Annotated in this window: 53 protein-coding genes, 1 tRNA gene, 1 pseudogene and 1 riboswitch (2 of these 56 cut by a window edge); of the genes and pseudogenes, 22 read left to right on the top strand and 33 right to left on the bottom strand. The window is 64.8% G+C overall.

The features are described 5' to 3' along the window. Together QTH90_RS07015 and QTH90_RS07010 are read right to left on the bottom strand one after the other, a co-directional pair. On the bottom strand, nt 1-755 hold the beginning of the coding sequence (locus QTH90_RS07015; RefSeq protein ID WP_286663766.1) for a SulP family inorganic anion transporter. It extends 967 nt beyond the left edge of the window; only the first 755 of its 1,722 coding nucleotides appear in the window; it begins with the start codon at nt 753-755; the stop codon falls past the left edge of the window. Between the two features lie 69 nt (nt 756-824). Next, nucleotides 825-1,628: an AraC family transcriptional regulator gene (locus tag QTH90_RS07010; protein WP_286663765.1), complete on the bottom strand. Its 804-nt coding sequence runs from the start codon at nt 1,626-1,628 to the stop codon at nt 825-827. Between the two features lie 164 nt (nt 1,629-1,792). Between QTH90_RS07010 and QTH90_RS07005 the strand changes: the two genes are divergently transcribed. Both QTH90_RS07005 and QTH90_RS07000 read left to right on the top strand, forming a co-directional pair. Further along, nucleotides 1,793-3,034, top strand: a complete 1,242-nt coding sequence (locus QTH90_RS07005; RefSeq protein WP_286663764.1) for an MFS transporter — start codon at nt 1,793-1,795, stop codon at nt 3,032-3,034. Nucleotides 3,035-3,047: 13 nt separating this feature from the next. Continuing rightward, nucleotides 3,048-3,800 (top strand): sulfite exporter TauE/SafE family protein, encoded by a 753-nt coding sequence (locus QTH90_RS07000; protein ID WP_444814683.1) that lies wholly within the window; start codon nt 3,048-3,050, stop codon nt 3,798-3,800. Between the two features lie 18 nt (nt 3,801-3,818). Here the strand turns inward: QTH90_RS07000 and arsC are convergent. The 14 genes and pseudogenes from arsC to QTH90_RS06930 form a co-directional block, all read right to left on the bottom strand. Beyond that, nucleotides 3,819-4,187, bottom strand: a pseudogene (gene arsC / locus QTH90_RS06995) (arsenate reductase (glutaredoxin)); the annotation flags it as partial. Between the two features lie 20 nt (nt 4,188-4,207). Beyond that, on the bottom strand, nt 4,208-4,888 hold the full coding sequence (locus QTH90_RS06990) for a glutathione S-transferase family protein (RefSeq protein ID WP_286663762.1): 681 nt from the start codon (nt 4,886-4,888) through the stop codon (nt 4,208-4,210). Nucleotides 4,889-4,919: 31 nt separating this feature from the next. After that, a complete protein-coding gene (locus tag QTH90_RS06985) occupies nt 4,920-5,432 on the bottom strand; it encodes a 6,7-dimethyl-8-ribityllumazine synthase (protein WP_286568543.1) in 513 nt (170 codons plus the stop codon). Nucleotides 5,433-5,518: 86 nt separating this feature from the next. Further along, nucleotides 5,519-5,676, bottom strand: a riboswitch (FMN riboswitch). A 56-nt stretch (nt 5,677-5,732) separates the two neighbouring features. Then, nucleotides 5,733-6,863 (bottom strand): DNA glycosylase AlkZ-like family protein, encoded by a 1,131-nt coding sequence (locus QTH90_RS06980; RefSeq protein ID WP_286663761.1) that lies wholly within the window; start codon nt 6,861-6,863, stop codon nt 5,733-5,735. A 149-nt stretch (nt 6,864-7,012) separates the two neighbouring features. Continuing rightward, a complete protein-coding gene (locus QTH90_RS06975; RefSeq protein WP_286663760.1) occupies nt 7,013-9,169 on the bottom strand; it encodes an Ig-like domain-containing protein in 2,157 nt (718 codons plus the stop codon). A gap of 210 nt (nt 9,170-9,379) precedes the next feature. After that, nucleotides 9,380-10,258 (bottom strand): sugar phosphate isomerase/epimerase family protein, encoded by an 879-nt coding sequence (locus tag QTH90_RS06970; protein ID WP_286663759.1) that lies wholly within the window; start codon nt 10,256-10,258, stop codon nt 9,380-9,382. A 6-nt stretch (nt 10,259-10,264) separates the two neighbouring features. Beyond that, on the bottom strand, nt 10,265-11,452 hold the full coding sequence (locus QTH90_RS06965; RefSeq protein WP_286663758.1) for a dihydrodipicolinate synthase family protein: 1,188 nt from the start codon (nt 11,450-11,452) through the stop codon (nt 10,265-10,267). A gap of 8 nt (nt 11,453-11,460) precedes the next feature. Then, complete coding sequence (locus QTH90_RS06960) at nt 11,461-12,624, bottom strand: Gfo/Idh/MocA family protein (RefSeq protein WP_286663757.1); 1,164 nt, start codon at nt 12,622-12,624, stop codon at nt 11,461-11,463. A gap of 26 nt (nt 12,625-12,650) precedes the next feature. Next, complete coding sequence (locus QTH90_RS06955; protein ID WP_286663756.1) at nt 12,651-13,625, bottom strand: tripartite tricarboxylate transporter substrate binding protein; 975 nt, start codon at nt 13,623-13,625, stop codon at nt 12,651-12,653. A gap of 33 nt (nt 13,626-13,658) precedes the next feature. Beyond that, entirely contained in the window at nt 13,659-15,095 is a 1,437-nt protein-coding gene (locus QTH90_RS06950; RefSeq protein ID WP_286663755.1) for an enolase C-terminal domain-like protein, read from the bottom strand. A gap of 19 nt (nt 15,096-15,114) precedes the next feature. After that, nucleotides 15,115-15,897 (bottom strand): ABC transporter ATP-binding protein, encoded by a 783-nt coding sequence (locus QTH90_RS06945; RefSeq protein WP_286663754.1) that lies wholly within the window; start codon nt 15,895-15,897, stop codon nt 15,115-15,117. 35 nt (nt 15,898-15,932) lie between these two features. After that, nucleotides 15,933-16,940, bottom strand: coding sequence for an ABC transporter substrate-binding protein (locus tag QTH90_RS06940; RefSeq protein WP_286663753.1), 1,008 nt, complete (start codon nt 16,938-16,940; stop codon nt 15,933-15,935). Nucleotides 16,941-16,972: 32 nt separating this feature from the next. Further along, the gene (locus QTH90_RS06935; protein ID WP_286663752.1) at nt 16,973-17,746 is read right to left on the bottom strand and encodes an ABC transporter permease; all 774 of its coding nucleotides are present in this window, start codon (nt 17,744-17,746) and stop codon (nt 16,973-16,975) included. Between the two features lie 136 nt (nt 17,747-17,882). After that, nucleotides 17,883-18,530 (bottom strand): TetR/AcrR family transcriptional regulator, encoded by a 648-nt coding sequence (locus tag QTH90_RS06930; RefSeq protein WP_286663751.1) that lies wholly within the window; start codon nt 18,528-18,530, stop codon nt 17,883-17,885. A 96-nt stretch (nt 18,531-18,626) separates the two neighbouring features. Between QTH90_RS06930 and QTH90_RS06925 the strand changes: the two genes are divergently transcribed. Next, nucleotides 18,627-20,345 (top strand): thiamine pyrophosphate-binding protein, encoded by a 1,719-nt coding sequence (locus QTH90_RS06925; RefSeq protein ID WP_286663750.1) that lies wholly within the window; start codon nt 18,627-18,629, stop codon nt 20,343-20,345. A gap of 78 nt (nt 20,346-20,423) precedes the next feature. Here QTH90_RS06925 and QTH90_RS06920 read toward each other — a convergent pair whose 3' ends face one another. Both QTH90_RS06920 and QTH90_RS06915 read right to left on the bottom strand, forming a co-directional pair. Then, the gene (locus QTH90_RS06920) at nt 20,424-20,846 is read right to left on the bottom strand and encodes an SWIB/MDM2 domain-containing protein (protein WP_286568531.1); all 423 of its coding nucleotides are present in this window, start codon (nt 20,844-20,846) and stop codon (nt 20,424-20,426) included. A gap of 183 nt (nt 20,847-21,029) precedes the next feature. After that, nucleotides 21,030-21,956: a DMT family transporter gene (locus QTH90_RS06915; protein ID WP_286663749.1), complete on the bottom strand. Its 927-nt coding sequence runs from the start codon at nt 21,954-21,956 to the stop codon at nt 21,030-21,032. Between the two features lie 30 nt (nt 21,957-21,986). Between QTH90_RS06915 and QTH90_RS06910 the strand changes: the two genes are divergently transcribed. Continuing rightward, nucleotides 21,987-22,391 carry a gamma-glutamylcyclotransferase family protein gene (locus QTH90_RS06910; protein ID WP_444814682.1) on the top strand — a complete coding sequence of 135 codons (405 nt, stop codon included), beginning with the start codon at nt 21,987-21,989 and terminating at the stop codon, nt 22,389-22,391. A gap of 241 nt (nt 22,392-22,632) precedes the next feature. Further along, complete coding sequence (aceA, locus tag QTH90_RS06905; RefSeq protein ID WP_286663748.1) at nt 22,633-23,952, top strand: isocitrate lyase; 1,320 nt, start codon at nt 22,633-22,635, stop codon at nt 23,950-23,952. Nucleotides 23,953-24,025: 73 nt separating this feature from the next. Here the strand turns inward: aceA and QTH90_RS06900 are convergent, their stop codons facing one another. After that, complete coding sequence (locus tag QTH90_RS06900) at nt 24,026-24,988, bottom strand: GlxA family transcriptional regulator (RefSeq protein ID WP_286663747.1); 963 nt, start codon at nt 24,986-24,988, stop codon at nt 24,026-24,028. Nucleotides 24,989-25,100: 112 nt separating this feature from the next. Here QTH90_RS06900 and QTH90_RS06895 point away from each other — a divergent pair, with 112 nt between their 5' ends. The 10 genes from QTH90_RS06895 (at nt 25,101) to QTH90_RS06850 (ending at nt 33,646) form a co-directional block, all read left to right on the top strand. Next, nucleotides 25,101-25,412: a putative quinol monooxygenase gene (locus tag QTH90_RS06895; RefSeq protein ID WP_286663746.1), complete on the top strand. Its 312-nt coding sequence runs from the start codon at nt 25,101-25,103 to the stop codon at nt 25,410-25,412. 218 nt (nt 25,413-25,630) lie between these two features. After that, the gene (gene thrS, locus QTH90_RS06890) at nt 25,631-27,538 is read left to right on the top strand and encodes a threonine--tRNA ligase (protein ID WP_286663745.1); all 1,908 of its coding nucleotides are present in this window, start codon (nt 25,631-25,633) and stop codon (nt 27,536-27,538) included. Between the two features lie 97 nt (nt 27,539-27,635). After that, the gene (gene infC / locus QTH90_RS06885) at nt 27,636-28,247 is read left to right on the top strand and encodes a translation initiation factor IF-3 (RefSeq protein WP_286568726.1); all 612 of its coding nucleotides are present in this window, start codon (nt 27,636-27,638) and stop codon (nt 28,245-28,247) included. 144 nt (nt 28,248-28,391) lie between these two features. After that, nucleotides 28,392-28,595, top strand: a complete 204-nt coding sequence (gene rpmI, locus QTH90_RS06880; RefSeq protein WP_028253491.1) for a 50S ribosomal protein L35 — start codon at nt 28,392-28,394, stop codon at nt 28,593-28,595. A 24-nt stretch (nt 28,596-28,619) separates the two neighbouring features. Continuing rightward, complete coding sequence (rplT, locus tag QTH90_RS06875; RefSeq protein WP_028253492.1) at nt 28,620-28,979, top strand: 50S ribosomal protein L20; 360 nt, start codon at nt 28,620-28,622, stop codon at nt 28,977-28,979. A 134-nt stretch (nt 28,980-29,113) separates the two neighbouring features. Next, a complete protein-coding gene (pheS, locus tag QTH90_RS06870) occupies nt 29,114-30,190 on the top strand; it encodes a phenylalanine--tRNA ligase subunit alpha (protein ID WP_286663744.1) in 1,077 nt (358 codons plus the stop codon). Between the two features lie 19 nt (nt 30,191-30,209). After that, nucleotides 30,210-32,645: a phenylalanine--tRNA ligase subunit beta gene (gene pheT / locus QTH90_RS06865; RefSeq protein WP_286663743.1), complete on the top strand. Its 2,436-nt coding sequence runs from the start codon at nt 30,210-30,212 to the stop codon at nt 32,643-32,645. After that, a complete protein-coding gene (locus QTH90_RS06860; protein WP_286597761.1) occupies nt 32,642-33,013 on the top strand; it encodes an integration host factor subunit alpha in 372 nt (123 codons plus the stop codon). The genes pheT and QTH90_RS06860 overlap by 4 nt, the downstream gene beginning before the upstream one ends. A 65-nt stretch (nt 33,014-33,078) precedes the next feature. Further along, nucleotides 33,079-33,543 carry a MerR family transcriptional regulator gene (locus tag QTH90_RS06855; RefSeq protein WP_286663742.1) on the top strand — a complete coding sequence of 155 codons (465 nt, stop codon included), beginning with the start codon at nt 33,079-33,081 and terminating at the stop codon, nt 33,541-33,543. 26 nt (nt 33,544-33,569) lie between these two features. Continuing rightward, nucleotides 33,570-33,646: transfer RNA gene (locus tag QTH90_RS06850), tRNA-Pro, on the top strand. Nucleotides 33,647-33,951: 305 nt separating this feature from the next. On the opposite strand, the gene QTH90_RS06845 is transcribed toward QTH90_RS06850, so the two are convergent. Then, the gene (locus QTH90_RS06845) at nt 33,952-34,464 is read right to left on the bottom strand and encodes a YybH family protein (RefSeq protein WP_286663741.1); all 513 of its coding nucleotides are present in this window, start codon (nt 34,462-34,464) and stop codon (nt 33,952-33,954) included. A gap of 111 nt (nt 34,465-34,575) precedes the next feature. Between QTH90_RS06845 and QTH90_RS06840 the strand changes: the two genes are divergently transcribed. Next, nucleotides 34,576-35,592 (top strand): LysR family transcriptional regulator, encoded by a 1,017-nt coding sequence (locus QTH90_RS06840; RefSeq protein ID WP_286663740.1) that lies wholly within the window; start codon nt 34,576-34,578, stop codon nt 35,590-35,592. Nucleotides 35,593-35,985: 393 nt separating this feature from the next. Then, a complete protein-coding gene (locus tag QTH90_RS06835; protein WP_286664483.1) occupies nt 35,986-37,515 on the top strand; it encodes an FAD-dependent oxidoreductase in 1,530 nt (509 codons plus the stop codon). A 148-nt stretch (nt 37,516-37,663) separates the two neighbouring features. Here QTH90_RS06835 and QTH90_RS06830 read toward each other — a convergent pair whose 3' ends face one another. Further along, nucleotides 37,664-37,996, bottom strand: a complete 333-nt coding sequence (locus QTH90_RS06830) for a cupin domain-containing protein (RefSeq protein WP_286663739.1) — start codon at nt 37,994-37,996, stop codon at nt 37,664-37,666. 121 nt (nt 37,997-38,117) lie between these two features. Here QTH90_RS06830 and QTH90_RS06825 point away from each other — a divergent pair, with 121 nt between their 5' ends. Together QTH90_RS06825 and QTH90_RS06820 are read left to right on the top strand one after the other, a co-directional pair. Then, entirely contained in the window at nt 38,118-38,522 is a 405-nt protein-coding gene (locus QTH90_RS06825) for a group III truncated hemoglobin (protein ID WP_286664482.1), read from the top strand. Then, a complete protein-coding gene (locus tag QTH90_RS06820) occupies nt 38,515-39,735 on the top strand; it encodes an NnrS family protein (protein ID WP_286663738.1) in 1,221 nt (406 codons plus the stop codon). Before QTH90_RS06825 ends, QTH90_RS06820 begins: the two co-directional genes overlap by 8 nt. A 48-nt stretch (nt 39,736-39,783) precedes the next feature. On the opposite strand, the gene QTH90_RS06815 is transcribed toward QTH90_RS06820, so the two are convergent. The 7 genes from QTH90_RS06815 to QTH90_RS06785 all read right to left on the bottom strand — a co-directional run bounded on the left by QTH90_RS06815 (nt 39,784) and on the right by QTH90_RS06785 (nt 45,677). Then, nucleotides 39,784-40,335, bottom strand: coding sequence for an RrF2 family transcriptional regulator (locus QTH90_RS06815; protein ID WP_286663737.1), 552 nt, complete (start codon nt 40,333-40,335; stop codon nt 39,784-39,786). A gap of 73 nt (nt 40,336-40,408) precedes the next feature. Next, the gene (locus QTH90_RS06810) at nt 40,409-41,233 is read right to left on the bottom strand and encodes a c-type cytochrome (RefSeq protein ID WP_286663736.1); all 825 of its coding nucleotides are present in this window, start codon (nt 41,231-41,233) and stop codon (nt 40,409-40,411) included. Next, complete coding sequence (locus QTH90_RS06805) at nt 41,233-42,852, bottom strand: cbb3-type cytochrome c oxidase subunit I (RefSeq protein WP_286663735.1); 1,620 nt, start codon at nt 42,850-42,852, stop codon at nt 41,233-41,235. The genes QTH90_RS06810 and QTH90_RS06805 overlap by 1 nt, the downstream gene beginning before the upstream one ends. Beyond that, entirely contained in the window at nt 42,839-43,399 is a 561-nt protein-coding gene (locus QTH90_RS06800; protein ID WP_286663734.1) for a cupredoxin domain-containing protein, read from the bottom strand. The genes QTH90_RS06805 and QTH90_RS06800 overlap by 14 nt, the downstream gene beginning before the upstream one ends. Further along, entirely contained in the window at nt 43,396-43,569 is a 174-nt protein-coding gene (locus QTH90_RS06795; RefSeq protein ID WP_286663733.1) for a hypothetical protein, read from the bottom strand. Before QTH90_RS06795 ends, QTH90_RS06800 begins: the two co-directional genes overlap by 4 nt. A 16-nt stretch (nt 43,570-43,585) precedes the next feature. Next, entirely contained in the window at nt 43,586-44,797 is a 1,212-nt protein-coding gene (locus QTH90_RS06790) for a c-type cytochrome (protein ID WP_444814708.1), read from the bottom strand. Between the two features lie 88 nt (nt 44,798-44,885). Further along, on the bottom strand, nt 44,886-45,677 hold the full coding sequence (locus tag QTH90_RS06785; RefSeq protein WP_444814681.1) for a c-type cytochrome: 792 nt from the start codon (nt 45,675-45,677) through the stop codon (nt 44,886-44,888). 361 nt (nt 45,678-46,038) lie between these two features. Between QTH90_RS06785 and QTH90_RS06780 the strand changes: the two genes are divergently transcribed. Both QTH90_RS06780 and QTH90_RS06775 read left to right on the top strand, forming a co-directional pair. Next, entirely contained in the window at nt 46,039-46,500 is a 462-nt protein-coding gene (locus QTH90_RS06780; protein WP_286663731.1) for a nuclear transport factor 2 family protein, read from the top strand. 99 nt (nt 46,501-46,599) lie between these two features. Further along, entirely contained in the window at nt 46,600-49,491 is a 2,892-nt protein-coding gene (locus tag QTH90_RS06775; RefSeq protein ID WP_286663730.1) for an ATP-binding protein, read from the top strand. Between the two features lie 82 nt (nt 49,492-49,573). Here the strand turns inward: QTH90_RS06775 and QTH90_RS06770 are convergent, their stop codons facing one another. From QTH90_RS06770 to QTH90_RS06755, 4 genes are all read right to left on the bottom strand, one after another. Continuing rightward, nucleotides 49,574-50,188, bottom strand: coding sequence for a TetR-like C-terminal domain-containing protein (locus QTH90_RS06770; RefSeq protein ID WP_286663729.1), 615 nt, complete (start codon nt 50,186-50,188; stop codon nt 49,574-49,576). A gap of 211 nt (nt 50,189-50,399) precedes the next feature. Then, the gene (locus QTH90_RS06765; protein WP_286663728.1) at nt 50,400-50,858 is read right to left on the bottom strand and encodes an SRPBCC family protein; all 459 of its coding nucleotides are present in this window, start codon (nt 50,856-50,858) and stop codon (nt 50,400-50,402) included. After that, nucleotides 50,855-51,202 (bottom strand): ArsR/SmtB family transcription factor, encoded by a 348-nt coding sequence (locus QTH90_RS06760; protein ID WP_286663727.1) that lies wholly within the window; start codon nt 51,200-51,202, stop codon nt 50,855-50,857. Before QTH90_RS06760 ends, QTH90_RS06765 begins: the two co-directional genes overlap by 4 nt. 1 nt (nt 51,203) lies before the next feature. Beyond that, nucleotides 51,204-51,893, bottom strand: coding sequence for a glutathione S-transferase family protein (locus QTH90_RS06755; protein ID WP_286663726.1), 690 nt, complete (start codon nt 51,891-51,893; stop codon nt 51,204-51,206). 238 nt (nt 51,894-52,131) lie between these two features. Here QTH90_RS06755 and QTH90_RS06750 point away from each other — a divergent pair, with 238 nt between their 5' ends. Then, nucleotides 52,132-54,549 (top strand): DUF6351 family protein, encoded by a 2,418-nt coding sequence (locus QTH90_RS06750; RefSeq protein ID WP_286663725.1) that lies wholly within the window; start codon nt 52,132-52,134, stop codon nt 54,547-54,549. Between the two features lie 169 nt (nt 54,550-54,718). Here the strand turns inward: QTH90_RS06750 and QTH90_RS06745 are convergent, their stop codons facing one another. Continuing rightward, nucleotides 54,719-55,650, bottom strand: partial view of an MBL fold metallo-hydrolase gene (locus QTH90_RS06745; protein ID WP_286663724.1) — the 3' portion only. Its footprint extends 550 nt past the window's final position; the window shows 932 of its 1,482 coding nt (coding positions 551-1,482); the start codon falls outside the window, past its right edge; the stop codon is at nt 54,719-54,721.

Below are 55,650 nucleotides of genomic sequence, written 5' to 3'. Positions count from 1 at the left end.
AGCAGGGTGCCCAGTTCGCTCAGGGAGAGCCCCCCGGGCCAGTAGAACGAGGGCAGTCCGGCGGGCAGCTTGCCGATCACCGCGCCACCCTTCAGTGCATAGCCGATCGCGGCGCTGGCGCCTGCCGCGGCCGCGACGAGCGCCATGGTGGTCGGGAAGCGCGGCATCATCCGCTTGCCGAGCCACAGCATCGCCATGCCGCCCAGGCCGAACGCGATCGCGATGTAGTCGGGCGGCGGGCCGTGCAGCAACTGCGCGAACGAGCGCCCCGTGAAGCCCAGCAGCGCCGGCAGTTGCGACAGTGTGATCAACACGGCCGCGCCTTGCGTGAAGCCCATCAGCACCGGTGAATTGACCATGCGCAGCAGCCAGCCGAAGCGCGCCGCCCCCAGCACCACCTGCATCGTTCCCGACAGCAGGGTCAGCCAGACGGCAAAGGCCACCCATTCGCTGCTGCCCGGAATGGCGAGCGGCGCAAGGGAAGCGCCGACCAGCAGGCTCGTCAACGCGGTAGGCCCGACCGACAGGCGCGCCGAGGAACTGAAGAGCAGCGCGACGAGCGCCGGCAGCAGCGCGGCGTACACGCCCGTCACCAGCGGCATTCCCGCCAGCGCCGCATAGGCGACGCCTTGCGGGATGACCATCAGTGCCACCGTGACGCCGGCCGTGGCCTCGTTGATGAGCAGGGCCCGGTCGGGGCGCGGCCAGGAAAGGAAGGGGAACCAGCGCGCGAGCTGGTGGCGATTCAAGGCCATGGCCTCGGCGCGCGGAAGGGTGAGGAATGCACCCGGCGATGATACGAAAGCGCCCTGCGCCGCGGCGGCCTAGGACCGTCTCTTGTGCTGGAATGCCGTCGGCGATTGCCCCGTCGCCGCCTTGAACATGGCGCAGAAGGCGCTGTCGGTTGCATAGCCGCTCGCCGAGGCAACCTGGCTCACCGCCATGCCGCGCGCGAGCAAAGGCAGCGCATGCGCAAGCACTGCCTGTTGGCGCCACTGCTGCCAGCTCATGCCGAGCTGGTCGCGAAACAGCCGTGCCACGGTTCGCTCGCTGGCGCCGATGGCCTCGGCCCGTTCGGCCAGCGTGGCGCGGTTGGCCGGGTTGCGCAGTAGCGCCTCGCAGAGTTGGCGCAGCCGCTTGTCGGAAGGCAGCGGCACGTCGATGCGGATCTGCGTTGCGCGCTCGAGTTCATCGACCAGAAGCGGCGCAATCCAGCGTTCACGCTGCGCCGCGTGGGGATCGGCCGGCGGCAGCCCGTCCGGCGTCGTGTCGAGCGCCAGCATCAGCGCACGCAGCAAGGGACTGATCTCCAGCACCTCGCACTTCTCCCATGCCGGCCCGAGCCAGCTATGGAGATACACGGTTCGCAGTTCGGCGTCCTCGATCAGCGTGACGCTGTGTGCCATGTCGGCCGGCACCCAGAGCGCGCGCGAGGGCGGCACGATGTAGCTGCCGTCCTCCGTGCTCAGGCGAATCACGCCGCGCGTGGAGAAAGTCAGCTGCGGCCACGGATGCTTGTGCAGGTCGACCAGCGTGTCGGCCTTCAGAAAGTGCTCCTTGGCCCGCAATGGGCGCAGCGCGTTCGGTTCGTACAGGTGAGGCGTGAGTGGACCCACGCTCGTGGTCATTTCGGGATGGGGCGGGATGGAGCGCGTGGTACTCGTGTCGACGGGCGCCAAAGGCGGGGCGGCAGTGGGCGGCATGATTTCGACAAATGTTGTCTCTGTATCGCCATTCTGCCGCGGCACGCTGCCTTACGATCGACGTCCGATCCAGTTTGTTGTTGCAATCCATGTCTTCCTCCAACGCGACCACCGCCTCGACCACCTTGGGCTCCGACGCCAAATTGATCGGTCTTGTCGGCCTGGCACACGCCATCAGCCACTTCAGCCAACTCGTGCTGCCGCCGTTGTTCCCGTGGCTCAAGGACGCGTTCAACGTGAGCTACACCGAACTCGGCGCGGTGCTCACTGTCTTCTTCGTGGTGTCGTGCGTCGTGCAGGCGGCCTCGGGTTTCGTCGTCGACAAGCTGGGCCCGCGGCCTGTGCTGTTCGTCGGACTCGGAATGCTGGGCCTCGCGGCCTTCGGCTATGCACTGGCGCAGAGCTACTGGATGCTGCTCGGCTGTGCCGTCGTGGCGGGCGTGGGCAACGGTGTGTTCCACCCCGTCGACTACACGCTGTTCAATCGCAAGGTCGCTCCGACGCGGCTCGGGCATGCCTACAGCGTGCACGGCATCACCGGCAGCCTCGGCTGGGCTCTGGCGCCGGCTTTCGTGGTGCCGCTGGCGATGGCCTTCTCGTGGCGGGTGGCGCTGGCCTCCGCGGGCGTGCTGGCTGTGGTCGTGCTGCTCATCCTCTGGGCCAACCGCAGCGTGTTGTCGCTGGAGGTGAAGGCGGTGCACAAGGCAACCGGCGCCGACGGAGGCGCGGGCAGCGAGTTCGCTTTCCTGAAGATCCCCGCCGTGTGGATGTGTTTCGGCTTTTTCTTCTTCTACGCGATGGCACTGAGCGTTGTGCAGACCTTCGCGCCGGCTGCGGCAGGACGCCTGCACGCGGTGCCGGTGACGCTGATTGCCATCTGCCTGACTGTCTACATGGTGGCCAGTGCTGCAGGCATGGTGGTCGGCGGCTTCCTGGCGTCCGACCCGACGCGTTGCGAGCGCATCGTCGGCGCTGGATTCGGCGTTGCGGCGACCATCGCGCTCGTGCTCGCGCTGGCGGACTTCGCACCCTTCCTGGTGCCGGTGATGTTCGGTGCGATGGGATTTGCGACCGGCATCGCGGGGCCGTCGCGCGACCTGCTGGTCAAGCGCTCGACGCCGGCCAATGCCTCGGGCCGCGTCTACGGCGTGGTCTACGCGGGCCTGGACATCGGGCAGGCCGTGGCGCCGCTGATCTTCGGCCGGCTCATGGACCACGGTCAGTACGCGAGCGTGATCGTCGGCCTCGCGGTGGTGCAGGGCGTGCTGATCGCCAGTGCGTTCAATGTGCGGCGCGTCCGGCGCGAAGCGCTGGTTCCCGCATCCGCCTGAAGCGCTTCCGGTTTTGTCGCTCTATCTGATCGTCGCGCTGGGCGCGGTGGTGGCCGGCTTCGTGCAGGGCCTGTCGGGTTTTGCGTTCTCGATGGTCTCGATGTCGATCTGGGCCTGGACGGTGGACCCGAAGCTCGCGGCCGTGCTGGCGACCTTCGGCGGGCTCACCGGGCAGGTCATCGCGGCCGTGACGGCGCGGCGCGCCTTCGACAAGGCGCTGCTGCTGCCTTTCATCTTGGGCGGACTGGCCGGTCTTCCGGTCGGTGTCTGGCTGCTGCCCAGACTCGACGTGCCGCTGTTCAAGACCTGCCTCGGTGGCTTGCTGGTGATCTGGTGCCCCCTGATGCTGATGGCGCGCAACCTGCCGCGCATCAACGTGGGCGGACGGGTCGCCGACGCCGTCGCGGGGATGCTCGGTGGCGTGTGCGGCGGACTGGGCGGCTTCACGGGTGTGATTCCCACGCTCTGGTGCACGCTGCGCCGGCTGGACAAGGACGTGCAGCGCGCCGTGATCCAGAACTTCAATCTTTCGATGCTGGCCGTCGCCTTCGCGCTCTACCTGGGCGCCGGCATGGTCAGCGTTTCGATGGTGCCTTTGCTCGGCATCGTCGCGCTGGCCGTGCTGGTGCCCGTGCTGCTCGGCGCACGGCTCTATGCCGGCATCAGCGAGACCGCTTTCCGGCAGATCGTGTTGGGGTTGCTGACGCTGTCGGGCGTGGCGCTTCTGGCTTCGTCGCTGCCCGTCCTGTTCGCTCGCGCCGCTTGATGCCGCGTTGGTGCGCTATGGCTTCGGAAGGATCTCGAGCACCCGTTCCGCAGGCCGGCACAGGCGCGTGCCGATCGGCGTGGCGACGATCGGGCGGTTCATCAGGATCGGGTGCTCGACGATGAAGTCGAGCAACTGATCGTCTGTCCACTTCGGATCATCGAGACCGAGTTCGTCGTAGGGCGTTCCCTTCTGGCGAAGCATGTCGCGCACCGGACCGCCCATCGCTTTCACGAGTTCACGCAACTGCGCCTTGGTGGGTGGCGTCTTGAGGTACTGGACCACCTCGGGCTCGAAGCCGTTGTCGCGGATCAAGGCCAGCGTGTTGCGGGAAGTGCCGCACGCGGGGTTGTGAAAGATGGTGATGGAAGAGGACTTGGATTGCATCGAGTCATTCTCCGCGTTGTTCAGTTCCCGGCCGCGGGGCCTTCCCAACCCGGCGTGAACGGGAAGCGCGCGGCCCAGAAGTCCGCCAGGCGCGGGTCTGCGTCGACCCGGCGAACCATGTCGGCCATTCGCGGGGCCTCCCGGTAGAAGCGGGTGCGCCGTGGCGTCCATCGCGAAACCACCGTCACGTAGATGTCGAGCATGCCGAGGCGATCACCCAGCAGATAGGGTGTGCCATGCGGCACCTGGGCATCCATGAGGCGCCAGCATTCGGCGATGCGCTCGGCGGTGCGTTGAAGGATGAGGGCTTCGGCCTTTGCATCGGCCGCGAGCCGCGAGGGCACGTCGCGGAGCCAGTACAGCGAATAGATCGCGGCGGATACGTAGGCCATCCACCGCAGGTATTGCGCGCGCAGAGGGTGATCGATGCCGGGAGCGAGGCCGGCTTCCGGATGGTGGTCGCCGAGCCAGACCAGGATCGCCGCGCTCTCGGTCATGACCTCGCCCGACGGCAGCACCAGCACCGGCGCCTGCCGCATGGGATTCACGGGCAGGAGCCTGTCGCGTTCGGCTTCGCCTTTCCATGGCGCTATGTCGACGGTGTCGACGGGCGCGCCGATCAGCGTGAGTGCGGCATGCACGGGGGTCGCGCCCGATCCGGGCGCACCGTAGAGGGTGTAGGGCTTGGCGCTGGTGTCCATCCCCAAAAGCCTACTCCGCTCTACGCTGAACTCAAGCGGCGATCAGCGCTTCAACGCGCCGAAGTCCTTCGATGGTCTTGACGCAGGCTTCGGCCGCCTCGGTGCCCTTGACGGCGAAGTGGGCGTGGAAATACTTGCGGTGCTCCACGTGCTCGTGGAAGTGGTGCGGCGTCAGCACCGCCGAAAGGATCGGCACGTTGGTCTCGAGCTGTACCGTCATCAGCGAGTTGACCACCGTGCTGGCGACGAATTCATGGCGGTAGATGCCGCCGTCGACCACCAGCGCGCAGCCGACGATGGCTGCGTAGCGGCCCGAGGTGGCGAGCCGCTTGGCATGCAGCGGGATCTCGAATGCGCCGGGTACGTCGAACACGTCGATGGTGTCGAGCGGCACGCCCTGCCGCTTCATCTCGGCGAGGAAGGCGTCGCGCGCCTGATGGACGATGTCCGAATGCCACTGCGCCTGCACGAAGGCGATGCGCTGGCCGCGCGGGGCGTCCGATGCGGGAATGGCGGAAAGGGGAAGGTCGTTGATCTGACTCATGGTGTGCCTTTTGAAGGATTTCCTGAATCAGGGCGCACGAACCCGAGGCCCGGCACGCGCACGGAAGCGCCTGCCCGACAACGGGATCGCGCTCTCTTTCATCCGGACTATGACCGTCGGCCCCGGGGTCTCACCAGGTCTGCTGACCCTGCGGCGCGTGGCGCGCCGCAGGCGCTCGCGGGCTCGTGCGGCTCTCGCCGCCATCACCGCCGGTGGGGAATTTCACCCCGCCCTGAGAACGCTTGCTCCGGCCGCGGCCGGAACGTCGGAGATTCTAGGCAAGGCTTGCCCCTTGCGCTGTCACCCAAGCGGCAAGCCCCTGGCATCCGGGCGGGGATCGAGCCGTGCGGCGAGGAACAGCGTCATGCGTTGCATCTCGTCGTCCAGCGCTGCCCGAAATGCGGGGCCGCCCGGCTTCTTGCCGGCAAAGCCGAGAACCGGCTGCAACTGCCCTTGGTGGATCGACAGATTGGCCCATCCGATGACGCGGTCGTGCAGCAGCAGCGGCAGGGCGTAGTAGCCGAATTGCCGCTTCGGCGGCGGTGTGTAGGCCTCGAACTTGTATGTCCAGTTCCAAAGCAATTCGAAGCGTCGGCGATCCCAGACCACGGGATCGAAAGGCGCAAGCAGGCGGAGCGCGTCGTCGGGAGCGTGGCGTCGGGAAGCCGGGTTCTCCTCGGCAGGCCAGTGCCACGTGGTGCCGTCGATGCGGCAGCTGGCAAGCTGATCGCGCGCCAGACGCAGCGCCATTTGTGTCTGTTCGGAGAGATGCGGTGCACCGTATCCCAGCAGGCGCACGAGGTAGGTCAAGCTCGCGGATGGCAGGGGCGCGTACTTGCGGACCACCAAGGCGACCAGCGCGGCGGCGCGTTGCGCGCGGCCGGCAGGGCTGTCGTCGGCGGCAGGATGCACCACCGTTTCATAGATCCGCGTGCCGCCCTCGCGCCGCTTCACGCGCAGCATGCCGCGGTAATGCAGGCCGTCGAGCAATTGCGTGGTTGCGTTGCTCGAACCGCCCCAGTAGTTCTTCACCCGCCCGTGCGCGAAATGCTGCTCCACCTGCCGTGGGTGCACGGGTCCATGCTCGCGCACAAAGGCCAGCACGTCGGCCGCCCTTCGCTGGGTTGCGGCGTCCCAGGTTCGAGCGGCCTCGCGAGGATGCATCAGCGCCAGATGCTCGCGAGGCAGGAAGCCGTAGTTGACCAGGCAATCCTCCTCGATCGACAGCCGGGCATAGCGGCTCTCCAGATCACCGGCGCGGTAGTCCTTGACGCGGTGGCGCAGCGTCAGATCCTGCGCGCGAGCCGGGGCGCGTATCGGGTCGGCCTGAACGAATCCGAGCCGCCGGACCGCGCCCGTCAGGGTGGTCGGCGGGAAAAGGGTGCGTGCCACTGCATAGCGGCGCAGGGCGTCGATATCGGCTTCGTGCATCCAGCGGATTGCAGCACAGCCGCGGGGCGGCTGCCCCGACGCGTTCCGCAGACCTCGATCGCATCGAATGATTGGCGCTGGACCATGAAAGATGCCCCTGATGGCCGTGCGCCGTCGGGGGCATCTTCATGCTGCCGGTGCGAAGCCGATCAGAGCACTGCCATGCCGGCCTGCACGTACAGCGTCACGTCGCTCAGTTGCGTGTTCTGGTAGATGTCATAGGGCACATCACCGAATCCGGTCTGCCCCACGATCTGCCAGTCAGCCTTGTCGGTGAGCGTCAGGGTGTCCTTGCCGTCGCCGGAGACGCGCAGCGTCTTGTCCGACGACATGCCCGAGACCACGTCACCCGACAACGTCAGCCTGGTTTCGGCCGTGTCGGTCATGTTGAGATGCTCGAAGCTGCGCAGCGAGGTCGTCGCCAGCGCGGTCAGGTCGAGATCCGCCACGCCGCTGAACAGCAAGGTGTCGGTGCCGCTGCTGCCGTCGTAGGTGTGGTTGGCCTCAGGCAGGGCCGTCAGCGTGGCGACGTCGTCGAAGATGTTGAAGAGGTGGTACGTCGTCTCCAACTCATCGCCATCGGCTTCGCGCACGGTCGTCACCAGTTGCAGCTCGTTCGGTACTTCCGCGCCACCATCCATCGCAAACCTCACCGGGGCATGGCCCTTCTCCAGCACTTCCGGGTTGAAGGTCCAGAGATCGGACTTTGCATCGTAGGTGCCATCGGCGGCAGAGAGGCCGACGCCCGATGGCAGCCAGACCGACATCGACAGCGTCTCGGACCCATCCGTGTCGGTGACAGCCGCGTTCAGGCTGATCGACGACTGGGTCAGGCGCACCACGTTCAGCTCGGGCGCATCGGCCACGCCGGTGATCTTGAAGGTCGCGATACCGGTCGCGGTGCCGCCCTTGCCGTCGTCCACCGTGTAGGTTACTTCCTCGGTGCCGGACCAGTTGTGATCAGGCGTGTACGTGACTGTGCCGTCGGCTGCGAAGCTCAGGGTTCCGTGCTTCGCACCTTTCACGGAGGTGAGCGTCAGCGCGTCGCCATCCGGGTCGGTGGCGGTCGCCAGCAGGTTCAGGGGGGGCAACGGCTCGTCTTCCCTGCCGAGGAATACCAGTGGCTCCGCGGGCACTTCCGGGTTTTGATTGATGACGTGGACCGTGAGCTTCTTCGTCAGAACGTCTTCACCGTCGCGCACGGTGGCGATCAGCTCCAGTGTGGGAGGGACAACTGCGACGCCATCCGTGACGAACCGCACCTCACCATGATCCAACACGTCCTGGCTGAAGGTCCAGAGCGCGGCATTTGCATCGTAGCTGCCTTGTCCTGGAGCGAGGCTGACGCCCGGTGGCAACTGGATCGACACCGACAGCGTCTCGGAGCCATCCGTGTCGGTCAGGGCCGCATCCAGGAAAAGCGTCGACAGGTCGGGGAAGGTCGCGCTCAGCCTGGGCTCGTCAGCTACCGGGGCAATCGTGAAGGTGGCGGTGCCCTTCGCGATTCCGCCCTTGCCGTCGTCCACGGTGTAGGTCACCGTCTCGGTGCCGGACCAGTTTTCGTTGGGCGTGTAAACGAACGAGCCGTCGGCTGCGAAGCTCAGGGTTCCGTGTTCCACACCCTCCACGGACGTGAGTGTCAGCGCGTCGCCATCCGGGTCGGTGGCGGTCGCCAGCAGGTTCTGGCTCAGCACCTCGTCTTCCTTGGTGGTGAATTCCAGCGGCTCCGCGGGCACTTGCGGGTCTTTGTTGATGACCTGGATTTCGAGCTTTTCCCAATCGATGACCTTCAGGTCGAGGGAAGCGAACTGGAACGAATTGCCGCCTTTGCCCGCCGCCAGCACGGCCTGATAACGCTTCAGGTCGGCCTGCACATCGGCGCGTGCCAACTCGGCTTGCGTGAACTGCAGCACCAGCGTGTCGCAGCCGGCACCGCCGCACATGAAATTCTTGGATCCGACACTCTCGCTGAATTTCACGATGCCCCGGTCGTTTCCGCCGCCCGCGTTCAGGGTGTTGTTGCCGGAGCCGATCAGTACCGTGTCGCACGCGGCACCGAGAGTGATGCAGTCGTTGCCGCCGCCTGCGTCGATGTAGTTGACGTCCTTTGCGGTTCCACCGGCGCTGATCGTGTCGTTGCCGCTGCCCGTGTAGATGAAGTTGGAGCCACCACCCGCGCTGACGCGGTTGTTGCCGTCGCCTGCGAAAATGGTGTCGTTGCCCGCTCCGGTCGTGATGCAATCGTTCCCGATGCCCGTTTCGATTCTGTTGTTACCTGAATTCCGCGTGATGTTCTGATTAGCCATACAACTCCCTGTTTAAAGAAGCTCGATGAACTCGGCAATTCGGCGTTGCGGCTGAATTGACAAGGGTTCTTCGAGCGGCCGGATGATAAGGAGTTGAAAACTTTTGGCTTCCTCTTTATGCGGGGAGAAAAAACCTTTAAGTGAGTGGAAATATCCGGCGCGCGCCGAATCGCCCCTCGTCATGGGGCGCTGATGGCGTTTCGACTCCGCTCAGACCGCGCTGCGGTGCCGCTCGATGCAGGTGTCCAGCGTCTCTGCGCCTGAGCGCTTCCACCAATCGAGCACCGAGAAGATCTCGACCTCGCTGAATCCCTCGAAGCCTGCCGCCTCGACCCAGCCGCGGATCTTCTTCAGTTCGACGACGCCGTCGCCCATCATCCCGCGATCGGAAAGCAGGTCGCGCGTGGGCGTGAGCCAGTCGCACACGTGGTAGGCCAGCAGGCGTTCCTTGCCGGCGCGTGCGATCTGCTGCTGCAGCTTCGGGTCCCACCACACGTGATAGATGTCGAGCGCGACTCCGAGCATGCCGGAGCGTGTCGGATCGAGTTCGTCGCACAGGTCGAGTGCGTGTTCCAGCGTGTTGACGCAGGCGCGGTCGGCTGCCTGCATCGGGTGCAGGGGCTCGATGGCGAGCGGCATGCCGACCTCGCGCGCGTAGTCGAGCGAGGCCGCGATGCCGTCGCGCACCTCGCCGCGCGCACGGCCGATGTCCTTGTAGAGCGCCTTGCCTTCCAGCGCGCCCGGCAAGGCGCCGACAACCAGCACGAGGCAGGGAGCGTCGAGCGTCTTCGCCTCGTCGATGGCGCGGCGGTTGTCGTCGAGTGCAGCCTTCAGGCCGGCCGCGTCGGGCGCGGGAAAGAAGCCGCCGCGGCAGTAGCCCGACAGCCCGATCCCGTGCGCCTTGAGCTGCCTGGCGACCCTGTCGAGCCCGACGGCCGCTACCTGGTCGCGCCAGGGGCTGATGGCGCGGATGCCGCGTTCGGCGCACTGGTCGATGATGCGATCGAGCGGCACCTCCGTTCCGAGCTGCTTGCGGATCGTTGCGGTGTTGATCGACAGCCAGTCGTGGTTCTGCGAAAAGTCGCGCATGACTGTTCAGCCCTCGACGCCATGGAGTGCGAGCAGCGTCTTCATGCGCTTCACCGCAAGCTCGGGCTGCTCCAGCAGATGGGCCGCGTCGGCCAGCCTGAACAGCTCGGCGAAGTGCTGCAGCGATCGCGTGCTCTGCTGGCCGCCCACCATCGTGAAGTGGCTCTGGTGGCCATTGAGCCAGGCCATGAACACCACGCCCGTCTTGTAGAAGCGCGTCGGCGCCGCGAAGATGTGGCGCGACAGCGGTACCGTCGGGCCGAGGATGGCGTGGAACTTCTCCACGTTGCCTTTCGCGAGTTCGCCCAGTGCGGCGCTCGCGGCGGGCGCGATCGCATCGAAGATGCCCAGTAGCGCATCGCTCTTGCCGTGCGTCGGCTCGTTTCCCTGGCCGTCGCCTGCGATCAGCTCGGCGTAGTTGAAGTCGTCGCCGGTGTACATGCGAACGCCGGCCGGGAGGCGGCGGCGCATCGCGATCTCCTTGTCCTTGTCGAGCAGCGAGATCTTGATGCCGTCGACCTTGTCCGGATGCGCCGCGATGATGCCGAGCGCCGTATCCATTGCGCGGTCGACGTCGGCAGTGCCCCAGTAGCCGGCCAGCGCCGGGTCGAACATGTCGCCGAGCCAGTGCAGCACCACCGGCTGCCTCGCCTGCGACAGGATGCGGTCGTACACGCGCTCGTAGTCGGCGGGGCTTTTCGCGACCCGGGCGAGCGCGCGGCTCGCCATCACGATGAGCTTGCCGCCGAGTGCTTCGATTGCCGCCATCTGATCTTCGTATCCGCGGATCACGTCGTCCACGCTCTTCACGTCGTCGAGGTTCAGGTGGTCGGTGCCGCAACCGGAAGCGACCAGCGCACCGGGCACGTCCTTCGCGGCGTCGAGCGAGCGGCGGATGAGTTCGAGCGAAGTCGGCCAGTCCAGGCCCATGCCGCGCTGGGCGGTGTCCATGGCTTCCGCGACGCCCAGGCCCAACGACCAGAGGTGGCGGCGGTAGCCGATGGTGGCGTCCCAGTCGACCGCGCATTGCAGCCACGGATCGACTGCCGCCAGTGGATCGGCGACAACGTGCGCCGCCGAATAGGCGATGCGGTCGAACTTGACGCCGGCGGGCGGCCTCACCGGCGTGGTGCCGCGCAGCGTGTAAGGCGCGAGCGCGCCGCTCGCGGTGGGAAGAGTGAGCGTGATGGCCATGGCGCGACTCAGATCTTCAGTTGGGGCACGTCGACCCAGCGGCGGTCCTTCCAGCTTTCGAGCGCGGTCTCGACCAGTTGCACGCCCTTCGCGCCCTCGGGCAAGGTCCACTTGTACGGTGCGTTCTCGACCACGTGGCGGATGAAATGCTCCCACTGGATCTTGAAGCCGTTGTCGTAGACCTGCGAGTCCGGAATCTCCTGCCATTGGTCGAAGAAGTTCATGGTCTGCTTCTCGTCGGGATTCCACACCGGGCGTGGCGTGGCAACGCGCGATTGCGCGCGGCACGACGACAGGCCCGCCACCGCGGAGCCGTCGGTGCCGTCCACGTGGAAGGTCACGAGGTCATCGCGGCGCACCCGCGTGGCCCAGCTCATGTTGAGCTGCGCGATCACCGGCTCGCCGTTGTGCCCCTTGAGTTCGCAGGTGGCGTAGGCTGCGTCGTCGGCCGTGGCTTCGTAGGGCTTGCCTTCCTCGTCCCAGCGCTTGGGGATGTGCGTTGCGCCGATGCAGGACACCGACTGCACTTCGCCGAACAGGTTGTCCAGCACATAGCGCCAGTGGCACATCATGTCCAGGATCATCCCGCCGCCGTCTTCCTTGCGGTAGTTCCACGACGGGCGCTGGATCGGCTGCAGATCGCCCTCGAAAACCCAGTAGCCGAACTCCAGGCGCACCGACAGCATGCGTCCGAAAAAGCCCGCGCGGCGAAGCATGTCGAGCTTGCGCAGGCCCGGCAGGAAGAGCTTGTCCTGCACCGCACCGTGCTTGAGGCCCGAGCCTTCCGCGAGGCGGGCGATCTCGACGGCTTCGTTGAGGTTGGTCGCGATCGGCTTTTCGCAGTAGACGTGCTTGCCCGCGCGGATGGCCTTGGCCAGCAGGGTGGGGCGCATTTGCGTGGTGCCGGCGTCGAAGAAGATCGTGTCGTCCTTGTTCTCCAGCGCCTGGTCAAGGTCGGTGCCCCAACGGGCAATGCCGTGGGCCTTGGCCAGGGCCTCGATCTTCTCGGCATTGCGGCCGATGAGGATCGGGTCGGGCATGACCTTGTCCCCGTTCGAGAGCGTCACGCCGCCTTGCGCGCGAATCGCGACGATGGAGCGGATCAGGTGTTGGTTCATGCCCATGCGTCCGGTGACGCCGTGCATGATGATTCCGAGTCGTTGTTGTGCCATGGGGTTCTCCGCTGTATGGGTGAGGGTTAGTTGGCAGGCGAGAGGCCGGCGGCCTTCACCAGGATGGCGTTGCTGGCGATTTCTTCCTTGATGTAGGCGTCAAACTGCTCGGGCTTGAGGGTCCATGCATCGGCGCCAAGCTTCAGGAAGCGTTCCTTGACCTCGGGGCTGGCGAGCGCCTTCGCGACCTCGTCGTGCAGTCGGCTGACGATGTCGCGCGGCGTCTTGGCCGGCGCCATCATCCCGATCCAGAAATTGAACTCGGAGCCGGGCACGCCCGCCTCTGCGGTGGTCGGCACCTCGGGCAGGGCAGCAGCTCGCTGCGGTGAGCCGACGGCCAGGGCGAGCAGGTGGCCTTCCTTGATCTGTCCGATGACCGGTGCGATGGGCGAGAAGTAGTAGTCGACGCGGCCCGACAGGACTTCGGTCACGGCATCGGCCGAGCCCTTGAATGGGATGTTGGTCGCGTCGATCTTCGCGGCCAGCTTGAACTTCTCGGCATTGAGATGGGTGGCGCTGCCCTGGCCGGCGGACGCGAAGTTGATGGTGCCTGGCTTGGCCTTGGCGGCGGCGACCAGTTCCTTCAAGGTCTTGATGTTCTTGGACGGAGAAATCACCAGCGCGTTCGGCAGCGTTGAAATCGGCGTGACGCCGGCGAAGTCGCTCACCGTGTCGAAAGGCAGCTTCGCGAAGGTCGAAGGGCTCACCGTGTGCGACGACGAGTGGATCATGATCGTGTAGCCGTCGGGCGCTGCCGTCGCCACGGCCTGCTGGCCGATGGTGCCGCTGGCGCCGCCGCGGTTGTCGATCACCAGTGTCTGGCCCATGCTCGCACCCATCTTTTCGGCGATGGCGCGCGCGATGATGTCGGTGGTGCTTCCGGCCGCGAACGGGACGATCACGCGGATCGGCTTGTTGGGGTAGCCATTCTGTGCGGCTGCACCGAAGGAGGTCGTGAGCGCGAGGCAGGCCAGCAGGGCGGCGCGTCGAGTGGATTGCATGATGTCTCTTTGTGGTGGGAGGAAAACGGGCGCCTACACGAGTGCAGGTGCTTGCGAGAGGGGCTGGAGGCTGTCGAAGTCGGGATCGGCGCAGTGCGCGAAGCCGGGTCGCGCGAGCGAGGCGATGGCCACGCGGCCGTCGCGAATGGAGAGACGCGGCCGGCCTGCGGCGGTTTCATACAGGTCGCTGTGAGCGGAGGCGAAGTCGGACTGTTCGTTGGACGGTGCATCGCCGAAGCCGTCGACGTAGTGATGGCCGTTGCGCTCGCAGTGCGACAGACCGAGCAGCGACGCGAGCGCGAGGTCCTGCTGTACAGCCAGCCCGGCCTGGCAGGTCAGGTCCTCGGCGGACATGAAGAAGCGGCTGCCGTGTGCACCGCCCGAGAGGTTCCACCGATCGCAGCGTGCACGGTTGATGACGGCCTTGTACAGACCCTTGCAGGCCTTGCTCGATACGCCGCGCCAGCCGTGCCGGCGACCGAGGGCGAATGCGTCGAGCGTGCCGTCGGCCTCGTCGAGCAGCAGCGGCGCAGGCGCATCCAGTCCGACAAGCGACGAATCCATGCTCGCATCGCGGGGCAGAGGTTGTTCGAGGTAGAGCAGTGCTTCGGGCCGTGCGGCCAGCCGGGGCAGCGAACGCAGGCCGTCGCACAGCGCGCGCAGCGCATGCGTATCGGTGTACTGTTCGTTGCCGTCGAGCGTGAAGTGATGGCCCGGTGCCACCGCGTCGAGCGTCTCGAGCACTGCGTCGAGTCGCGCGAGGTCGGCCTCGGGATGGCCGCCGAGCTTGATCTTGAAGAAGCGGTGGCCGTAGCGACGCACGACGGCCGGCAGGCTCGTCGGCAGTCCTGCGGCATCGGCACTGTCGCCTTCAAGCGCATCGAGCATGCCCACCGTGTGGCGTGCGTTCAGATGGGAGGCGGGTGCGAGCTGGGCGAGCCAGCCGTTCCAGTCCCACCCGCGCAAGTCGTCGGCGAGCGATGTATCTCCGATGCCAACCAGATTGCGCTGGAAGGCTGCATAGACAGGAATCTGCATCGTGCGGCACAGGGCGTCCAGCACTGCGCGGTCCAGCACGGCTTGGCCGAAGGCGGTGGAGAGCGCCGTCATTCCACGCGATGCACCGTGCGCCATCAACGCTTCGTAGTGACGCGCGAACAGCGCAAAAGCCGGGAGTGGCGCGCCGGTCCTGTATGCGTCCGCCGCGGCTTCGAGTGCCTGCTGAAGGTGATGCACGTTGTCGGCCTGCGTGAAGCCTTCGCGCTTGTCGAACCAGCGGGGCACCATCAGTTCCGCCGCCCAGCCCTCCGCGGCGCCGTGCGTGCCGCAGTCGACGGTGGCGCGCACGAACACCTGCGGACAGCGTGTAAGGGTGACGGCGCCAAACTTGAACGGCAGGCGCAGCGTCATCGGCCGCACGCCGAATTCGACGGCCAGCACTCGCACGGGGGGCGCGGAGGATGAGGTCACGGCAGGCACAGCGGAAGCCTCAGTGTGCGTCGAGGTTGCCCTGCGCGAAGAAATGCGCGCGCAGGGTGCGGGCATAGAAGGCAAAGCGCTCGGTGCCCATCACGTCGAGCGGGCGGGGGCGCGGCAGGTCGATGTCGTAGATGGCGGCGATTGAACCGGGGCGCTCGCTCATGACGATCACCCGGTCCGAGAGGAAGATCGCCTCGGGGATGCTGTGCGTGATGAGCAGCACGGTCTTCTTCGATGCGGACCAGATGCGCTGCAGTTCGAGGTTCATCTTCTCGCGCGTCATCGCGTCGAGTGCGCCGAATGGCTCGTCCATCAACAGCACTGAAGGGTCGTGCAAGAGGGCGCGGCAGATCGACGCACGCTGCTGCATGCCGCCGGAGAGCTGCCACGGGTACTTGTTCTCGAAGCCCGTGAGGCCGGCCATCTTCATCAGCTCGCGAGCACGTTCGCGCGCCGCGGCCTTGGGCAGGTGGCGAATCTCGGCCTGCAGCAGGATGTTGTCCTCCACGCTGCGCCACGCCAGCAGCACCGCGCTCTGGAACACGATGCCCACGTCCTTCTGCGGACCCTTGATCGGCTGGCCCGCCAGGCTCAGCGTTCCGCCGCTGATGGGCAGCAGGCCCGCCACCATCTTCAGTAGCGTGCTCTTGCCGCAGCCCGAGGGGCCGACGACGGACACGAACTCGCCTTCGCGAATCGAGAAGTCCAGCGGCTTGAGCGATTCGACCGGCCCATCCTTGCTTTGGTAGATCTTCGAGACGCCGCGCGCTTCGATCAGTTTGTCATGGGCCATGGAAAGCGTGGAGAGTGAGGCGCGCAGCGGCAGGATCAGTTGGCGGGGAGGAAGTCGAGGGTCACGTAGTCTTCAGGCTTGCCGCGCGTCGCAGCGTCCATGCCGCCGTACTGCACGAGCAGGTCGAGCGAGTCGTTGACGTTCTTCATCGCCACGCGGAACGGCCGCTGGTTGGCCGTGTCCTTGGTGTGATAGAGCGCCACGCTCTGCTTCATGCCGACGATGAGCGTGTCGCGCACGCCGGCCTTGGGGTTGGCCTTCAGCATGGCGTCGACTGCGGCTGCGGGGTCCTTCTCCGCCGCTTCGGCAGCGCGCGTGGAGGCGCGCATGAAGCGCTTCACGAGGTCGGGGTTCTCGGTGAGCAGGTTCTTGTTCGTGATGATCCCGGAGCTGATCTGGTTGACGCCGGAGTCGGCAAAGCGGATCGGTGTGACGGACTTGCCCGTGGCGTCCTGCAGCTTGATCGCCTGGTCCATCACGTAGCCGAGCAACAGGTCGGCTTGGCCGTTGGTCACGGCATTCAGCTTGGTCTGGGCATCGCCCGAGACGATCTTCACCTGGTCGGGCTGGATGTTGTTGGCCTTGAGGAACAGGGGCCACATCTGCGACATCGAGTCGCCCGGTGTGGTGGCCACCGTCTTGCCGATGATGTCCTTCGGTGTCTTGATGTTCTTCTCGGTGAAGCCCATCACGGACATCGGGCTGACCTGGAACAGCACGCCCGTCGACTTCAGCGGCGCGCCCTTGGCAGCGGCCTTGATCATGGTCGTGACGTCGATATAGCCGAAGGTTGCCGACTTGGCGGCGACGGCCTGGGCCGTGACGGCGGAGCCCCGGCCTTCCTGGATGTCGAGGTCGATGCCTTCTTCCGCGTAGTAGCCGCGTTCCTTGCCGAGGAAGAAAGGCGCGTGCTCGCTGTAGAGATACCAGTTGAGCATCAGCGTGACCTTGTCCTGCGGCTTGTTCTGCGCGTGCGCGGGAGTCAGGGCGAGCGCCAGTGCCGTGGCGGCGCCTGCCAGCAGCGAAGGAAGCAGTTTCTTCATGGTTGTCTCCTGGTTGGACGTTGTTGCGGGACTCACTGGGCGTGGCGCTGCGAGGCGTGCCACGGAATCATCAGCCGCTCGACCAGGTCGACGGCCACGAAGAGGACGACGCCGATGCTCGAGAGCACCACCAGCGCGGCGAACATCAGCGGCAGGTCGAAATTGCCGTTGGCCACCTGCAGCACATAGCCGATGCCGGAGTTGGAACCCACGAACTCGCCGACCACCGCGCCGACGACAGCCAGGGTCACCGACACCTTGAGGCCGCTGAAGATCGCGGGCATGGCCTGCGGCAAGCTGATCTTGAAAAAGGTCTGGAGGCGGCTGGCGCCCATGGAGCGCGCGAGGTCGAGCATGTCGGGCTCGACCGACTTGAAGCCCATCACCGTGGAAACCACCACCGGGAAAAAGCCGAGCAGGAAGGCCGAGATCACCTTCGGGAAGATGCCGAAGCCGAACCACACCACGAACAGCGGCGCGATCGCGACCTTGGGGATGCTCTGCGAGAACACGAGCAGCGGATAGACGAAGGACTCCACGACGCGCGAGTACGCGATCACCATCGCAATGGGGATGCCGATGACGATCGTGAGGCCGAAGCCGCCCAGAGTGGCGAGCGTGGTCTTCCAGCTTTCAGAGAGGAGGCGCGGCCACTCGGCGATCAGTTGGTGCACCACTTGCAGGGGCGGAGGAACGAGATACGCCGGAATCCTGAAAAGCCGGATTGCGAGGTCCCACAGCACCAGCAGCATCAGGATGAGCAGGAAGGGCCGCAATGCAGGCGAAAGCAGGACGTTGCGAAGCATCGGCAGGACTTTGTTGAACCGTGTGGGCGGTGGAATGGGCGGCCGCGCCGCACTTCCAATTCACCAGAAAGTGAATTAACGATTCTAGAAAGTCCATCAGGCCCGTCAACGGGCGAGCCCCTAGGAGATACCCGTATCAGCGCAGCACGTAGCCGAGCACCAGGTCGGTCATGTGCGACAGGCGCTGCGCCATCGCCTTGGGCGCGCGCAGGTTGCGGCCGAAGACCGCCGACAGCGTGTCGTTGTTCGACAGGTAGAAGTAGCAGAGGGAGGCGATCGAGATGTAGAGCTGCACGGGGTCGACGCCGGCGCGAAAGAGGTTGTCGCGCTTGCCGCGCTCCAGCACGTCGTCGAGCAGCTGGACCAGCGGCGAGTTCATCTCCTGGATGCGTTCGGAGCGCTTGAGGTGCGCGGCGCGATGCAGGTTCTCGCTGTTGAGCAGCGTGATGAATTCCGGATGCTCGAGGTAGTAGTGCCAGGTGAAGGAGATCAGCCTGCGGATGGCTTCGACGGGTTCGACCTCGTCCAGATGCAGCCGTTGCTCGGCCTGGCGGATGTCGGCGTAGGTGCCCTCGAGCACGGCGAGGAAGAGATCGTCCTTGCTGCCGAAGTAGTAGTAGATCAGCCGCTTGTTCAGCCCTGCGCGCTCGGCAATGCTGTCCATGCGGGCGCCGGCCAAGCCGCGCTGTGCGAATTCGTCGCGCGCCGACGCGAGGATCGCGAGTTGCGAGCGGTCGGCATCGCGCGAACGCGGTTCGGCAGGTGCCGTGGATTGGGCTTTCATGGGGCGAATTTAACCAATTGGGGAATTAAGGCAAGCTGCTGTGAGGCGCGCGGATAATCCGCGCAAACCCTATTGCAGCAGAGAGGCGCAACGCACATGAGCACATCACAACCCGCAGGCCACTTGATCGTCGAATGCCTGGTCGAACAAGGAGTCGAACTGGCCTTTGGGGTCCCGGGGGAGAGTTTCCTCGCGGTGCTCGACGGCTTTCACGCCTACGGCGAGCGCATCCGCTTCGTCGTCAATCGCCAGGAGGGCGGCGCGGCGTTCATGGCCGAGGCGCACGGCAAGCTGACGGGCCGACCCGGCGTCTGCTTCGTCACGCGTGGGCCGGGCGCGACCAACGCATCGATCGGCGTGCACAACGCCTTCCAGGATTCGACGCCGATGGTGCTGTTCGTCGGCGACGTCGGCAGCGACTTCCGCGATCGGGAGGCCTTCCAGGAAGTCGACTACGGCAGCTTCTTCGGCCCGAGCACCAAGGGATTTGCCAAGCGGGTCGAGCGCATCGACGACGCGAACCGGATCCCCGAATACATCGCACGCGCATTCGCCACTGCGATGAACGGACGCCCCGGTCCCGTCGTCGTGGTGCTGCCCGAGGACATGCTTCGCGCCACGACGACGGCCCGGCCGCTGCGCCGCGTGGAAGCGGTGGAGCCGTGGAGCGATCCCGGCGCGCTGCGCACCCTGCGTGAGCTGTTGCTGAAGTCACAGCGTCCCCTGGTGATCGCGGGTGGCGGTGGATGGACGCCGCAGGCCGCGCAGGCACTGCAGCGCTTCGCGGAGAACTGGAAGCTGCCTGTCGCGAATGCCTTCCGATTTCAGGACACCTTTGACAACCACCATCCGCTCTATGCGGGCGATGTGGGCATCGCGATCAATCCAAAGCTGGCCGAGCGCGTCAGGCAAAGCGACCTGGTCCTCGCGATCGGCCCGCGTCTCGGGGAGATGACGACCAGCGGCTACACGCTGCTCGAAGCGCCGAAGCCGAAGCAGACCCTCGTGCACATCCATGCGAGCGCGGAAGAGCTCAACCGGGTCTATCAGGCGGATCTCGCCATCAATGCGGGCATGAGTTCGGCAGCGCGCAGCCTCGAAGTCCTGAGCGCACCGACCGAGTTGCCATGGGAAGCCTGGACCGCATCGGCACATGCGGACTACCTTGCAAACCTGGAGCCGCAGGCGCTGGCCGGACTTCCGCCGGAGACGCCGCGAGGCGCGGTCGACATGGTCGAGGTCGTGACGCTGCTGCAGAAGCACCTGCCGCCCGACGCGGCCATCACCAACGGCGCAGGCAACTTCGCGAGCTGGGTGCATCGCTACTTTCGCTATCACGGCCTGGCGAAGGGCCACAAGACGCAATTGGCACCCACCAGCGGCGCGATGGGTTACGGCGTGCCAGCAGGCATCGCGGCCAACATCGCGACGGGCCGTATCGCCTTCACCATTGCCGGTGACGGCGACTTCCTGATGAACGGGCAGGAACTCGCCACGGCGTCGCAGCACGGCGGCAAGAGCATCATCGTGCTGCTGAACAACGGCATGTTCGGCACGATCCGCATGCATCAGGAGCGGGAGTACCCCACCAAGGTGAGCGGCACTGCCTTGCGCAACCCGGACTTCTGTGCCTTGGCCCAGGCCTACGGCTACGCCGCCGAGCGCGTGACCGAGACCTCGCAGTTCGAGGCGGCGCTGCTGCGCGCACTGGCGGCGGATACGGGCACGCTGATTGAGATTCCGCTGGACCCCGAGGTGATCACCACCCGCGGCACGCTCAGCACGATCACCAAGGCCGCGCAGGCGCGGGGCTGAGGCTCGCGTTCCTCGCGGGCAAAAAAAAGCCGGCAGAAGCCGGCTTTTTTGATTCAAGCGCGCGAGGCGCCCAAAGGCTCACTTGACGTGCTTGCCGATCAGCGAGGCCAGTTCGAACATCGACACTTGCGGCTTGCCGAAGATTTCCTTCAGCTTGGCATCGGCGTTGATGTTGCGCTTGTTGGCCTTGTCTTGCAGGTTGTTCTTCTTGATGTAGTCCCACAGCTTGCTCACGACAGCGGTGCGCGGCAGAGGCGTCGAGCCGACCACAGCGGCGAGCGCCGGGCTGGGGGTCAGTGCCTTCATGAACGCAGCGTTCGGAGTGCGCTTCTTTGCGGGAGCAGCCTTCTTTGCAGCAGCCTTCTTGGCCGGAGCCGCCTTCTTGGCGGGTGCTGCCTTCTTTGCAGGAGCAGCCTTCTTTGCCGGTGCTGCCGCCTTCTTGGCCGGAGCGGCCTTCTTCGCGGGAGCTTTCTTGGCCGGAGCCTTCTTTGCAGTTGCCATGGTTGATTTCCTTTTTTGGTTGGACACTTTCACCAATGAAAAGCAGTGTCTCCATCGGCATTGCGGATGCTAAAGGAGAAAAAACTCGTTTCCAAGGGAAAAAGCGGTTTTTTCATTGGGAGCTGTTGTTTTTTCAGAGGGGAGAAGAGGCGCGTTTTCCCTAGGGAGTGCGCTCCGATGGCATCAAGCTCTGCGCGAGGGCCACGTCGCGAGCACGACACCAAGCAGCGCGAGCGCGAACGCGAGCACTTGCGGGGTCGACAGACTCTCACCCAGAACGAGCACTCCGACGACGGCGGCGCTCACCGGCAGCATCACCGTGAAGACGCCGGCCTGCGAAGCGGGCACACCCTTCAGTCCGGTCATCCAGAGCCACACGGTCCAGATGCTTGCAGCCAATGCGTAGACGACAAGCAGGCTCCAGACGCCGAAGGACACGGCACCGAAATCGAAGTGCAGGGCGAACCAGATCCCGAAAGGCGTCGACAGCACGAAGCCCCACAGGTTGATGAGCGAGGAGATGCGCTTGGGTCCGAGGCGCCCCGTGAGCGACTTGCCGATGACCGCATAGGAGGCCTCGCACACCACCGCGCAGAAGACCAGCAGGTTGCCGAGCCACGGCATCTGCGTCGACGTTGCGTTGCTCGTGTGCGCCGTGGCTTGCCCTGGAGCGAGCGCGAGAAGTCCGATGCCGAACGCCGCGCAGGCGATTGCCAGCCCGACGCGCGGCGTGATCTGCTCGCGCAGGAACATCCAACTGCCGATGGCTACAACGGCGGGGATCGACGCCATGATCACGCCGGCCGACACCGCGCTCGTCAGGCTCACGCCAAAGAGCATGCAGATCGAGAACAGGAAGTTGCCGAGAAAGGACTCGAGGAAGACCAGCCCGCGCGTGCGTGAGGTCATCAAGGGCTCGTCCGGCGGCCGTCGAAGCCAGTGCGGCATGGCCAACGCCGCGATGCCGAAACGCAGCCACGCGAGCAGCAGCACGGGAAACGCAGCGACCAGCGGCTTGGATAGGGCGACATAGCTGCCGACGAGCGACATGCTCAAGGCGAGGCAACCGTAGGCCACCAGGCGGCCCGGTGCGGGGAGTGCGGTGTTCAATAGACTGGGAGCGTTGAGAGGACTGATTCGATGATGCCCCAATCCGCCGCCGTGTCTCGCTACGTGTTTGTCTACGGCACGCTGCGCAGCGGCGGCCTCAACGACATCGCACGCTTTCATCCGAAGCCGGAACGCGTGGCCGACGCGCGCATCGCCGGCACGCTGTACGACCTCGGCGCCTACCCAGGAGCGGTGCTGGGCGGACCCGGGGAGTTGTTCGGCGAGATCTACCGCATCACGCCGGAACTGGAAGCGCAGCTCGATGTGCTGGAAGAGGTCAAGCCGGACGATTCGGGCGAATACATCAAGCGCGAGGTGCTGGTCGAACCCGACGAGGGCGGCGAACGGCTGCCATGCCTCATCTACGAGATCCACCCGCAGCGCATCGTTGGCCGCGCCGTCATCTCCAGCGGCGACTGGTTGCGCGCGCGCTGACATTCGACGGCGTTTTCACTCACGAAAAGATGATTGCGCATTGCGAAATGCAACGGTGCTGCGCCGCAATATTTTTTCTCAATACAAGAAAAATTATTTCGCATTGAGAAAAAGGCGCGTAAGTCGTTGATTTTGCTAGGTCAAAAATATGTCTTCTATAAGACATAAGAGTCCGCTGCTGCCTTACAGTTACTCCCACGACGCGACAGCGCCACCTCTCAACCAACCCCTCGGAGTGACCATGCCCCAGACCATCACAGAACAACTGAGCCGCGAACAACAGATTGCCGCCCTCGAAAAAGAATGGGCGACCAATCCTCGCTGGAAAGGCATCAAGCGCGGCTACAGCGCGGCCGACGTGGTGCGCCTGCGCGGCTCCTTCCCGATCGAGCACACGCTCGCCCGCCGCGGTGCCGAGAAGCTCTGGGACCTCGTGAACAACGAGCCCTACGTCAACTGCCTCGGCGCCCTGACTGGCGGCCAGGCCATGCAGCAGGTCAAGGCCGGCGTCAAGGCGATCTACCTGTCGGGCTGGCAAGTTGCCGCCGACAACAACAGCTACGCCTCGATGTACCCCGACCAGTCGCTGTACCCGGTGGACTCCGTGCCGACCGTGGTCGAGCGCATCAACAACACCTTCCGCCGTGCGGACGAGATCCAGTGGTCCAAGGGCACGAACCCCGGCGACAAGGACTACGTCGACTATTTCGCTCCGATCGTGGCCGACGCTGAGGCAGGCTTCGGCGGCGTGCTCAACGGCTTCGAACTGATGAAGGCCATGATCCGCGCCGGCGCCGGTGGCGTGCACTTCGAAGACCAGCTCGCCTCGGTCAAGAAGTGCGGCCACATGGGCGGCAAGGTGCTGGTTCCGACCACCGAAGCCGTGCAGAAGCTGATCGCCGCGCGCATGGCCGCCGACGTCTGCGGCACGCCGACGCTCGTCATCGCACGCACCGATGCCGAAGCTGCCGACCTGCTGACCAGCGACTACGACGAGAACGACAAGCCCTTCCTGACCGGCGAACGCACGGCCGAAGGCTTCTACAAGACCAAGAAGGGCATCGACCAGGCCATCTCGCGCGCCATCGCTTACGCCCACTACGCCGACCTGGTGTGGTGCGAAACCGGCACGCCCGACCTGGAATTTGCCCGCAAGTTCGCTGAAGCCGTGCACAAGGTGCACCCCGGCAAGATGCTCGCCTACAACTGCTCGCCTTCCTTCAACTGGAAGAAGAACCTCGACGACGCGACCATCGCCAAGTTCCAGCGCGAGCTGGGCGCCATGGGCTACAAGTACCAGTTCATCACGCTGGCCGGCATCCACTCCATGTGGTTCAACATGTTCGACCTCGCGCAGGACTACGTGGCCCGCGGCATGTCGGCCTATGTCGAGAAGGTGCAGGAGCCCGAATTCGCAGCCCGCGATCGCGGCTACACCTTCGTGTCGCATCAGCAGGAAGTCGGCACGGGCTACTTCGACGAAGTGACCACCGTGATCCAAGGCGGCAAGTCGAGCGTGACGGCCCTGACCGGCTCCACGGAAGAAGAGCAGTTCCACTGAGTTTCCTTTGCCGGCTTGCCGGCATGAGGAATCAGGAAGCGCCCGCAAGGGCGCTTTTTCGTTGTTGCTCGAATCAGTTGTTGGCCCGCAATTCGCGCACGCTGCGGCCGATGCGCTGGCGCAGCAGCGAGCGAAGCGTGACGCCATCGGCATAGCCGACCAGCTCGGCGATCTGCTCGAGGCTCCTGTCGCTGGTCTTGAGCATGTGGACGGCACGCTCCACCCTCAGATCCTGAAAGTACGACAACGGGCTCTTGCCCAGGACCTGGTGCATGCGCCGAGCCAGGGTGCGCTTGCTCGTGCCTGCTGCGGACGCTGCCTCGTCCAGCGAGAAGCCGTCCGCGAGCCGACCGCGTGCCCAACGTTCGAAGCGCTCGACGGTCGGGTCAGAATGGCTCAGGTGGTCCGTGATCACGTAGGCGGACTGCGACGGCCTGGAATCGACGATCAGATATTTCGCCACGAGGGCAGCGAGTTCCGGGCTGGCCTGGCGCACCAGGAGCAGCGCCATGTCGATATGGCTCAGGGCGGCTCCGGCCGTCACGAAGGCCCCTGAACTCACCAGCATGCGCGATTCGTCGAGCCGCACCGCCGGATAGCGCTGGCGGAAGAGGGAGGCGAGCCACCAGGTGGTCGTCGCCTTCTGGTCATCAAGCAGGCCAGACTCGGCGAGCACGAAGGTGCCAATGCAGGCGGCAGCGATCCTGCCTCCATGGCCGGCATGCTCGCGCAGGGCTTGGGCGGCATCTGCCACGTCGCGTCTTCGGAGCGCCGTCTGCAACGCATCCGGCATCTTGTCGCCGATGGCGGGCACGACCATCCAGTCCGCTGCGCCGCCTTCGTCCGCCGAGACGACGGGAACCCGAAGCCCCTGGGAGGTGTGCACCTTCCTCCGCATGCCGATGACGGAAACGTCGAATCGGGCCACGTCGAGATTCAGCATGCCGGCCAGTTCGTTGGCCGTGCTGAAGACGTCCTGCACCGTGGCGAGACCGGTATCGAACGCGCCATCGAGCGCCAGGATGTTGACCTTCATGGCAATAACGATAGCAAAGATGTCAAAAATGCCAATAGGGCGAGACGAGGGCAGGGCCTAGAGTCACTTCAGGTCAGCGCAATTTCGCGCACCATGTTCACAGGAGACTCTCATGATCAAGCTCGCATTGTTCGCCCGCCTCGAAGCCAAGCCGGGCAAGGAGGCCGCAGTCCAGCAGTTCCTCGAAGCCGGCCTCGCGATGGCGCGCGACGAAAAGTCCACGCCGATCTGGTTCGCCCTGCGCTTGTCGCCCAGCACCTTCGGAATCTTCGATGCGTTCGAGGACGAAGCGGCTCGCCAGGCCCACCTCGCCGGCCCGATCGCCCAAGCCCTCATGGCGAAGGCGCCCGAGCTGTTCGCCAAGCCGCCGGCCATTGAGCCGATCGAGGTGTTGGGCCTCAAGAACGCAGCCCCCGCGTCCTGAGCGGCAGCGGATAGAATCGCCAGTTCCCACTCAGCAGCAACAAGGGCGAGAAAGGCACTTTGGTTATGACACCGCGAACTACGCCGCAAGGATTCAGCGGTCTTTTCCCTGAAGGAAAAGGCCGGTAGGCCGCGCACGCTGGAAAATCTCCAGCACACGAACCAAAGCAAAGCGCGGCCACAGACCGCGCTTTTTTGTTTTCTCGTCGAGGTTTTTTCATGATCCAGATCACTCTTCCCGACAACTCGCGCCGCGAGTTTCCCGGCCCGGTTTCGGTGGCCGACGTTGCCAAGTCCATCGGCCCCGGCCTGGCGAAGATGACCGTCGCCGGCAAGGTCGATGGCCGACTGGTCGATGCGAGCGACGTGATCGACCACGATGCGAAGCTGCAGATCATCACGCCGAAGGACGATGAAGGGCTGGAGATCATTCGCCACTCCACGGCCCACCTGGTGGGACATGCGGTGAAGCAGCTCTATCCGACGGCCAAGATGGTGATCGGCCCCGTGATCGACGAGGGCTTCTACTACGACATCTCGTACGAGCGCCCCTTTACGCCGGAGGACATGGAGGCCATCGAGGCGCGCATGCGCGAACTGATCGCGCAGGACTACGACGTGATCAAGAAGATGACGCCGCGCGACGAAGTCATCAGCGTGTTCAAGTCCCGCGGCGAGGACTACAAGCTGCGCCTCGTGGAGGACATGCCCGACGAGAAGGCCATGGGCCTGTACTACCACCAGGAGTACGTGGACATGTGCCGTGGGCCGCACGTGCCGAACACGCGTTTCCTCAAGGTCTTCAAGCTCACGAAGCTGGCTGGCGCCTACTGGCGCGGTGACGCCAAGAACGAGCAGCTGCAGCGCATCTATGGCACGGCGTGGGCCGACAAGAAGCAGCTCGACGACTACATCCGCCGCATCGAGGAGGCCGAGAAGCGCGATCACCGCCGGCTCGGCAAGGAACTCGACCTGTTCCACATCGACGAGGCGGCGCCGGGAGTGGTGTTCTGGCATCCCAAGGGTTGGGCGATCTGGCAGCAGGTCGAGCAATACATGCGCCGCGTTTATCGCGACACGGGCTACCAGGAGGTCAAGGGGCCGCAGATCCTCGACAAGAGTCTGTGGGAGAAGACGGGCCACTGGCAGAACTACCGTGAAAACATGTTCACGACGGAGTCGGAGAAGCGCGAATACGCCCTCAAGCCGATGAACTGCCCTGGCCACGTGCTGATCTTCAAGTCGGATCTGCGCAGCTACCGCGACCTGCCCCTGCGCTATGGCGAGTTCGGCCAGTGCCATCGCAATGAACCGAGCGGTGCGTTGCACGGCATCATGCGCGTGCGTGGCTTCACGCAGGATGACGGCCACGTTTTCTGCACCGAGGACCAGATCCTCGAAGAGTGCGTTGCGTACACGGCGCAGCTGCAGAAGGTCTATGCCGATTTCGGCTTCACGGACATCCTCTACAAGGTGGCCACGCGCCCGGACAACCGGGTCGGCTCCGACGAGCTGTGGGACAAGGCCGAGTTTGCGGTGATGGAGGCACTGCGCCGTTCGGGCGTGGACTTCGTTATTTCGCCCGGCGAGGGCGCCTTCTACGGGCCCAAGATCGAGTACACGCTGAAGGACGCCATCGGCCGCCAGTGGCAGTGCGGCACGATGCAGGTCGACTTCAACACGGCCGAGCGCCTGGGTGGTGAGTACGTGACCGAAACGAGCGGACGCTCCTACCCGGTCATGCTCCACCGCGCGATCGTCGGCAGCCTCGAGCGATTCATCGGCATGCTGATCGAGCATCACGCAGGCGCGCTGCCCGCGTGGCTCGCGCCGGTGCAGGTGGCGGTGCTGAATATCAGCGAAGGGCAGGCCGAGTACGCCGCCCAGGTTGCCAAAACGCTGCAGAATCAAGGGCTTAGAGTTTCGCTCGATCTGCACAACGAAAAGATTACGTATAAAATACGGAAGCATTCGTTGCAAAAGCTTCCCTACATCCTGGTTGTAGGTGACAAGGAGAGGGAAGCCGGTGCCGTCGCAGTGCGCGCCCGAGGCAATCTTGACCTCGGTGCCATGTCGGTGGAGGCGTTCTCTCAAAAGATCGCTCACGACATCCAACACAAGCTTTGAATTTGAACAAGTTCAAAGGCCGATTTGTCGATCAGGCTGCTTGTGGGCGTGGACTCTACGGTGTTAGCTACAGTTTTTGTAGCAAATTGTTTGAAGGATCCTGACCATCGCTACTGCATTTCGCGACCGCCGCCACCGCGAGGAACGCCAACACCGCCTGAACCGGGAAATCATGGCCCCGGAAGTCCGCCTGATCGGGCCCGATAACGAGCCGTTGGGTGTAGTGAGTCTTGCCGAGGCATTGCGCCTGGCTGGTGAACAAGACGTGGACCTGGTGGAAGTTGTCGCGGCGGCCAATCCGCCGGTCTGCCGCCTGATCGAGTACGGCAAGTTCAAGTACCACGAGCAGAAGAAGGCGGCCGAAGCGAAATCGAAGCAGAAGGTCATCGAAGTCAAGGAAATCAAGTTCCGCCCAGGCACCGACGACGGTGACTACAACATCAAGATGCGCAACATCCGGCGTTTCTTGGAAGAGGGCGACAAGTGCAAGATCACGCTCCGCTTCCGCGGTCGCGAAATCACGCACCAGGAACTGGGTCTGGCCTTGCTGCAGCGCATTCGCGACGAACTCGGCGACCTGATCATCGTCGAGCAATTCCCGAAGCTGGAAGGCCGCCAGATGATCATGATGATCGCTCCTGGCCGCAAGAAGGCGGGCGGGGCTGCAAAGCCGGCGGCAGAAGCCTCGGCAGCGCCGGCGGCAGCGTAAGTCGTCGAAGGTTTTGAAGGGATTTCGCTCCTGCCTGCGCTCCAGGGTGCAGGCAAGGGCGGGATAAAGAAGTGTCTCGGGGCCAACAAGTCCGTGGAACAACATCCGCGGCGCCTCACGAGCACAAACTAAAGGAGCATTCACATGCCCAAAATGAAGACCAAGAGCAGCGCGAAAAAGCGTTTCCGCGTTCGTCCCGGTGGCACCGTCAAGCGCGGTCAAGCCTTCAAGCGTCACATCCTGACCAAGAAGACCACCAAGAACAAGCGTCACCTGCGTGGTGCAACGGCAGTGCACGAGACCAACATGGTTTCGATGGCCGCCATGTTGCCCGGTAGCGGCATCTAACCCAGACGAACAAGGAGTACACACATGCCTCGCGTCAAACGTGGTGTAACGGCTCGCGCCCGCCACAAGAAGGTTCTCGCACTCGCCAAGGGTTTCCGCGGTCGTCGCGGCAATGTCTTCCGCATCGCCAAGCAGGCGGTGATGAAGGCAGGCCAATACGCCTACCGTGACCGCCGTACCAAGAAGCGCGTGTTCCGCCAACTGTGGATTGCGCGTATCAACGCCGCCTCGCGTGAACTGGGCCTGACCTACAGCCAGTTCGCCAACGGCATCCGCAAGGCCGGTATCGAGATCGACCGCAAGGTCCTCGCCGATATCGCCGTGCACGACAAGGCCGCTTTTGCCGGCATCGTGGAGCAGGTCAAGGCCAAGCTGGCTGCTTGATTCTGCATAGCAGGTTGCCGTCTTTGCGGATGGCTGCCTGCGCCCACGGCACAAGGGCTGGCGCTTGAAAGGGCTCCAGCCCTTTTTTCATCCTGGCGGCAGCCCGTTTTCCTTTTCACTCGAAGAATTTCCCCATGAACGAGTTGGACTCCCTGGTCGACACCGCACGCGCAGCCTTTGCCGCAGCCTCGGCGCCGGCCGACCTCGAGAACGCCAAGGCTCAGTTTCTCGGCAAGGCCGGCCGCATCACGGAATTGATGAAGGGCATGGCTGCTTTGAGCGTCGAAGAGAAGAAATCTCGCGGCGCTGCCATCAACGTCGCGAAGCAGGCTATCGAGGCCGCGCTCACCGAGCGCCGCCAGCAACTCGCCGACGAGGAACTCGCGGTTCAGTTGCGGGCCGAGGCGCTCGACGTCACGCTTCCCGGTCGCCAGCGTGTGCCGGGCGGACTGCATCCGGTGAGCCGCACGATGGAGCGCATCGAGGCGATCTTCTCGAGCATGGGCTTCGACGTGGCCGACGGTCCCGAGATCGAGACCGATTGGCACAGCTTCACCTCGCTCAACAACCCGCCGAACCATCCTGCGCGGTCCATGCAGGACACGTTCTACGTCGACATCAACGGCGAAGACGGCATCCCCTACAACCTGCGCCCGCACACCAGCCCGATGCAGGTGCGTTATGCGCACCAGCACATCAAGAAGTACGCCGCGCAGTTCGAGGCTGCTGCGGCGGATCCCAGCGGCGCGGTCAAGGCGCCCGAGATCCGTGTGATCGCGCCCGGCCGCACATACCGCGTCGACAGCGACGCGACGCATTCGCCGATGTTCCACCAGTGCGAAGGCCTGTGGCTCGGCGAGAACGTGAGCTTCAAGGACCTGAAGGTCGTGTTTACCGATTTCTGCCGGACCTTCTTCGAGAGCGACGACCTGGTGCTGCGCTTCCGTCCCAGCTTCTTCCCGTTCACCGAACCCAGCGCCGAAATCGACATCCAATTCCAGAGCGGCCCGTTGGCCGGCCGCTGGCTCGAAGTCGCGGGCTCCGGCCAGGTGCATCCGAACGTGGTGCGCAACATGGGCCTGGACCCGGAGCGCTACATTGGCTTCGCGTTCGGCATGGGGCCCGATCGGCTCACGATGCTGCGCTATGGCGTGAACGACCTGCGCCTGTTCTTCGATGGCGACCTGCGCTTCCTCAGCCAATTCCAGTAAATAGAACGAGATCGACGAGATGCAATTTCCCGAGTCCTGGTTGCGCGAATTCTGCGATCCGCAGCTCAGCAGCGCCGAACTGGCCGAAACGCTCACGATGGGCGGTTTCGAGGTCGAAGAGCGTCGGCCAGTCGCGCCGCCTTTCGCCAAGGTGGTGGTCGGCGAGATCAAGGAGGCCGAGCAGCATCCCAATGCCGATCGGCTGCGCGTGTGCCAGGTCGACGCGGGGCAGGGCGCCCTGCTGAACATCGTGTGCGGCGCGCCCAACGCGCGTGTCGGCATCAAGGTTCCGGTCGCGCTGGTCGGCGCCGAACTGCCGCCGGGCGAAGACGGCAAGCCATTCCTGATCAAGCTAGGCAAGCTTCGCGGTGTCGAAAGCCAGGGCATGCTGTGCTCGGCGCGAGAGCTCAAGCTCAGCGAGGACCACGGCGGGTTGCTCGAACTCGCGGCCGATGCGCCGATTGGCACCGACATTCGCGAGGTCCTCAAGCTCGACGATTCCTTGCTGACGCTCAAGCTCACGCCCAATCTGGCACATGGACTGAGCGTCTACGGCATCGCGCGCGAGCTGGCCGCGCTGACCGGCGCGCCGCTCAAGACGCCTGCGAACAGACCTGTGGAAGCAGTCCTGAAAGACAAGCTGCCCGTCAAGGTTGAAGCGCCCGAGCTGTGCGGCCGCTTTTCGGGTCGCGTCGTGCGCGGTGTCGACACCAAGGTCGCGACACCCGCATGGATGGTCGACCGCCTCGCCCGTTGCGGCCAGCGCAGCGTGTCCCCGCTGGTCGACATCTCGAACTACGTGATGTTCGAGTACGGACAGCCGTCGCACATCTTCGATCTCGACAAGATCCATGGCGGACTTGCGGTGCGCTGGGGCAAGCCGGGCGAGCAGCTGAAGCTGCTCAACGGCAACACGGTCACGGTCGACGAAAAGGTCGGCGTGATCGCCGACGATCGCGAAGTCGAATCGCTCGCCGGCATCATGGGTGGCGACGCGACGGCGGTGTCCGACGACACGCGCAACATCTACGTCGAGGCTGCCTTCTGGTGGCCCGAGAGCATCCAGGGGCGTTCGCGCCGCTTCAATTTCTCGACCGACGCCGGGCACCGTTTCGAGCGTGGCGTCGACCCCAGCCGCACCGTGGCGATCATCGAGCGCATCACTCAGCTGGTGATCGACATCTGCGGCGGAGAGGCCGGAGCCATCGATGACCAGATGCTGCAACTGCCGGAAGCCAGGCCTGTCACCTTGCGCGTCGCACGCGCGGCGCGTGTGATCGGCATGCCGCTCACGCAGGACCAGTGTGCCGACGCGTTGCGCCGTCTTGCGCTGCCGGTCGTGGAGGGCGACGGGACGCTGGTCGTGACGCCTCCGCCGCATCGCTTCGATCTGCTGATCGAAGAGGACCTCATCGAAGAGGTCGCGCGGCTCATCGGCTACAACAACCTGCCGACCACCCCGCCGCTGGCGCCGATCACCGCGCGCGTGCGGCCCGAGGCACAGCGCGGCAACGCCGCAGTGCGCCACCGCCTTGCCGCGTTGGGCTACCAGGAAACGATCAACTTCAGCTTCGTCGAAGCCCATTGGGAACAGGATCTCGCCGGCAATGCGAATCCGATCAAGCTGTTGAACCCGATCGCGAGCCAGATGAGCGTGATGCGTTCGTCGCTGATCGGCTCGCTGATGCAGGTGCTCAAGTTCAATCTGGACCGCAAGGCGCCGCGCGCCCGCGTGTTCGAGCTGGGCCGTGTCTTTCTTCGCGACGACTCGGTGGTCACGACCGACAGCACGGTCAAGGGCATCCATCAGCCCATGCGTGTGGCCGGTCTGGCCTGGGGCGATGCGGACGAGGCTCGTTGGGAAGGCAAGGCGCAACGCACCGATTTCTTCGACATCAAGGGTGACGTCGAGGCCCTGCTGGCGCCGCGCGTGGCAACTTTCGAGCCCGTGGAGCACCCCGCATTGCATCCGGGGCGCGCTGCACGCGTGTTGCTCGATGGTCGCGCGATCGGCGTCGTCGGCGAACTGCATCCGCGCTGGCGGCAGAAATGGGACTTCACCCATGCGCCGGTGCTGTTCGAGCTTGAGCTGGACGCCGTCACCGCCCGGCCGGTGCCGGTGGCGCAGCCGGTGCCCAAGCACCAGGCGGTCGAACGCGACATCGCCGTGGTGGTCGCTGAAACGGTCACGCACGACGCACTCATGCAGGCGATCCGCGCCGCATCGGGTGCGAGCCTGTTGCGCGAAGTCGGGCTCTTCGACATCTACCGGCCGACGGTCGGTCGCGATGGTGCGGTCGCCGCAGGCGGCCTCGCGCAAGGCGAGAAGAGCATGGCCGTGCGCCTCAGTTTCAACAGCGACGCCGCCACGCTGACCGATGAGCAGGTCGAAGCGACTGTGCGCGCGATCATCGAACAACTCGGTGCGCGGCTCGGTGCGCGCATGCGGGCATGAACGCCATGGAATTCACGCTTGAGGCTCTCGAAACGCCGGCGCTCACCAAGGCGCATCTGGCCGATCTGCTGTTCGAGCAGATCGGCTTGAACAAGCGCGAGTCGAAGGACATGGTCGAGGCCTTCTTCGACCTGATCGCCAACAGCCTGATCGAGGGCACGGACGTCAAGATCTCGGGCTTCGGCAACTTCCAGATCCGCGTGAAGGCACCGCGGCCGGGGCGCAATCCACGCACCGGTGAAGCCATTCCGATCGGCGAGCGCCGGGTGGCGACCTTCCATGCGAGCGCCAAGCTCAAGGAACAAATCCACGGAAGCATCTCCGAAGAAGCGCCACAAGAGGTCGAATGGAGCCTCGGCTCCGAATAAGTGCTTGGTACTGCAAGCGAGGGTGGAGTAACCTCTGAGGTTTCGCTTGCACCGTATTGATTTCAATGGAGAAAACCCTCCCGCCGATTCCCGTCAAACGCTACTTCACGATCGGTGAGGTGGGGGAGTTGTGCGGCGTCAAGCCGCACGTGCTGCGCTACTGGGAGCAGGAGTTCACGCAACTTCGCCCCATGAAGCGGCGCGGCAACCGGCGCTACTATCAGCACCACGAGGTGCTCATGATCCGCCGCATCCGGGACCTGCTCTACGACCAGGGGTTCACCATCAGCGGCGCGCGCAACAAGCTTCAGGAACTGGTGCAGTCCGAGCGCGATCGTCGCAAGGCCGGCGACGTGCCGCTCGAAGGCCTGGAGGCCATCGAGATCGACCAGGAAGAGTTCGATGCGGCGGTGCAGGACGACATGGAGGCAACGCCGCCGCAGGCCGTGCGCACGGTCGATCTGTCGCAATTGCTCCACCTTCGGCGCGAACTGAATGAAATTCGTGAGCTGCTCACCACAAGTCACTGAATTCACGCGGCTATAATCGAGGGCTTCGGTGTGTGGCGCAGCCTGGTAGCGCACTTGCATGGGGTGCAAGGGGTCGAAGGTTCGAATCCTTTCACACCGACCAACAGAATCAAGGGGTTAGCTCTCACAAGGGGCTAACCCCTTGTGCTTTTGGCGTTCACAGACCAAAGACGGCTGCGCGGCCCCCCGCGAACTTGCTCCAGCAACTCCGTCCGTCTTTTATGATGGTGTCGCGCGTCCGGCTTGACCGGGCGTTTGCTATCACCTGCGGGTAAGCCAACGATCAGGGAAACAGCATTACGCCATGCGTTCGACTGTAGGCAGCAAACGGCACCGCAGGGTGCCGTTTGTCTTCGGGCTACAGATTGCGCTGTGTCGCGGGTCGATGCCATGCGAAAACCGGCCGTTTCAACCGTCCAGTGCCGCGCCACGGCTTGCATGCTCCGGCTCGGTGCAACCTTTCGGGTCCCGGGCGAGCGCGGCCGCCTGTTCGAGGCTGATGCCGTTGCCGAGAGGGTCGGCATGGCGATGCGCCAGACGCCATCCGCTCCCCACGCGGCGATAGACCAACGTGACGCGCAGCGACCACGCCTGGGCCGGCAAACCGCCGACTTCGACGTGTGCCCGTTCGATCGTCGCGAGAACCACCATGTCGGTCGAGGCGTATGACTGCACGAGTTCCTGCGTCAATGAGCCGTTCTTGAAGAAGCGCCCGATTTCCTCCCAGCGCTTGCTCGTGATCTGCGGGCCGTGAGTTGGCGTTCCTCCGAACGGGGACATCAGCGTGTAGTCGTCCGAATGCGTGATCAGTTCGAGGTACTGGCGAATGTCTCCGAGCATGAGGGCAGCGTTTGCCTGCTCCGATTTGCGGATGAGTTCGGCGACTACGGCGGCGAGTTCTGGATGTTGCGTGACTGGCATGTGGGTCGCTCCTGAGCGGGTTCGTTCGTTGAAAGGAAAACGTCCGTGGTCTCTCGGCGCCAGAAGGTCTCACTGCCAAGCTGCTGAATCAAGTGATACGATTTCAGCAATATGCTGCACGAGATTGATCTCGCACGCGCCGACCTGAACCTGCTGGTTCTCTTCGAAGTGGTCATGGAGACTCAACACGTCGGCCGAGCGGCGGAACGACTGAGCCTGTCACCGTCGGCGATCAGCCATGGCCTCGGCAGGCTGCGCCGCCTGCTCAACGACCCGCTTTTTCTCAAGACGCCGAAGGGCGTGGTGCCCACGGCCCGAGCGGAGGAATTGGCCGCTCCCATCCGGGACGTTCTGGCACGCGTGAGAGGCGTGATCTCCACTGCGGAGAAGTTCGATCCCGCGACGTCCAGGCGTCGCTTCACGATCGGCGCACCTGACGGGGCTTCGGCGGTGTTCCTGCCGCCGCTTCTGACCGTGTTGCGCGAATGCGCCCCCGGCATCGACATCAGCGTACGCCAGTTGCTTCCCGCACAAGCAGAAACGTCGCCAGAGCATGCATGGCGCGCCGCATTCGCCGACCTGGACGCACGCGCGATGGACATCGCCATCATCCCCACCGACGATGCCCCGGCGCGCTTCGCACAGAGGGTTCTTTACGAAGAGGACTTCGTCATCGCGATGCGCGGCGGCCATTCGTTCGCAGACAAGCCGACCGTCGACCGATTCTTCGCCTTGCAGCACCTCCTCGTGTCGCATACCGGAGATGCCTTCGGCTTCATCGACCGGCACCTGGCGGAGCAGGGCCTTTCGCGACGCATCGCGCTGACCGTTCCGAACTTCATGTTTGCCCTGGCCGTCATTGCCGAGACGGATCTGATTGCTGCGTTGCCGAGGGCATTCGTCGCCATGCATGGAGCGCGATTCGGCATCGCTGCCGTCGAGGCGCCAATACGGCTGGATCGCTTCCGCATTCGAGCCGCTACACCCAAGGTTGCGTTGCAAGACGAGGGACTGGCGTGGCTCTTTGGTGTGATTGGGACAGCAGGCACCGTGGAACGGGAGCACACGCGGCGAAGCAAGGCCAAGTTGCTGCGGCCGCGACCACGACGGCCCGCCGATCCCGCCTAGCGCGGACCCGCTTGACATGGGCGTACTCTGCGGCGCCCAAGCTGCAAGGCGTCTGCTGCGCCGCAACAAGAATGCCATCTGGCGGTTGGTCAGGCGATGGACGGCGATGCGCAATCGGCCTCGCGGCGGATCGATCAAATCTAGCCTCGGTTTGACAAGGCCCAGCGTGCGATTGGTGCTCGCCCGGCAACACGGCGGGCCCCCGCACGCGTCTTCCGTCAGCCGGCGTGATTGCCTATGATCGACTCGCTCGCAGGCGCTTCTTCCACCACCGAAGTCCTCCGCATCGATGAACGCGAATGGAGCACACAAGAAGACCCCGCGTTGCACGAGTACTGTGCGGGCAACCCTCGAGTCTTCGACGTCTGGCTCACTCGAACCCCACCCACGACCATGACCGACACCAACTCACCCGATCTGAAAGCTGGCGTCCCGCTCGAACACATTGCCGACGGTGCGATCCTGTCCGGGCAAATCGACGGCGAAGACGCGCTTCTGCTGCGCCAAGGTGACGCGTTCTACGCAATCGGAGCGCAGTGCACGCACTACCACGCGGCGCTCGCCGACGGCCTGATCTGCGGGCATGCGCTGCATTGCCCGATGCATCACTCGCAGTTCGACATCCGCGATGGCTCGGCCCTGTGCGCACCGGCACTCGACGACCTGCCCAGTTGGCGCACTGAGCAGGTCGACGGCCGGGTGTTCGCCCGCGAGCGAATCGTTGCCGCACCGCGTTCGCGCAAGAACGCACCGTTGGACGATGTGGTCATCATCGGTGGCGGCGGGGCCGGCTTGGCCGCCGCCGAGAAGTTGCGGCGGGAAGGCTACGAAGGCCGCCTCACGATGCTCAGCGCCGACGTCGACCCACCGTATGACCGGCCCAACCTGTCGAAGGATTTCCTTGCCGGCACCGCACAGGCCGACTGGATGCCGCTGAAGCCGGACGAGTGGTACCGGGAGCAGCGCATCGACCTGCGGCTGAACACGCGCGTCGAGGCGATCGACGTGGCGGCGCGCCGACTGCGCGTGGCCGGCGGCCCCGCATGTTCTTTCGGGGCGCTGCTGCTCGCCACCGGCGCCGATCCGGTTCCGATCGTGGTACCCGGCGCAGCGGAGGGCCAGATACTGAGCCTGCGCAGCTTTGACGATAGTCGTTCCATCGTTGCGCGAGCAGCATCGGCCCGTTCGGCACTCGTGATCGGTGCGAGCTTCATTGGCCTCGAGGTCGCGGCATCCCTGCGCGGTCGCGGCCTTGAAGTGCACGTCGTGGCCCCCGACGCCGTGCCGATGCAGCGCGTGCTCGGTCCGGAGGTTGGCGCGTTCGTGCGCGACCTGCACATGTCGCACGGCGTGACCTTTCATCTAGGCACGACGGTGGCACGCGTGGATGGCAAGCGCGCCACGTTGGCCGACGGCACTGTGATCGAGGTCGACCTGATCGTCGCGGGTGTCGGCGTGCGACCGTCGGTCGCGCTGGCCGAGCAAGCCGGGCTCGCGGTCGACCGGGGTGTCAGCGTCGACGCCTATCTGCAGACCAGCGCGCCGGGCATCTTCGCTGCCGGCGACATCGCGCGCTGGCCCGATCCGCATTCGGGCGAACGCATCCGTGTCGAGCATTGGGCGCTTGCGCAGCGGCAGGGCCAGGTCGCCGCGATGAACATGCTCGGGCGGCGTCAACTCTTCGACATCAGTCCGTTCTTTTGGAGCCAGCACTATGACGTGGCCATCCAGTACGTGGGTCATGCCGAACGCTGGGATGCGATCGAGATCGACGGATCGCCGTCGGCGCGCGACTGTAGCGCGGGCTACCGTCAGGGCGGCCGTGTGCTCGCCGTCGCGACGATCGGGCGCGACCTGGCCAGCCTGCGAGCCGAACGTGAGCTCGAGAACACAGTGGCTCCGGGCCAGCCCGCTTCAATCTGATCAGAGCGTTGAGGTGAATCGCCCTCTGGATGCTCGCCGACGAGGGCGGGGCGCGCCGAGTCCCGATCGGTTGTGCAAGTTCGCGTACTAGCTCCTGGTTTCAATCGCAGCGTTGGATCTCGCAAGGCTCGTACCTGTTCTGCAGACCTTACGAACTCTCGCGCAACACTGTCACCAGCAGCGTGGAATCGCGAATCGCCTGCACGGCGTGCGGTTCCCCTCCTGGAAGGGCCACCAACTGGCCGACAGCAAGCTGGCACGTTTGCCGCGGCGTGACCACTTTCGCTTCCCCAACGAGGCACTGGATCGTGATCTCGCCGGCGACGTGATGCTCGGGCAGGCCTGCGCCCGCGGGGAGGACCACCTGCATCAACTGCAGGCGATCGGTCTTGAGTAGGCTGCTGCTCATGGACGTGCCACGTTCTTCATCGGAAGCGTGAAGATCGATCACTTCCAGCAGTCGCGCGTGCTTCAAAGCCATGGTGTGCTCCTCTTGTTGAGATGAACGATCGCAACAAGCTATGCAAGACCATCTGCCGCGTATAAGATTCATTTTATAGTAATCTTATGGCTCGGCCTTGACCACACCACTGGAGAAGCACTTGCGCTCGCCCGACCTTTGTACCGAACAGGAAATTGCAGACCTGGTGCATGGCTTCTACATCAAGGTGCGCCAAGACGAGATGCTCGGGCCGATCTTCAACGCTCATATCAAGGACTGGGAGCACCATCTCGCGAAGTTGGTTGACTTCTGGTCGTCGATCTTGCGCGGCACGCGTCGTTTCAACGGCACGCCAATGCCCAAGCACGTGGCTCTGTCCGAACTGAACGCCGAGTTGTTCGAGCGCTGGCTGCGCCTGTTTCGCGAGGAGGCCTGCGCACAACCCAATCAGGCCATGGGCGAGTACGCGTACGCCCTGGCGCAGCGCATCGCCCAAAGTCTCTGGTACGGCTATCAGATGAGCCGCCGCCCGCTGACTGCACCAACGGACCTGCAGCATGACTGAACTGCTCCACATCACCGAACCCGCAAGCACGCGGACGTCGCCGCAATGGCAGGCTTTTCTTGAACTCGGATTTCGACCGTTGTACCTGGCCGGCTGCTTCTGGGCCGCTTTCTCCATCGCGCTCTGGGTGTACGCGCCGCAGCTTCTCGCGGCGACCATGCCGGGCGTTCTGTGGCACGCGCATGAGATGCTCTGGGCGTTCATCGCGACAATTGCCGTAGGTTTCTTGCTGACAGCCGCGAGCAACTGGACCGGAGTCAATCCGTTGCGCGGAGCACCCCTCGGCATCCTCCTCGCGCTGTGGTCGGCCGCGCGCATCGGCTACCTGGTGCCCGGCGCGCCGGCATTCTGGGTCGCCGCCTGCAGCGAGCTCGCCTTCTTCGCTTGGGCGGCAGCCGCATTGGGAAGGACCATCGTTGGTGCGCGCAACCGCCGCAACTACGGCCTGCCACTGCTCGTGCTGGGACTCGGCATGGCTGACGCGCTCTACCTCCTGGCAGTGCTGCAAGGCGACTACGCTCTTCTGCTGCAGCGATTCAACGCAGGCTTGCTGTGCATGGCCGTGATCGCAATGTTGGTGGCGCGGCGCGTGATTCCTTTCTTTGCCATGCGCGCCATTCCGGGACTGACGATTCCGATGCACACCCGCAGCGGCCAATGGCAGATCGGCGCCGGCGTGATTGCAGTGTTTGGCAGCCTGCTGCAGTTTCCCGCGCTCACGGCGGCTGCTCTGGCGGTGGCGGGCTGTATCGCGCTGTATCAAGTGTCGGCCTGGCGGTTGTGGGCGACGCGGCGTACGCCACTGCTCTGGATCCTCTACGTGGGCTATGCGGCGCTCGGTGCAGGAATGCTCGTGGCCGCAGCGCACGCCATGGGCTGGATCGTGCGGGCCGCGTGGCCCGTGCATGTCATCGGCGTGGCAGGGTTCTCGGTGCTCATCATCGGCATGGTGACGCGCACGGCGCTCGGCCACCTGGGCCGTCCGCTGCAGACCGACCACGCCATGGTGGTCAGCTTTGCCCTGGTGATCCTGGCTGCCGTACTGCGCCTGGCGGCGCTGCTGCCGACGGCCATCACGTCCGGTGCACTGCATGCATCGGCCGCTGCGTGGGTGCTGGCCTTTGCGCTTTACCTGTGGCGCTTCGTTCCGATGATGATCCGTCCGCGCGCTGACAGGGCCGGCGCGTTCGCGGCGTCACGCACTTCGCGCTGAACGCAGATGCTCGACCTCGCGCAGCGGAAAAAAGTTGCACGGCCCAACTCAGACCGCCCGCGCCTTCTTGCGTGCCGGCAGGTTGCGGGGCGAATGCCGCAACGACTCGTCCGTCTTGCCCGGCACGATCGCAACCGTGGGATGCTTGACCTTCGATTGCCACGTCACCTCCTGCCATAAGGGGAGGCCAAGGAGCGCGGGACTGGCGTTGGCCAGGTCCGCCAGACTGTAGCGATCCAGTTCATCCAGGAACGCCTGAGTCGCACGGGCAAGGATTGACGCCAGCTCGCATCCACCTGTCAGAACGCATTGATTGTTGGCGCCGAAGCATTCGACGACGGCAAAGTCGCTCTCGAGTTGACGGACCACCGTCCCGACCTTGATCTTGGCCGGATGCATCGCCAGCCTCATTCCCCCGTTGCGCCCGCGCACAGTCTCAACCCATCCGGTCTTGCCCAGGATGTGGGTGACTTTCATGAGGTGCGCCTGCGAAATGCCATAGGCCTGGGTGAGATCGGCAATGGTGACCAGCGATTCGGTACGGGTGGCCAGAACCAGCAGGACACGCAGCGAATAGTCGGTGAAGAGGGTCAGGCGCATAACAACGATTTTAACTATTGCTTTAGGCCTGCCACCGGTTGCGGCGGTCCGACGCTGCGCGCGCACCCGGCGACTACTGCTCGGCGGGCGATCCGGCGGGCCGCCCGGCGTAAAACTCCGCGACCACTTCGATTTCCTCGGGCGACATGACCCGGACCATATTGCGCATCTGGGCAAAGCTGTCGTTTCGCCGCTCACCGCGCTTGAATGCGTGAAGCTGTTCGAGCAGGTACACCTTCGGCATGCCCTCGAGCCTCGGCGTGCCCAACTTGTGGTCGATGCCGCCATGACAGGACACGCACGGAACGATGTTGCGCAGGGGATCGCCCACCTTCACCAGAGCCGGGGCGCCTTGCTCGCCGGCGAGGACCGGCCGTGCACGTGCTTTCGGCAACGAGCCGTAGTAGGCCGCCAGATCGTCAATGTCACGGTCAGACAAGCCGTGCGCCAGAGATTGCATGATCGCGCTCGTTCTCGCGCCTCGCTGGAAGTCGTGCAATTGCTTGATGACGACTTCGGGGTACTGCCCCGAAAGGTTGGGGGCGTTCGCTTCACTCATGCCCTGCGCGCCATGGCACATGCTGCAGAGTTGCACCGCGATGGTGGCGCCGCGCCCGATGGAGTCACGCCCGCGTGCGGATGCCATTTCCGGGCCGAGAACGACCAGAGTCGTTCCGTTGCGTGCGGGCTTGGAGGTTGCCGCCGAGGTCCAGTTGCTGGGCACGCCTGCCGCGCGGCAAATGCCGTCCCACAGCCCTCGGGCAGTGAAGTCGGGCTGCACCGAGGGCAGCAGCACGAAGCCGAGGAACAGCGAGACGAGCGCAAACCCGCCAACGCCGCAGGCGCTCCACCGGACCCAGGGATCGCGCCGTCGCGGGTGTTCCTTGGGTGCGTCCATCATTTGCCTCCGATGGATATGACGGGCACCGAGGTGTGCTCGAGGCGGGCCAGTTGCACGATCGGAAAGCCGTAGTTCACCAGCGTGAGTCCGATCATGAGGGCCAACCACAGCGCGAAGCCGTTCAATGCGGGCGGGGTGGTGGCCGGCATGTGGACCGGCGTCGCAAAGGCGTACGCAGCAGGCTCCTGCCTGGCCTTGCGTGCGCGAGCGAGGATGGCCACGAACAGGATCGCTGATGCGACCAGCATCGCACCGCCCAGTGTGCCTGCGATCAGCGTCCAGCCCTGCGAACTCAACGCGGAGTCCGAGAAATCGAAATACGACATGCGCCGTGGCATGCCCAGCAGGCCGACCCAGTGCCAGGGCAGCGTCAACACCATCATCCCGACGAACCAGAGCCACAGCTGGATCTTGATGGGGCCCTGTGCGAGGGGCCGGCATCGGGTCAGCTGCGGCCACAGGTCGTAGGCGATCATGAAGTACATGATCACGATCGCGCCCGCGAAGATCAGGTGGAAGTGGCCTGTCACCCACTGCGTGTTGTGCACCGTCTCGTTGAGTTGGTAGCTCATGTTGATGATGCCCCCCGCACCGCCGAAGCCGAGCATCACGAAGGAGAACGTGACCGCCAGCATCATCGGATTGCGCCACGGCAGGGCCTTGACCCACCCCAGCGGCCCCTTGCCGCCGCGCAGGCGCGCCGCGAGCTCCACCGAAGCCACGATGGTGAAGACGGTCAGGAAAGTAGGCACCGCGACCAGTGCCGTGAAAGCGGCGTGCAGGAACTTGAACCCTCCGCCCACCTGTGGATCGGCGAACAGGTGATGCATGCCGATGGGCATGGAAAAAACCAGGAAGAGCACGAAGGCGATGCGCCCCATGGTGTCGCTGTACAGGCGGCTGCCGATGGCGCGCGGCACGATCGTGTAGAAGGCGATGTAGCTGGGCATCAGCCAGAAGTAGACGATTGCGTGCAGCGTCCACGAGAAAAAGACGCGCGACAGGCCCGCATCGATAGTGTTCTTCCAACCGAAGGCCGCGGGCAAGATCAGCAGCAGGATCTCGATCGCAGCGCCCAGGGAAGTCCAGGCCCACAGGTAGGCGCCGGCCACATTGCCGAACATGGCCAGGGGCACCGGGACACCGCGGTTCAGCTTTTTCCAGGATGCCAGGTTGACGGACATGAGCGCGACCCAGAACCAGGAGCCCACCACCACCAACACGACGCCCAAGTAGTAGAAGGGGCTGCCGACCAACGGCGGATAGAAGGTGTATAGGACCGAAGCCTTGCCGGCGGCCACGGGAATCGAGGCCATGACGGCGCCGACGATCAGGAGCCAGAAGCCGATCCAGGCCCAGCGCAGACCCACCAGCGGCTGCTTGAGAGCCAGTTCGCAGATCGCGTAGCCGAAGCCCATGGCCACCAAGGTAGGGAAGATGTAGCCCATCGCGGTACCGTGCGCGGTGACGGAGCGGTAGTACAGCTCCGGATTTTTGATCCAGGCGCTCAGCGGACTGCGGACGAACATCTGCCACTCGCCCAGGATGATGGCGACGACGAACACCGCAAACGCGACCCCGAAGTGGGCCAGGACCAGGCGCCTAGCTTGGTACACAGTTCAGCCTTTCGTTGGCGCGAGCCTTCGCGATGAACTCGTCCGCAGGCAGCACCTGTACGCGGCCCCACATGGCCTCGTGGCCCGTGCCGCAGTACTCGTGGCAGGGCATCAGTCGCTCTCCGGCGCGCTCGAAGCGTGTCGTGAAGGTAGCGACGAAGCCCGGGACCAGCATCACATTGGCATTGGTCGTTCCGATGATGAAACCGTGGATGGCGTCGGTGGCCGTGGCCCGGAAGGTCACTGGCATGCCGGCAGGCAGCACGAGGCACTGCGGTTCGAAGGAGTACTGCTGGGCAATCAAGCGCACGGTCACCTTGCCATCGGCACCCAGTTCGGTACCCAGGTTCTCTTCGACGAACTCACCCCGGATGTGCAGCGTGCGGGGATCCACGGTTTCGACGCGTGAGGGAGGCATGGCAGCCCAGTGCAGGCCCGTGAAGACCATCACCGCCAGCAGAACCAGGACGATCGCTGCGACCAGCCTGCTCCATCGGCGCTCGGCGGCATCCGCGACGTGATGCGCTTCGGATCGGGCGCTGCTCACTGGACCGCACCCCGGGGCAGGTAGGCGAAGAGGTAGAAGGCGAAGAACATTGCGACCACGAGCAGCGTGGCAATGCCCGCGACCGCGAACGCACCCGAGGGGCCCTGGCGGACGATCTCATCGATCTGGGCATCGGTTGGTTCCCGCAAGGCGGCGTGGGGTGTGGGCATGTGCACTCCTTTGTCTTCATTCGGGAATCAGCGGCCGCAGCGGGCTGACTTGCGCTGGCTGCACCGGGGTACCGCTGTTGTCCCAGGCCACTCGGATGTACGTGACCACAGCCGCCACCTCCTGGTCGTTCAGGATGTGGGAGAAGGGTGGCATGCCATGCGGGCGCGGGTTCTTCCGGGTGCCCGGCGGGTAGCCTCCGTTGAGCACCATGCGGATCGAGTTCACCGGGGAGGGCATGGTGATGGACTGGTTGCCGGCCAGCGGCGGGTAGGCCGGTGGGAGGCCCTTGCCTTCCTCCCCATGACACATGGCGCACTGTTTCGCGAAAGTCTTGCGGCCGAGTTCCATCACGCCCGGGTCGACCAGACGTGCGCTGCTTGTGGGCGGGGGCGCGAAATCGCGCTGCGGCAGAGTCTTGAGGTACACGGCCATCGCCTTGACGTCCTCGTCCGTGAGGTACTGCAAGCTGTCGTAGACCACCTCGGCCATCGGTCCGTAGACCGTCGCGCGATGCGAGACACCGGTCTGCAGGAGGTCGGTGATGTCCTTGATGCTCCAATGGCCCAGGCCCGCTTCCCGGTTCGAGGTGAGTGAGGGGGCATACCAGTTCTGGTTGGGGATCATCCCGCCCTCGAATTCCTTGGAGGTGTTGGAGCCACCGAGCGCGTTGATGGCCGTGTGGCACATCGCGCAATGCCCGAGGCCCTGGACGAGGTATGCCCCCCGGTTCCACTCCACCGACTGCTTGAGCTCCGGTACGTATTCGCCTTGCGAGAAATACAGCGCCCGCCAGCCACGCAGGAGATCCCTGTTGTTGTAGGGGAAGCGCAGTTCGTGCGGGCGGTTGGGCTGCCTGGAGGGCGGAACCGAGAGCAGGTAGGCGAAGATGGCGTCGCAATCAGCCCGAGTGACTTTGGTGTAGGAAGCGAAGGGCATCGCGGGGTAAAGCAGCGTGCCGTCGCGCGAGACACCGGTGTGCATCATTCGATAGAAGTCGTCCGCACTCCACTGGCCGATCCCCGCCTGGTCGTCCGGTGTGATGTTGGGCACGTAGAGATTGCCGAAGGGCGTGGGCATCGCTCGGCCACCGGCGAACTGCTGCCCTCCAGGTGCGGTGTGACAGGCAATGCAGTCGCCAGCGCGTGCAAGGTATTCGCCACGATTGATCACCTGCGTTGACGCATCGAGCGCCGCGCCCCTTGCGGTGTACGGCAGACCGCCTGGCATCACGTAGAGCCAGACACCCATAGCCAACGTGAGCAGGATCACCGCAGAGGCGATCAGCTTGGGCAACGTGCGTGATCTCATTTCGTTTCTATTTCTGGCTTCCGCAAGCCAGGGGCATGCGCGGAAGGTTCGCGGCCATGGGCGATGGATCGTGCGGCAGCGGCTGAGTCGACAACCAGGTCGCGACGGCATAGACATCGTGTTCTGAGAGGCGATCCGCGATGCGCTTCATGCAATCAGGAGCCGCGGCATGGCGTCCACCGGTGCGCCAGCGGGTCAGCTGGGCCACCACATAGGCGGGACGCAGGCCAACAAGCCCGGGAATGCCCGGCTCCATACCTGTCAGGCCCGGACCATGACAGGTGATGCAGGCCGGGATCTGGCGGTTCAGATCGCCTGTCAGGGCAATGGCGGACCCGCGCATCAGGACCGCGGCTTCCACGTCGGGGCGCTGGCTCGGCTCGAACGCCGGGTGTTGCCTGGAGAAATAGTCAGCGATCTCGCGCAGGTACGCATCCGGAAGATAGGCCACGAGGTAGTTCATCGGCGGGTAGGCGCGCTTGCCGTCCCTGAAGGCCACGAGCTGGTTGTAGAGGTAGGCGGCCGGCTTGCCGGCGATGCGAGGGAAATAGGCGTTGAGAGTGCCTTGGCCACTCTGTCCGTGGCAGGTCACGCAGCCTTGGACGCGCGCCTCCATCGAGTCGGGCCGGCTGAAAGACGGCATCGCCGCTTCATCAGCGTGGCTCGGGACGCCAAGCACCAGCCACAAAGCCGCCGCCACTGCGAGGCGGACGAAATTCCGGAGGTGAGTGTGAGTGCGCCAGAGCGGCGACGCGATGCCGCCTCTGTCCCACTGCTCAGCGAGCCCGAGGTTTTGCATTGGTCGCTTCTTGTTCCAACCGCTGCTCGAGTTGCCAATCACCCAGGAAGCCGCGGGTCCTGGCCACCGGCGGTAGGCAGGACACTGGATGGGGAGTCTTGTGTGGGCGACATGAGTACTTTCCGGAGTTTGCGTGCCGGGCACGGAACGGCCAGAAGTTTAGGCAGACCACTTCGCGAGCACTAGGTGCGCCGAGATGACCACGGCGGTGAGCTTGCGGAACCAATGGCGGGCCATCGCGCTGAAGTCTCTGAGAGGTCGGTTGCGGCCGAGCGTCTTAACAACGCTTGACATCTTCTGACGTGCACGCAGTGCAGCGTACGTCGATGATGGTGCCGGAAGCATCGAACAAAGTGATCCCATGACCTCCTTGCGCGTGCAGATTCCGGATCCACAGATGAGCGGCCTGCCGCTGCCGGTCACAGCCTTCGTTGCAGCCACGAACGCCTTCGATGCCGACGCATTGGTCGGCTGCTTCGCGCCCGGGGCGTTGGTCAACGACCAGTTGCGCGACTTCTGGGGAGCGGACGCGATCCGGACCTGGGCTGAGCGCGAGATCGTCGGCGTCAAGATGACCATGCAGGTCGTGAAGGTCGTCGAGCACTTCGGCGAGGTCATCCTCACGGCGAACGTAGACGGCGAATTCGACAAGACGGGACTGCCGGGAGTTCTGACTTTGACCTTTCATTTTTCGACACGCGCAGACGGGGTCGTCCGCTTGATCATCCTCAACAACCGCCCGCGTGATTCGCTGCCGGAGATTCGAACGCTTCGAAGCGCGGTCGCAGAGGGCCGACCGCCGGACGCGGCGCCGCAGGAGTGACCGCCAGCGTTGACGACTCCGCCGACGCATCGCGGCATGTTTTTCTGCATCGGAGGAGAAGCGAGAATGTGGGTCGATTGCATAGATGAAGCCGACGCGATGACGACACCGACGACGGACCACGCCGACCGTGCCGACCAGGACGACCGAATTGCCACGTTCGGTCCTTTCCGGCTGTCCGTGGCCGAGCGGCTCCTCGAAAGGGATGGCGTCCCGGTGCGCCTCGGAGGACGCGCGCTCAGTCTGCTGATCGCGCTGGTGGCCGAGGCCGGGCAGGTTATCGACAAGCGAAAGCTCATGGCACGAGCCTGGCCGGATGTAGTGGTCGACGAGGGCAGCCTTCGAGTCCACATGGTCGCTGTGCGCAAGGCCCTGGACGACGGTGGATGGGACAGCCCGTACGTGGCGAATGTCGCCGGCCAGGGCTATTGCTTCGTCGCGCCCGTCACCTATGTTTCGCGGAGCGCGGCGCCCGCGCAAGCTCATGCGCATCCAAGTCCCGCGGCCGGCCTGCCGGCACTGATGGCACGCGTGGTGGGCCGCGATGACGCCCTGCGTGCGATCCAGGCCGAGTTGCTGCGGAAGCGGTTCGTGACCGTGGTCGGTCCCGGAGGCATCGGCAAGACGACGGTCGCCGTCTCGGTCGCGCACGCGATGTCCCGGGTTTTCGACGACGGCGCATGCTTCATCGACTTGTGTGCGGTGCACGATGCCGCCCTGGTCGCCGGGACGCTCGCGGCAACGCTGGGACTCGGCGGTCACCCTGGAGACGTTCCGCCGGGCATCGTGAACTTCTTGCGCAACAAGCACATGCTGCTCGTTCTGGACAGCTGCGAGCACGTGATCGGCGCTGTCGCGGCGCTGGCCGATCGGATATTCAAGGAAGCACCCAGGGTCCATATCCTCGCGACCAGCCGGGAGTCACTGCGCGTCGAGGGCGAGCAGGTCCATCTGCTGCTGCCGCTCGCCTGTCCGCCCGCTGGCGATTCGATCAGGGCCGAAGAAGCTCTGGCCTACCCAGCGGTGCAACTCTTCGTGCAGCGCGCGGGGGTGAGCGCCGCGCGTTTCGAACTCGGCGATGCCGACGCGCCTGCTGTGGCGAGGATCTGCCGGGAACTCGACGGCATCGCGCTCGCCATCGAGTTGGCCGCCGGGCGCCTGGACGCCTACGGCGTCAAGGGCATCGCGGCCTTGCTCAACAAGAGCATCGCAGTGCTGTGGCACGGTCGCCGCACAGCCGTGCCGCGGCACCAGACGATGAGTGCCGCTCTCGAATGGAGCTACAACCTGCTGACGATGGTCGAGCGCACGGTGCTGCGCAGGCTCTCGGCGTTCGTCGGGAACTTCTCGCTCGAAGCAGCGCAGTTCGTCGCTGGCGAGCCCGGGTTGGACGATTCGGAAGTTGTCGAGGCCGTTGCGAATCTTGTGGCGAAGTCGTTGCTGGCCAACGAAGCCAGAGGCAAGGGGATGTGCTATCGCCTGCTGGACAGCACGCGGGTGTATGCGCTGCAAAGGCTGATCGAGTGCGGCGAGTCGGCCTCGGTGGCATCTCGGCATGCGTCCTGGTTCCGCACGGCGCTTGAGCGGCGCGCGTTGCCGTTGCTCGCTACCGAGGTGGAAAGGACGCCCCTGCTGCCGCACGAGCTGCTCGGCAATGTGCGCGTCGCGCTGGATTGGAGCCTTTCCGATGGCGGCGACATGGAAGCTGGCACCGCGCTGGCCGCCGCGGCGGCGCCGCTTTTCCTCGAGATGTCGCTGCTGAGCGAATGCCGAGGCTGGATGGAGAGGGCCATCGCTTCGCTGCCCGAGGCCGCTCGGGGCTCGCGTCGCGAGATGGAGCTGCAGGCCTCGCTGGGACAGTCGCTCATGTTCACGCGTGGCAACAGCGAGGAGGTGCGGCGAGCGTTCTCGCACGGCCTTGAGATTGCCAACGAACTCCTGGATTGCGCCTACCAGTTGAGGCTGCTCGCCGGCCTCGGCACGTGCCTGCTCCGGATGGGGGATTTCACGGGCGCGCTCGACGCGGCCCGGCGCGCCGACGCGGTCGCGAGCGACATGCGCGACCCCGTGGCGTCCGGAACCGTGGATTCGATGCTGGGCGTGACGCTGGATCTGACGGGCCAGATCGCGGATGCCGAAGTGCACTGGGAAGCCGCGCTGAAGGGCAGCGGCGAGGGACATCGCATCCGCACGGCGCGCCTCGGGTTCGATCACCGCATCCATGCGCTGAGCGGCCAGGCACGATGCCACTGGCTTCGCGGCCGATGTGACCAGGCGGCTGTCCTGGCGCAACAGGCAATCGAGGAGGCCGAGTTGCTCGATCATCCCGTGACCCTGTGCATCGCGCTGATCTGGGCCGGGTCCGTGTTCCTTTGGCGGGGCGACTGGGCGCGCGAGGAAAGCGTCATCGAGAAACTGCATGCGCACGCTATGAAGCATTCGCTGTCCCCCTATGCGGCGGTGGCCATGGGGCTGCGAGGCGAGGTCGCCGTCCGGCGTGCGAGGCCCGAGCTCGGTGTCGAGTTGTTGAACGAGAGCCTGCGGTCCGTGCATGCCGATCGCTACGAGATGCGCACCGGCGTGTTCATGGGCGCGCTGGCCGAAGGCCTCGCCGAACTGGGGAAGCACTCCGAGGCTCTGGCGGCGATCGAGGAGGCGATCGCGCTCATCGAGCGTCATGGCGGCTACTCGAACATGCCGGAGGCGCTGCGTGTGAAAGGCGAGATCCTGGCCAGCATGCCGCGTGCCGACCTGCAGTCGGCAGAACAATGCCTTCTTGACGCCATCGACTGCGCGTACCGGCAAGGGGCCTTGTCCTGGGAGCTGCGGGCGTCAAACAGCCTCGCGAAGCTCTGGCTCCGGCAAGGTCGGGTCGAGCCCGCGAGACGACTTCTCGCGCCCATTCACGGTCGCTTTGCTGAAGGGCATGGCACGGTCGACCTCGTCACGGCGCGGGATCTTCTGGTGACGCTGGGATCGCCTCTTCCCTGATGCACCCCGGGGCCTTGGCTTCGTCACGGCGACCTTGGCTCGCGCGATGGCGCGCAAGCGACATGGCCGTTCGCAATGAGGCTCACGACCGACGGCCGCCGACGACGCCTTCGAACACCTGGCGGACCATCTTTCGCGCGTAGGCCGCGGAGAGTTCCTCGTACGGGATCATCAGGCGGTAGTACACCGCACCGTAGATGGCATCCACCAGCGCATCGGCATCGATGTTCGCGGCCAACTGGCCCTCTGCCTGGGCTTCGACGATGACGGCCATGGCCTGCGCGCGGCGGGGCGCGATCCAGTTGTTCTGGAACGCCTGCAGCAGCTGCGGGTCCGACTGCGCCGCCGCGAGGAGATGGCGCAGCAGGTCCCCGCGGCCCCCCTTGAGCGCCGCCACCAGCTGTCGAACTGAATCAACGAAGGTTTCCTCGACGCGAGGCTTGCGGCGGTAGCGGATCTTCGGACCGACCTCGGCCAGGAAGGCATCCATCACGATGCTCGCCGCATTGGGCCAGCGACGATAGATGGAGGTCTTGGCCACGCCGCTGCTCGCGGCGATGCGCTCAATCGTGGCGAACGGTGCACCGCCTTCATAGGCCAGCGCAAGGGCGGCAGCGCGCACCGCGCGCGTGACCTCCGCGCTGCGCGGACGGCCGGCGGTCAGCTTGGAGCGGGTGGTGGTGGGTGACGTGGACATGATGAGTCGGCGTAGTTCGAGCGGCTGGCAGTCCAACTTGATCCAATTACGATACGCATCGTAGTCACCGGCAACGCTGATCGGAATCGTACCTTTCTATTAGTTGGTTCTCTCGAAGGTGCCACGCCGCCGCAACCCAAGAGCCTCGCCATAGCCGTTCGATTGTCGAATCGTTCGGCGGGACAAGCCTGTGCCGCGCCAGGTTCAAGTTCTAGGGATGAATCAACTCCAGCCCGAGCCGGTCCAGGCTTTCTTCTGTTCCGCGCATGCGCTGGGCACGGTCTTCATGTCCGTCCAGGTAGACGAGCTGCTCGCTGTAGACCATGCGAGTGCCGCCCTGGTGGGCAAAGAATTCGACCGTAACGAGCGAAACCGACAGCCGCCGTGCATCGACCTGAATGTCGTAGGCAAAGACGATGCGCCGCCCGGCGACGATGTCGAAGAACACTTTTTCGATCTGCTGAATGCGTCCGTCGGGATAGACGACCCGATGCGTCTCATGCCCGAACGGCCGGAAGTCCAGACGGTAATCAGTCGTGTGCTCGGCGTGGCAGTCGGACCAACGGCGCTTGGCCTCCGGATCGGCCCAGGCCTGGAACACCGATTCAGGCGTGGCGTCGAACTCGCGTTCTATGACGAAGTCGGTGTGCGCGCTCGGGATGTGCTTCATCGCGTGGCCTTGCCTTTCTGCTCGGCCAGATAGGCGTCGAGCCGGTCGAACTGTGCATTGAGTAGCGTCTTGCGCTTCGCGACCCAGGCCTCCATGGCGTCGAGCGCCTTGGGTTCGGCTTTGTAAGTGCGCACGCGGCCGGTCTTCTGGGAGGCAACGAATCCGCCCAACTCAAGCACGGCCAGGTGCTTGACTGCCGAGGGCAGCGCGATGCCAAGCAGTTCAGCCAGTTCGGACACCGATGCGTGTCCTCGGCTCAGGCGGTCGAGCATGCCGCGGCGATGCCCGTCGGCCAGCGCAAAGAACATGCGGTCGAGGCGTGCGGGCTCAACGATGGCCCGCATTTCAGACGCTCGCCCGGTCGAAGACGTGCCGAGGCAAGCCGTCACGCCCAGGATAGAACTTGAAGTAGGGCCTTGCCTGATCGATGGTGAGCGCAACCGAGGGATGGTCCATCAAGCGTTCGAAATAGGCCGCCAGGCGGACGTGCTGCGGTGGCAGCGGCACGTAAGTCACTGCATAGAACAATGCCGGTGCCGCGGCGCAGTCGGCCATGCTGAACGCATCGCCGATCACCCAGGTGCGCCCTGCGAGGTGGCGATCGATGAACGCGTAGGCCGACGACAGACCCTGTCGCGCCTGGGCTGCGCCGCGTGCGTCGCGCTCACCTTCTGGTCGCAAAAGGTCGGCGGTCAATGCCTGCATCGGGGTCATCACGTGCAGGTCGAACAAGCGGTCCCACAAGCGCACGTCGAGGGCGGCGTCCGGAGCATCCGGGATGAGCGTGCGCCCTGGGCGTGCGTAGTGACGCTGGAGATACTCGATCATGATGCTCGATTCGGGCACGGGCCGAAGACGGTCCATCAAGAGCGGCATCTTGCCCGTCGGCCACCGTGCCAGGTGCGACGCCCGCTCTTCGGGATCCCCCAGATTGAGGATCCGCTTGTCCACCTCGATGCCCAACACGTCGATCGCGATAAGAACCTTGTGACAGTAGGACGAGAGCGGGTGGTAGTGCAGCGTGAGATCGTTCATAGGATTGCCAATACTTTCCATGATTGGAAAGTATCAGCTCGACAACCAGTGGCGTCAAGCGCCGCTTTCGGTCGCCCGCACCTCGCTCGGCGGGTTTCAGCAGGCGGGATGATGCGCGGTGTCTCCAATGTGACTCGATGTGGAATGCGGGTGCCCTCCGGCTAGGGAAAACCACGTCCTTGTGACATCGAGTCACCCATAGCATCAATTGGCAATAACACCAAACGGAGACAAACAAATGAGGCTTTACGAAAAGCTGGCGGCTTGTGCCGCCGGTACGACCTTGTGCGTCTTTCTCGCCGCCTGTGGTGGTGGTGGAGGCGGGGGATTCTTCCCCCCTCCCGCACAATCAAAGGGCCAGGCGCAGATACTTCCGTTGTCGACGCGGGCCGATATGGTTTCAGGCGGATCGGCATTGGTCGAAATCAAGATGCCGACCGGGTCTTCGACTTCTGCCATGAAAGTCACGCTCGGCTCCGCGGACGTGACGACTGCGTTCAAGCAAACCCGAGGTGACGGGCGCACGGTCGGCCTCGTGACCGGGCTGGCAAATGGCGCCAACACGCTCAAGGTGACGTCCACGGACGATTCGTTTCGCGGCGCATCGCTCACTCTGACAAACCACCCGATCGGTGGACCCGTGCTGGTGAGCACCCAGGTCACACCCTGGGTCTGCGCCACTCCTGTGCCGACTGCGGCAACGGCATCAACGGCAGCAACCAACGCGAGCGGCCTGTCGACGACCGCAACTGATGCGCAATGCAACATCGCGACCGAGACCAAGCTGTTCTATCGAACACTCACTCCGCAGACTGCGGCTGCCGGCGACGGTGGTTGCTCGTTCTTGCTGCCTGACCCCTCGCCGACGATCGCCAATCCGAACCCCTCGACCCCGTCGAGCTCGTGCCTGCAGCCCTATGTGCCAGGCACTACGCCGATGGCGTCCGTTGCAACGACCACGCCGCTTGGCGCGACGGCCGCCGTGCCCTACATCGTCAGGGTCGAGCGCGGCACGGTGAATCGCGGCATCTTCGACATCGCCGTGCTGTTCGATCCGGCCAAGCCATGGACTGCCAATGCGCCCCAGGCGCAGTGGACCGGCAAGGTGGTCTACTCGTTCGGCGCCAGCACGGGTCAGCCGCGGCTGCAGTTCCGCACCGAGCAGAACTGGGCGGACGACAGCGCACTCTCCCGCGGCGTGATGGTCGTCGACAACAGCCTGACCGATTCGCTCTACAACTCGAATCGCATCCTGGCCGGCGAGACCGTCATGATGATGAAGGAATACATCACCAAGTACTACGGCGAGATCAAGTACACGATGGGGAACGGATGCTCCGGCGGATCGATCGGGCAAAACACCGTGGCCTCGACGTTCCCTGGTCTCCTCGACGGCATCCAGGTGCAGTGCGACTATCCCGACTCGATCACGACAGGGATCGAAGTGGCGGATTGCGTCCAACTCGTGAATTTCTACGCGGGCGCTGCCTGGGGAAATCTCGTGGCGACCGAAGGGCTGACGCAGGCCCAGATCAACGCCAAGAAGACGGCCATCAACGGCCACCTCGACCAAACGGGCTGCCATTCGTGGGTCAACTCCTTCGGCTACAACAACAAGCCGGGCAACTACACGCCGACGTTTGTCGCCGACGCTGCCGGGCATCTCGTCGCCGGTCCGTCGTCAAACAACAATTGCAAGCTGCCGCCAAGCCAGGTCTATGACCCGGTGACAAACCCAACCGGCCCACGTTGCGGCGATCCTGATCTCGCAGTCGCCGTGTGGGGTCTCGCGCCGGGAACGACGCGTGCGAATCAGACCAACGACAACGTCGGCGTGCAGTACGGCCTGAAGGCGCTGCTCTCCGGAGCCATCAACGCCGAGGAATTCGTGACGCTGAACGAAGGGGTCGGCGGCAGCGACGCGGACTCCAATCTGACGACGACCCGCTCGGTGGCGGATGCGGCCGGGCTGCAGATCGCCTATCAAAGTGGCATCGTTTCGAGCGGCGCGCAGCTTTCGAAGCTGCCGATCATCGATCTACGCGGCTACGACGAAGGCGGCATTCACTACATCTGGCGAAGCTTTGCCGAACGCGACCGCCTCGACCAGGACGGCGGTGGTCATGGCAACCAGGTGATGTGGCGCTTCGGAACCGGCTTGGTCGCGCCCGCGCCGCTCACGCTCCAGTCCTTCCTGATGATGGACACCTGGCTTTCCAGTCTGGTCACCACGGCACCGAAGGCCACGCTGAACAGCGAACGCACGTCGGCCCAGGTCCTTGCGTCCAAGCCTTCGACGGCATTCGACTATTGCTACCTGAGCACGGACACCACCTTCTCGACCAAGGTGACTGACCAGGCGATTTGCGATGCGGACCCCAAGCTCGCGATCCATTCTTCGCCGCGGCAGGTCTCCGGAGGCCCGCGCGCCGAGAACATCCTCAAGTGCACACTGAAGCCGCTGAATTTCGGCGAGTACCCTGGCATCACTTTCACAGGGACGCAGCAAGGCCGTCTGCAGGCCGTGTTCAGCACTGGCGTGTGCGACTACACCAAGCCGGGCGTCGGCCAGCAGGCGCCTGCCTCGCCTCGCACATATGTGGGCGGCCCAGGGGGCGTGCCCCTGACGGCAGCACCGCAGTCCACGCCGATCTGATCCTGGCTCTCCATCCGGGCCGGTTCGCCGGTCCGGGATGGAGAAAGGGACGAAAGCGGTCCTCTTGGCCGCTGAGCCCCAGGCATGCAGATTTGTGCTGCCAGATCCAGAGCCTTCCGCTGCGGGAGGCTTCGATGCGAAGCAACGCCGAGATCCGTCGACTTTCGGCTCAACGCGCCGGCAGCGGCTGGCCCGCCGTTGCGTAGAGTTCCGAGACGGGGACCACGCGGCCGTGGAGCGGCAGGATGCGGTCGACCTTGAGGCCGAGCCGTTCGATGTTGGTGATCAGGTTGAGGTTGTTCGCATTCGGCACTGCCGGTGGGGGCGCATTGGGCGCGGACGGCGTGAACGCGTCCGCCTGAATCAGCAGCTTCTCGTTGGGCAGGTAGACCATCAGGAAGCTGTCGCTGTGGACGCTGTCCGTGATGCGGTGTACCTCGATCGGGCGCGAAACGTCGCCCATGGCTAGTTTGTCGCCGACAGCAACCATATTCAGGCGCTTGCCTTCCTGGGCCATGCGGTCGGGTCTCACACGGTTCGGTCGCGCGAAGGCGTTCTCGAAATAGGGGACGTTGGCTGCCTGCGTGACGATGGTCGCGCCTTCGGCCACGGCCGTGCGCACGCCACCCGCATGGTCGAAGTGCGCATGGCTGTTGATCGCGAAGCGGACCGGCTTGCCTGGCGCAAGGGTCCTGGCCTGCGCGAATACCGCCTGGGTGCGGGCGTCGTTGAGCGGTGTCTCTACCAGGACGAGGTGATCCCTCGTCTCGATCGCCACGCTGTTGTGCGAGCCGCCGCCGAGGAACCACACGCCCTCGGCCACCTTCTCGGCCGTGACGCGCTCACCCTGGTTGCGGGCCGCATCGGGAACTTGCAGCGCGGCGGTGTCGACTTGGGTCTGGACGTCCTTGACAGCAAGGTCAAGCACCTGGAAGCCGCCCATCGTCTGCCTGATCCGCATCGGGAACTTGATGCCGGCGATGTCGCGGTATTCAGAGTAGGACGTGACCGTACGGGTGTCACCCAGCACCGGATCGGAAAAGACGGAGTCCACCTGGGTGACGAGTCCGTCGCCATTGACCTGGGCGGTCGCGCTGAACC

This window comes from Variovorax flavidus (assembly GCF_030317145.1).
GTDB lineage: Bacteria > Pseudomonadota > Gammaproteobacteria > Burkholderiales > Burkholderiaceae_C > Variovorax > Variovorax flavidus.
This window is presented reverse-complemented; position numbering and strand designations above follow the sequence as displayed.

Bases quoted from the DNA above. Each gene is read 5' to 3' on its own strand.
- QTH90_RS06940 (WP_286663753.1), bottom strand. From the start codon at position 16,940: ATGAAGAAACTGCTTCCTTCGCTGCTGGCAGGCGCCGCCACGGCACTG.
- QTH90_RS06765 (WP_286663728.1), bottom strand. From the start codon at position 50,858: ATGAAGCACATCCCGAGCGCGCACACCGACTTCGTCATAGAACGCGAG.
- QTH90_RS06820 (WP_286663738.1), top strand. From the start codon at position 38,515: ATGACTGAACTGCTCCACATCACCGAACCCGCAAGCACGCGGACGTCG.
- QTH90_RS06985 (WP_286568543.1), bottom strand. From the start codon at position 5,432: ATGAGTCAGATCAACGACCTTCCCCTTTCCGCCATTCCCGCATCGGAC.
- QTH90_RS06960 (WP_286663757.1), bottom strand. From the start codon at position 12,624: ATGGCACAACAACGACTCGGAATCATCATGCACGGCGTCACCGGACGC.
- pheS (WP_286663744.1), top strand. From the start codon at position 29,114: ATGAACGAGTTGGACTCCCTGGTCGACACCGCACGCGCAGCCTTTGCC.
- QTH90_RS06750 (WP_286663725.1), top strand. From the start codon at position 52,132: ATGAGGCTTTACGAAAAGCTGGCGGCTTGTGCCGCCGGTACGACCTTG.
- QTH90_RS06955 (WP_286663756.1), bottom strand. From the start codon at position 13,625: ATGCAATCCACTCGACGCGCCGCCCTGCTGGCCTGCCTCGCGCTCACG.
- aceA (WP_286663748.1), top strand. From the start codon at position 22,633: ATGCCCCAGACCATCACAGAACAACTGAGCCGCGAACAACAGATTGCC.
- QTH90_RS06900 (WP_286663747.1), bottom strand. From the start codon at position 24,988: ATGAAGGTCAACATCCTGGCGCTCGATGGCGCGTTCGATACCGGTCTC.
- QTH90_RS06910 (WP_444814682.1), top strand. From the start codon at position 21,987: ATGATGCCCCAATCCGCCGCCGTGTCTCGCTACGTGTTTGTCTACGGC.
- QTH90_RS06860 (WP_286597761.1), top strand. From the start codon at position 32,642: ATGAACGCCATGGAATTCACGCTTGAGGCTCTCGAAACGCCGGCGCTC.
- QTH90_RS06815 (WP_286663737.1), bottom strand. From the start codon at position 40,335: ATGCGCCTGACCCTCTTCACCGACTATTCGCTGCGTGTCCTGCTGGTT.
- QTH90_RS06780 (WP_286663731.1), top strand. From the start codon at position 46,039: ATGACCTCCTTGCGCGTGCAGATTCCGGATCCACAGATGAGCGGCCTG.
- QTH90_RS06760 (WP_286663727.1), bottom strand. From the start codon at position 51,202: ATGCGGGCCATCGTTGAGCCCGCACGCCTCGACCGCATGTTCTTTGCG.
- QTH90_RS06990 (WP_286663762.1), bottom strand. From the start codon at position 4,888: ATGGACACCAGCGCCAAGCCCTACACCCTCTACGGTGCGCCCGGATCG.
- QTH90_RS07005 (WP_286663764.1), top strand. From the start codon at position 1,793: ATGTCTTCCTCCAACGCGACCACCGCCTCGACCACCTTGGGCTCCGAC.
- QTH90_RS06925 (WP_286663750.1), top strand. From the start codon at position 18,627: ATGAGCACATCACAACCCGCAGGCCACTTGATCGTCGAATGCCTGGTC.
- QTH90_RS06830 (WP_286663739.1), bottom strand. From the start codon at position 37,996: ATGGCTTTGAAGCACGCGCGACTGCTGGAAGTGATCGATCTTCACGCT.
- thrS (WP_286663745.1), top strand. From the start codon at position 25,631: ATGATCCAGATCACTCTTCCCGACAACTCGCGCCGCGAGTTTCCCGGC.
- QTH90_RS06935 (WP_286663752.1), bottom strand. From the start codon at position 17,746: ATGCTTCGCAACGTCCTGCTTTCGCCTGCATTGCGGCCCTTCCTGCTC.
- rpmI (WP_028253491.1), top strand. From the start codon at position 28,392: ATGCCCAAAATGAAGACCAAGAGCAGCGCGAAAAAGCGTTTCCGCGTT.
- QTH90_RS06980 (WP_286663761.1), bottom strand. From the start codon at position 6,863: ATGCACGAAGCCGATATCGACGCCCTGCGCCGCTATGCAGTGGCACGC.
- QTH90_RS06795 (WP_286663733.1), bottom strand. From the start codon at position 43,569: ATGCCCACACCCCACGCCGCCTTGCGGGAACCAACCGATGCCCAGATC.
- pheT (WP_286663743.1), top strand. From the start codon at position 30,210: ATGCAATTTCCCGAGTCCTGGTTGCGCGAATTCTGCGATCCGCAGCTC.
- QTH90_RS06895 (WP_286663746.1), top strand. From the start codon at position 25,101: ATGATCAAGCTCGCATTGTTCGCCCGCCTCGAAGCCAAGCCGGGCAAG.
- QTH90_RS06965 (WP_286663758.1), bottom strand. From the start codon at position 11,452: ATGGCCATCACGCTCACTCTTCCCACCGCGAGCGGCGCGCTCGCGCCT.
- rplT (WP_028253492.1), top strand. From the start codon at position 28,620: ATGCCTCGCGTCAAACGTGGTGTAACGGCTCGCGCCCGCCACAAGAAG.
- QTH90_RS06785 (WP_444814681.1), bottom strand. From the start codon at position 45,677: ATGCAAAACCTCGGGCTCGCTGAGCAGTGGGACAGAGGCGGCATCGCG.
- QTH90_RS06770 (WP_286663729.1), bottom strand. From the start codon at position 50,188: ATGTCCACGTCACCCACCACCACCCGCTCCAAGCTGACCGCCGGCCGT.
- QTH90_RS06840 (WP_286663740.1), top strand. From the start codon at position 34,576: ATGCTGCACGAGATTGATCTCGCACGCGCCGACCTGAACCTGCTGGTT.
- QTH90_RS06970 (WP_286663759.1), bottom strand. From the start codon at position 10,258: ATGCGCGACTTTTCGCAGAACCACGACTGGCTGTCGATCAACACCGCA.
- QTH90_RS06790 (WP_444814708.1), bottom strand. From the start codon at position 44,797: ATGCCAGGCGGTCTGCCGTACACCGCAAGGGGCGCGGCGCTCGATGCG.
- QTH90_RS07010 (WP_286663765.1), bottom strand. From the start codon at position 1,628: ATGACCACGAGCGTGGGTCCACTCACGCCTCACCTGTACGAACCGAAC.
- QTH90_RS06855 (WP_286663742.1), top strand. From the start codon at position 33,079: ATGGAGAAAACCCTCCCGCCGATTCCCGTCAAACGCTACTTCACGATC.
- QTH90_RS06835 (WP_286664483.1), top strand. From the start codon at position 35,986: ATGACCGACACCAACTCACCCGATCTGAAAGCTGGCGTCCCGCTCGAA.
- QTH90_RS06775 (WP_286663730.1), top strand. From the start codon at position 46,600: ATGACGACACCGACGACGGACCACGCCGACCGTGCCGACCAGGACGAC.
- QTH90_RS06755 (WP_286663726.1), bottom strand. From the start codon at position 51,893: ATGAACGATCTCACGCTGCACTACCACCCGCTCTCGTCCTACTGTCAC.
- QTH90_RS06810 (WP_286663736.1), bottom strand. From the start codon at position 41,233: ATGGACGCACCCAAGGAACACCCGCGACGGCGCGATCCCTGGGTCCGG.
- QTH90_RS06945 (WP_286663754.1), bottom strand. From the start codon at position 15,897: ATGGCCCATGACAAACTGATCGAAGCGCGCGGCGTCTCGAAGATCTAC.
- QTH90_RS06975 (WP_286663760.1), bottom strand. From the start codon at position 9,169: ATGGCTAATCAGAACATCACGCGGAATTCAGGTAACAACAGAATCGAA.
- QTH90_RS06845 (WP_286663741.1), bottom strand. From the start codon at position 34,464: ATGCCAGTCACGCAACATCCAGAACTCGCCGCCGTAGTCGCCGAACTC.
- QTH90_RS06930 (WP_286663751.1), bottom strand. From the start codon at position 18,530: ATGAAAGCCCAATCCACGGCACCTGCCGAACCGCGTTCGCGCGATGCC.
- QTH90_RS06920 (WP_286568531.1), bottom strand. From the start codon at position 20,846: ATGGCAACTGCAAAGAAGGCTCCGGCCAAGAAAGCTCCCGCGAAGAAG.